We start from the raw sequence: 57,671 nt of genomic DNA, 5'->3' as shown, positions 1-57,671 counted from the left end.
AATGGGACAAAACCACCCTCATGCGGCGTCTGGGGCCGATGGTCGACGGATTTGATGAGGCAACGCTGGAACACATCCGTATCGCCAGTGGTGTAGAAGAAAACGCACTGCGCAGGTTGCAGGTGGAGAACGACGCACCACCGGCGCTGTTCGTCGACACGATAAGACGCTTTCAGGCATGCGCTGAAACCGAAAAACAGCAAGGTCCGTTGACCTATCTGCAACGCAAGACCCGTTTCGATGCGCTCTACAACGCGCATCAACTTTCAGAGCATGCCGGTGTGCGGGTGATACAGGACGCCTTTTCGCACTACCCGGCCAACCTTGCCGAAGAGCTGCTGGCCGCTGCTGCGCCTGAAGACCTGCGTGTGGTTGCGCAGAAAAAACGTCTTCCCTTGAAACTCAAACAACAGGTACGTGCCGCCTTGTTGGAGGTGCGTACGACGCGGGCCTACGAAGGGCTATTCCTTGAGTTTCTGCACACCGCAGATACCGAAAGACTGGCGTTGCACACCCTGGAAACATTGCCGAACTGGCCTGGCGATGTGCGCATCGAAATCCGTGAGCATTCGTTCTCCGGCCCCCTGCGAGACAGCATTGGCCCGCAAGACGCAAGCGTGCGCAAGGTGCTGGTGAGTAGCGACGGTGACTATCAGGCGCGGGACGCTGCCGATCACCATCTGCATGGTGCTGACAATCTGTTTGCTTCAGTGCTGCATGCGCTGCCCGACACGCAACGTATTGCGCTCGGTTATGAGATCAATCAAGGGGAAGCACTCAGGCAGGCGGTTCAAAGGGCACCACTGGCGCGGGACAGGTTGCAACCGATGCTGGCCGACAACCCGATCCGCAAGCCGTTTTATGATCCCCAAACGATGAAACTGCGCGGTGGCATGCGGGGTGGTGCGCAAGGCATTCAACGACTCAACGCACGGCTGACCCCGCAAGAACGGGTCAGGAGTGTGCGTCCCGGCTGGACAGAGGACGAGGCCCGGACCTATCTGGAGGGCGACGGTCGCGAAGGCAGCCCGCAGCTGCGCGCCAGTGAACTTGAGTCGCAGTTCAATCGACTCAACGCCAACTTCCAGCGCTGGCTGAATTCACCCACCGACACCTTCAGGTTCAGCGCCGCAGGAAGAGCCGAATGGCAGTCAAGAAACGCCTTATACAACGCGATCAGGCAATGCTGGCAGCACACCGGGCCAAGGGATGTGGATGTCTTCGGCAATATGCACGGGATAACGCTGGACCTGAGTGGTATGCCACTGGGAAGGCATTTGGCGACGATGCCGCCTCTGGAGGGGGATTTTGGGCATGTCACCCACCTGAATCTGCTGAACAGCGGATTGGCCGATGCCCAGGTGTCGCTGCTCGATCACTTTCCCAGGCTTCGCCACCTGAACCTCAACGACAACCCGCTCACGCGGTTTCCTCGCGTGGTGGGCCGGATGCACGGGCTGAGGGAGTTGAATCTGCGTGGCAATCGAATGGTACTGGACGCCGCGTCGGTGGCTGATCTGGGCGGGCTTGTGCACCTGGAAAGCCTGGACTTGATGGGCAACCCGTTGGGGCGCGTCCCCGATATCGGCCGCATGCCCATGCTGCATACGCTGCTGTTGACTGACACGGGTATTTCCACTTGGCCCGGCGGATTGTTTTCACTGCCCAGGTTCCGGCATTTCTATCTGGATATTCAGTTGAACCGGATCCTTGAGGTCCCTTCGGTTGCGCGTGGCAGCGCCGACGCGGAACTGTTGGCGCGCACGGTGTTGAGCCGCAATGCGCGGTGGTTGCCGGAGGCCAATCTACAGACGCTGCGCGAGTACATTCAGTCCGTGGGTATGGACCCTGATCGACCTTATCCGCCCCGTGGAGTACGCGATAGCCTCGATTGGGAGCAAGGTCTGACTCGGCCTGAGTGGGTCGCCCGGCAGGAGGTATGGAATGAGGTCGAGGATGAGTTCGGTTCACTGCCGTTCTTCAACGAGATCCGCAAACTGACGGAGTCGTATCACTTCAAGCATGACATCGCCTTTCGAAGGGACATGACCGCCAAGGTCTGGCGCATGCTCGACGCCATGGCGAAAGACACCGCGCTGCGAGAAAAACTGTTCACGATGTCCACGGCACCTACGCAGTGTGTCGATGGCGGGGCTCAACTGTTCAACGCCATGGGTGTGGAAGTGCTGATTCACGAAGCCTATGAACTGGCGAGCCGGAATCTGGTGGAAGCAGAGCTGGTGCAGCTGGCGCAGGGCAAATCCCGTCTGGATGAGCTGAGCAGAATCGCCCACAAGGTCATTGGTGAGCGAACGAGTCAGGGCGAGCAGTTCAGACGCGTCAATGCGGCGGGTGAAGTCACCGGCACCATTGATGAAGTCGAGGTACACCTGGCGTACATGACGGACCTGGCCGACCGCCTCGAACTGCCTTGGCAGTCTCGAAAAATGCAGTTCAGGACAATCGCCGCGGTCACGCCACAGATGATCGAAGCGGCCTGTCAGCGTGTGCTGGATCTGGAGGCCGGGGAGCTGCTGCGTGATTCGATCAGCGAACAGCCGTTCTGGGTGTCTTACATCCAGGGCTCCAATCGTCGTGCGTTCAAAGCCATCAGGCGCCGTATCGACGCGACCACCGATTTTTACATGGCGCTGGAAAAGCGGGCGACCCCGTCCCTTTCCTTGCCGGAAAAAGCGCAATTGAAAGAAGAGATCCGGGTACTCGCCGCCGAACTTGGCAAGCCGGAAAGCGAGTTCGCCCCAGGACTTGTCATGAGCGCCCAAGCGTATGAAAGCGAAATGAGCCAGCTCAATGCCCAGACGCAGACATTGCTCAAGACGCTGACCCGACAAGCGATGGACCGGACAAAACTGCAACGGGCCGAAACGCCCCTCACGCTGAAAAACTGAATCGACGAGGATGTCGATGACGGCATGGAAACCGATGGTTTTCGTGCCGCCCTATTACTTCGTACATAAGGATATGTACCTTGCGAAACAAACACGAAAGCAACGACAAAAATACAGCGCAACCACCGGCTGCCGAGCAACAAAGTGTTCACGCCGAATTCATGGCCAACGCCATCCCGGCCTGGATGGTGAATGCTTCGCCCGAACGGCGAGAGGCGCTGAAAAACGCTCCGCTCATTCTTCCCGACTGGTACCAGGCGGCGTCGCAGGCGCAGCGTCAGGCCTTGAACGCGAGTTTTGTGGCGAGTGTGACCTCGCAGAACCTGCTGGATAAAACAATGTCGCGCCTGCAGGACATTGATGCGTTTGCCGAACCGCTACTGGTCAGGGCGCTCAAGGATCAGTTCGGAGTGGAACTGGACGTCACTAAAACTTTCCTGCAACTGAAAAAGCCTCTGGAAATGGGCATTCTGGAAATCGAGGTCGGCACCTTCGAGGTGTTGAAGTTGCCGCTGCTGCAAGCCGCGTTGCACAACTTCGAAGCGCGGGAGTGTGCTCCCGCTCACTTTCATTCTTCCTCAGGCTTTGTTGTCGAATCGACTCCGGGCCAGTTCAGCGAAGTGACCACGGCCCTGACGGTGATGCAGTACCTGAAGCTGTGTCGGGAGCTGGACATCGGTGCGAAGTATCAGGCGTATCTGAAAGACTTTTTGCAACCTTCCAGTCCCGTGGCCGAAGCCGTACTGCGCAACCGGTTTGTGGACAGTCAAAAAGCTGCGATACGCGCGGCTGCCGAGCTCGCCTTGCTGAAGAAGGACATCGAACCGAAGGATTACTCGATGATCCTTTCGGTGATTGACGGAGAACTCAACCCGAAGATCGACAACACCCCCGTGTGGATGTGCGACCTGGTGTTGATGAAGAAGAGAATGACCGGCTGCGTGCTTTTCCATATTTGCGAAAAATATCGCTATTGCGATGATGTCCTTCTCTACATTCCCCACGACCCGCAGCACCCGTTAAAACGTTACAAGGGCCGGGAAATGGAGGCGACCTTGAAGCGACTGTTCATGGCCACTGATGCCTCGCCACCGGCCAACGGTGGCCCGACGGCGTATCAACGCTTTTTCAGTCAGTTCGTTGCCTATGCCGATCGTCCGTATTACTTCAGCCAGTTCACCCGAAAGGCAGCGGATTCTCCGCCAGACTCGCTAGCGCCCTTGCGATCACCCTTGTGGAAAGCGATTGAAGTGCTCCCGCCGTTTTTTTCGACCTTCTACCAGCTTAACGAACTGCCTCCCGAATTACCCTCCCGACAGGAGCCGGTCGACGAACCTTATATCCCGATCAAGGGCTACCGGCAGCATGGTCTCTGGGGACCGAACGTCGATCCCTGGGTGGATCTCTATGAGCAAAGTCGTCGCAAAATCCTGGCGGATGCCCGCAGTCACGCGGTGCCCACGGCCGATGTCGATGCCCGGGTGCGAGCAGAAAAAATCGCTCATTTGCTTGAGGTCGGCATGCTGGTGTTGAACGTCACCTCGATGTTTGTACCGGTGCTGGGTGAGGTGATGATCGGGGTGATGGCCGGCCAGATCCTGTACGAGACATTCGAAGGGGCCATTGAGTGGAGCGAGGGTGATCGCAACGCGGCCTGGGCTCACCTGACCGACGTGGCGGAAAACCTCGCGCTGATTGCCGTGCTGCACGGAGCGGGGAAGGGCCTGGCTAAGCTGGCACCCGTGAAGCCCGAACCCGTGGTCGAGGGGTTGAAACCGGTCACGCTGCCCACGGGGCAACAACGGCTGTGGAAGCCGGACCTTGACCCTTACAAGACTCCCGTTACGTTACCGGCGAATTCGCAGCCTGACGTACTGGGGCTGCACTCGGTCAACGGCCACGCTATTTTGCCGCTCGATGAGGCGCGCTTTTTGGTCAGGCAAGATCCCGCCAGCGGTGAGTATTGCATCCAGCACCCGCGCCGGCCCGAGGCCTATGCACCGCACCTGGACCATAACGGCGCGGGCGCGTGGAGCTACGAAGGTGAAGAACCCCTGAGCTGGGACGGGCCGATCCTGATGCGACGGCTGGGCTATCGCGCGCAGGCCTTCACGGAGGCGCAACTGGAGCAGGTGCGCATCGCCAGTGGCGTTGAGCAAGATCAACTGCGTCGCCTGCATGTCGAACTACAGCCGCCGGGTGCGCAGCTGTCCGACACCTTCACGCGCTTTCGAATCGACCGGGACATTGAAACCTTCAGGGAACAGATCGGCAGCGATCACCCTGGGGTCTACGCCAAGGCGGATCTGCGCCTGCAATTCAGGCTCATGCGCAGTCAGGAGCTGTTGCCCGCTACACCCCCGATCAAGGTCTTGGACAGCCAGGCAAACCTGATCTGGGAAGACCCGGTCACAGGCGCCGGGCAATCACGCCGGTTGACGTTCGTCGTGAGTGATCGCGAAGTGGCGAACGGCACGGTGCTCACGTCGCTGCTGGACCTGTTCAAAGCGCAACGGGTCGATATCGTACGTGTTCCGGGAACAGCGGATATGACGCTGGAACAACGCGCCACTGCACTGCGCAAGGAAATCGGCCGCGCCGTGCAGAACAAAAAATATTCATTGTTCGAGTCTCTGTATCGAGAACAGGAGGCCAACGGTCAAAGTTCCTTGGCACGAATCAAGGTGTTTTTCCCGCAGCTACCCAACGTCGTTGTAGAAGAGATACTGCAAGGCGCGACTCAGGCAGAACGGCTGGAAATGGACAATCCCGGGCCCTTGCCTCAGCGCCTATACGAGCAGGCCGAGCAGGCCCGACAGGAACTGCGTGTGGCGCGAGCCTATGAAGGCCTCTATCTCGAGATCTCCTCCGGCGTCGACAGCGAACGGTTGGCCCTGCGCAGTCTTGAAGCGCTGCCTGGCTGGCCGAAGGACGTGCATCTCGAGCTGCGCGAATACGGGCCGCAAGGGAAATTATTGGACGCGATCGGTCCCGCGCAGAACCCGGTCCGTGCGGTGCTGGTGGTGGATGCGAACACCCGGTTCGCGCAATCGACTTCTGCAAGCCTCTATTCGTCTGTATTGCAGGCCCTGACGGCAGAGGAACGCCAGGCATTGGGCTTCACGCTGCAAGAGGCCGAGCGATTGAAAATGACGGTGCAACAGACGCCGTTGCCGCGAGATCAGTTGAGGGCGGTGCTTCAGAAGCACCGCGTGCTCAAGCCAAGCGTCGAGCCAGGCATGAAGTTGCTCGGCGGTGTTGGCCCGTTGCCGTCGGGGCAACAGCTCGCCAGCTTTTTCCGCACGCCGCGTGCGCGGGTGCTAAAGCTGTATCCCGACTTCAGCGAGGCCGAGGTCGAATCCTTCCTGCGCTCGTTGGGCGACGACGTTCGGGGTGGGCTGACTCGACGTGAAGCCGAATGCGCGACCCTCAAGAAAGAGTTGGATACCTGGGTTCAAACCCGCGTAACGGCAGAGCGCAGCCCCGCTGTAGCAGGGCGGTTTCCGGGGGCGCGCGAGCGTCAGATCGCCAGCAATATCAACCGCTGCTGGCGTCGGCAGACGGGCTCGATACTGAGCATCGACTCGACCGTTGAGCTGCCATCGCTGAGTGCCCGATTCGAGCATGTCGAGACGCTCGCGCTGACCGGTACAGGCGTGCGCAACCTCGATGCGTTTCTCAAGGGGTTCACCGAACTCAAGGCGTTGAGACTGGAGGGCATGTCCCGGCTCAGCGCATTGCCGGAGGCGGTCGGTGAAATGCAGGGTTTGACTCACTTGAGCCTCAGAGGCAGCCGGGTTCGATGGAATGAACACACGGCTACGGTGCTCGGTAAATTGAGTGCGCTTGAGACGCTCGACTTGTTGAAAAACCCGCTGGGTATCGCACCTGACTTCAGCACCATGACTCGACTGAAGAACATCAACCTCAGCGGCACCGGCATCGACCAATGGCCCTTGGGCATGGGGAATCTGCCCGATTTGCAAGTGCTGGACTTGCGCGAGAACCACCTGACCGAAATGCCCCAAGAGATGCTCTCTACGGCAGATGAACAACTGGAAGCCAACGCCAGGGTGAATCGGGTCACGTTGCTTGAGGGTAACCCGTTTACGCGCCAGGCCTGGCAGCAACTCAAGGACTATCGGGAACGTCTGCAAGCGCTAAGGCCTGAGCTCCTGGAGGGAAGCCTGCCAGATGCCTTTAAAGTTCAGGACTCAATGAGTGCCAGGGTTCGTCAACTGTACCCCGGCTTCGACGAGTTCGACGTTGAGGAATTCCTGCAAACCCACGGGCTCGCGGCTGAGCCTGAGCTGGCTCGTCTTGAGCGTGAGTATGAAACGCTGAATCAGCAGCTATCGGCCTGGGCGTTTTCCGGGGGCGGCGCACGTTCGCGCTACGTTCGGGCCGGTCAGATGGCCACCGGTTTGTCTGACCGGGCAGAGCGCTACACAGCCGTCGACCGCATTCGAGAATGCTGGCGGCGGCAATCCCCGCAAAGAAACGCGGTCGACGGTAGCCCCATCGGTTTTGAGCTCGACTTGAGTGGCCAGACGCTAGACAGCGTGCCGGACCTTGAGGCCGATTTCAGTCATGTGGGTTCGCTCAAACTCAGCGGCATGGGCCTGAGCGTTTCGCCAGAGGGTTTTCTTGCGCATTTCAAAGGCGTGCGCTGGCTGGACCTGTCGGACAACCAGCTGACGGCGATACCCCCGGCGCTGGATGACATGCACGGGCTGACGCGTTTGTTTTTGCAGCGCAACCGCATCCGCTTGACTCCGGAAACGGTGGGGATCCTTTCCCGACGGACAACACTCAGGGCGATGAACCTGGCGCAAAACCCGCTGGGCATGGCGCCGGACTTCACTCAGATAACCGATATGCGCTCGCTCAACCTGAATTCGATCGACATTGAGACATGGCTGGTGGGCCTGGGTGCGCAGCCGTTACTGGATGTCATTGATTTGAGAAACAACCGGATCACGACGATCCCGGAGTCGGTGATCGCACCGCCTGCCGAACGGCTGGAACAGGTGGCAGGCCTCAATAACTTTACTCACATCGGTGGCAACCCGTTGTCCGAGGTCACCCAGCAACAGCTGCGCGATTATTGGAGCCGGCTTGAGCGCGAACGTCCGGATTTCTGGGGAGTCAGGCAACCGGGAGCCTTCGAGTATCGAGCCCCGATGGCGTTAGCCGGGCGCGCGACAGGCGGAGGGCAGGAATTGACAACGCTTCAGCGTTGGCTCAAAGACTTGCCCGCTGACCAGGTAACGGCCAGGCAGGCGCAATGGCAATCACTGTCGGCACAGGAGGGCTCCCAAGGGTTTTTCAATGTACTCAACGATCTCGAGAATGCCGGCGCCGGCCATACGGACCTTCAGAGACGTGTATGGGAAGTCGTCGACACCATCACCGAAGGCAACCCCGAATCCGTGGCGCTGCGTCAGGAGATGTTCGAGTGGGCCGGCAGGCCTGCCTGCTGTGATCGTGCCGCGTTGTCATTCAGCAACCTGGAAATCATGGCGCTGGTGTACCGGGCGCGGACGCTGGCCATGGACGGCGAGCAGAGTGCAGCCCTGCTGAAACTGTCCAGAGGCTTGTTCCGGCTGGAGGAACTCGAGAAAATTGCGTTGGCCGATATCGAGCAGCGCACAATCGCGATCAATAACACGCCGGGCTTGTCGGCGGCCCTCAAGACCCAGCAGATCCGCTTTCTGGAAGAGGTCGAGATCAAACTGGCCTACCGTTACGGACTCAAGGACCGGCTCGGATTGCCGGGGCAACCGCGGCAAGTCCGTTTCGCTCACATGGGTAAAGTCACCCCGGCGATGCTTGATCAGGCCTGCGCCAAGGTGCTGGCGCTGGACGACTCGCCTGAAGAATTTCAGTCGCTGGTGGCGAAAGATTTCTGGAAAGACTTCGTCACCAACAAGTACCGCGCGCAGTTCGAAGCGCAGCGCGAACCCTATCAGGATCGCCTGGCCAAGCTGCGTGATCGCCAGCAGGCAGGGGAGTTATCAGAAGCGCAATTCAAGGTGCAATCTGCAGACCTGGATGCTCAGTTGCAGATTGAGGAGGCTGTGATGATCGAGAAGTTCTCTCGCGAGGAGTTGACCGAACACCCGATCTAAACAAACGCTGCTGACCGATGAACAAAGGCCTGGATCTGCGCAAGCATCCAGGCCTTTTCTGTGTGTCGCTCAACCGATCAAAACAGGAAATAGCGCTGCGCCATCGGCAACACATCCGCCGGCTCACACCACAGCAACACACCGTCGGCCTTGACCTGATACGTCTGCGGATCGACATCAATGTTCGGCAGGTAATCGTTGTGGATCAGGTCGGTTTTCTGCACCTCACGGCAACCTTTCACCACCGCGATTTTCTTCTTCAGGCCCAGTGCATCGGGAAGGCCTGCCTCCTGCGCCGCCTGGCTGATGAAGGTCATGCTGGTGGCGTGCAGCGAGCCACCGTAGCTGGCGAACATCGGCCGGTAGTGCACCGGTTGCGGCGTTGGAATCGAGGCGTTGGCGTCGCCCATCAGGCTGGCCGCGATGGCGCCGCCCTTGAGGATCAACGTCGGTTTGACCCCGAAAAACGCCGGGCGCCACAGCACCAGATCGGCCCATTTACCCACTTCCACCGACCCCACTTCATGGCTGATGCCGTGAGTGATCGCCGGGTTGATGGTGTACTTGGCGATGTAGCGTTTGGCGCGGAAGTTGTCGTTGCCCTCGCCATCGCCCGGTAGCGGGCCGCGCTGCTTTTTCATCTTGTCGGCGGTCTGCCAGGTACGGGTGATGACTTCGCCGACGCGGCCCATGGCTTGGCTGTCGGAGCTGATCATCGAGAACGCGCCGAGGTCGTGCAGGATGTCTTCGGCGGCAATCGTCTCGCGGCGGATGCGGCTTTCGGCGAAGGCTACGTCTTCGGCAATGCTCGGGTCCAGGTGGTGGCAGACCATCAGCATGTCGAGGTGTTCGTCGATGGTGTTGCGGGTGAACGGCCGGGTCGGGTTGGTGGAACTCGGCAGCACGTTGGCAAATCCGCAGGCCTTGATGATGTCCGGCGCATGACCGCCGCCCGCGCCTTCGGTGTGGTAGGTGTGGATGGTGCGGCCCTTGAAGGCGGCGAGGGTGGTTTCGACGAAACCGGATTCGTTGAGCGTGTCCGTGTGGATCGCCACCTGCACGTCGTACTGGTCGGCGACGCTCAGGCAGTTGTCGATGCTCGCCGGGGTGGTGCCCCAGTCTTCGTGCAGCTTGAGGCCGATGGCGCCGGCCTTGACCTGCTCGATCAACGGCTCCGGCAGGCTGGCGTTGCCTTTGCCGGTGAGGCCGATGTTCATAGGGAACGCGTCGGCGGCCTGGAGCATGCGCGCCAGGTGCCACGGCCCGGAGGTGCAGGTGGTGGCGTTGGTGCCGGTGGCAGGGCCGGTGCCGCCGCCGATCATGGTGGTGACGCCGCTCATCAATGCTTCTTCGATCTGCTGCGGGCAGATGAAGTGGATATGCGTGTCGATGCCGCCGGCGGTGAGGATCATCCCTTCACCGGCGATGACTTCGGTGCTGGCGCCGATGGCGATGGTCACGTTCGGCTGGACGTCCGGGTTGCCGGCCTTGCCGATGCCGGCGACGCGGCCGTCCTTGAGGCCAACGTCGGCTTTGACGATGCCCCAATGGTCGATGATCAGCGCGTTGGTGATCACCGTGTCGACGACCTCGGCGGCCAACAGCTGGCTCTGGCCCTGGCCATCGCGGATGACTTTGCCGCCGCCGAATTTCACTTCTTCACCGTAGGTGGTGAAGTCTTTTTCGACTTCGATCCACAGCTCGGTGTCGGCCAGGCGAACCTTGTCGCCGACGGTGGGGCCGAACATGTCGGCGTAGGCTTGTCTTGAGATTTTCATGCACTTGCCTTGGGATTCAATTGGATTTGGAACCGCTCGCCTAGCTCGCTATCGCTGGCAAGCCAGCTCCTACAAGGGAATCGCATCCACATGCGATCTCCTGTAGGAGCTGGCTTGCCAGCGAAGGGGTCAATGCACACGACGCACTAATCAGAGGTCACCCATGATCCGCCCGGCAAATCCGAACACCCGCCGATGCCCGGCCAGATCCACCAACTCAACCTCACGACTCTGCCCCGGTTCAAAGCGCACGGCGGTGCCGGCGGGGATGTTCAGGCGCATGCCGCGGCTGGCGGCGCGGTCGAAGGTCAGAGCGTCATTGGTTTCAAAAAAGTGGTAATGCGAGCCGACCTGGATCGGCCGGTCGCCGCTGTTGGCCACTTTCAGGCTGACGGTACGACGACCCGCGTTGAGCTCGATGTCGCCGGGCTGGATCTGGTATTCACCGGGAATCATCAGTGGGCTCCTTGCAGAATCTTGTAGTAGAGCGCGGTGGGTTTATAGCGACCGCTCGGGTCGCAGGCGTAGTCGGGGATTTCCCCCGCCCGGGTGTAACCCTGCGCCTTGTAGAAATCTTCTGCGGGGGAGCCGGCTTCGGTGTCGAGGTAGAGCATGCCGCGCTTGTGCTGGAGAGCGGCCTGTTCCAAAGCGCTCATCAACTGTTGGCCCAGCCCCCGCCGACGTGCATGTTCGCGAACCAGGAGTTTTTGCACTTCGGCGCGGTTCAGGCCATTGGCTTTCTGACACAGGGTCAGTTGCACACTGGCCTGCACTTGTTCGTCCTTGACCACCACCCACAGCAGCACGTTGCCCTTGTTCAGGTTCTCCTGAACGTCATCGAAATAGGCGCGGGCCTGGGTGGCATCAAGATCAGCCATGAACCCGACGCTGGCGCCGTAACCGACTGCGTCGAGCAGCAGATCAATCAAGCCCTGACGGTAGTGTGCAAAGCTTTCAACATTGACGCGGCGTAGCTGGGCGGCGTTCATCCGGAGTTACTCCTTGCGGGCGATTGGCGGCTCCGCGCCAGGATTGAGGGTCAGTTGCATGAAGGTCAGGTCCAGCCAGCGACCGAACTTGGTGCCCACCTGGGGCATTTGCCCGGTGGTGATGAAGCCGGCGCGTTCATGTAGACGAATAGAGGCCGCGTTACCGCTTTCGATGGCCGCGACCATCACGTGTTTGTCGCAGCCTTTGGCGCGTTCGATCAGCACCGTCATCAGTTGCGGGCCGAGTCCATTGCCACGCTGGTCGCTGCGCACATACACCGAGTGCTCAACGGTGTGGCGAAAGCCATCGAACGGCCGCCAGTCACCGAAGGACGCGTAACCCAGCACACTGTCGTCAGCGTCGACTATCACCAGAATCGGGTAGCCCTGAGCTTGCCGGGCACTGAACCAGGCCTGGCGGTTGCCGAGGTCTACGGCTTGTTCGTTCCAGATCGCCGTGGTGTTGAGCACGGCGTCGTTGTAGATGTCGCGGATCGCCGGCAGGTCGGCGTGCGTCGCATCGCGAATGTGGTAAGTCATGGCGGGGCCTCAGGCGATAGGTTGGTGGACGGTGACCAGTTTGGTGCCGTCGGGGAACGTCGCTTCAACCTGGATCTCCGGGATCATTTCCGGGATCCCTTCCATGACTTGTTCGCGGGTCAGCAAGGTCGTGCCGAAGTGCATCAAGTCGGCCACGGTCTGGCCGTCCCGCGCGCCTTCGAGCAGCGCAGCTGAGATGTAGGCCATGGCTTCCGGGTAATTGAGTTTCACGCCGCGCGCCAAACGCCGCTCGGCCACGAGGCCGGCGGTGAAGATCAGCAGCTTGTCTTTTTCGCGTGGGGTCAGGTCCATTGTTGGAGTCCATCTGGGCAGATAAAAAAGTTCGGAACTGTAAACGCATCCCCTGTAGGAGCTGGCTTGCCAGCGAAGCCTTTGGCGTCAGTGAGTACGCCTTCGCTGGCAAGCCAGCTCCTACAGGGGGGCGGTGTTCAGGTGCTCCATATTCTGGGGGGGACGGCTTCGCGACCGAGCAACGCCGGCCGGAGCAATCGCCACACATCAATCAACCAGCCGCGCGCCAGCAGCGCTTCACTGGCCAGGCACCGAGCCACCAACAGCCCCGGTAACTGGGTCAAATCCCCGCGTACATCATTGGGCAGCGAACGACAGGTTTCCAGCAACTCACTGTCGATCTCTCCGGTCACCAGCAATGTCGCAAACACCGGTTGCCCGTCCAGCCCGATGGGCGAATCCAGCAAGCCGTCATTGCCGACAATGCGCTGGCGTTCGTGCCAGAGCAACTGGCCGTCACGGCGGATATCCAGATGCGCCTGAAAATGCCCGAGGTCAAAACGCTCGCCACTGGCCGGTCGACCCAGCGCCACAACGTCCCAGTAGAACAACCGCGCATCGCCTTCCAGCTCAATTGAGGTACTCAATTCGGCCTGCGCATCACTGAAGATAATCGTCTCTTGCGGCAACCATTCCAGTGTCGCGCCCGAAGCCACCCTCAAATCGAGTGTCTGGTAGGCCGGGCCCGCCGCGCGATACCACTTGGCCGCGCCGGGGCTGGTGATTTGTGCCCAGGCGTTGGTGCCGACGCTGGCCGAAATGTCCAACCGATCACCGCCGGCAATCCCTCCGGGCGGGTGAACGATGATGTGCTGGCACACCTCGGGGCCTTCGGCATACAGGTGCTTTTGCACCCGCAGCGGGCCTTTATGGCGACGCTGTACCGGGCGCGTGCTGTCGCCGAAACGGGCGTAGCCCAGCTCCAGCTCGGCGTGCCAGCTCGGCGTAAACAGGACAATAGGGGCAGGTAAATTCATAATTTCTAATTATCGTTAGGACGCTACAGATTAGATCGTAGCCTTAAATCGTTACTAGCCCGCGTACACCCTCGGCTTCCATATTTTCACCGCAACCTTGCTGCACGATCTCGCCCCGGGACATCACCAGGTATTGATCAGCCAGTTCGGCGGCGAAATCGTAGAACTGCTCCACCAGCAAAATCGCCATGTCGCCACGGGCGGCGAGCTTCTTGATCACCGCTCCGATCTCCTTGATCACCGACGGCTGAATGCCTTCGGTAGGCTCGTCGAGAATCAGCAACCGTGGACGGCTGGCCAGAGCCCTGCCGATAGCAAGCTGCTGCTGTTGGCCGCCCGACAAATCACCGCCGCGCCGCTGCTTCATTTGCAGCAGTACCGGGAACAACTCGTAGATGAACGCCGGGACTTCCTTGGCTTCGGAGCCGGGGAAGCGTGAAAGGCCCATCAGCAGGTTTTCTTCGACGGTCAACCGGCCGAAGATTTCCCGACCCTGCGGTACGTACGCGATCCCTGCATGCACCCGTTGATGCGGCTTGAACGTGGTAATCGGTTTGCCTTCCCAGTTCACTGCGCCTTCTTTGGCCGGCAGCAAACCCATCAGGCACTTGAGCAGGGTAGTCTTGCCGACGCCGTTGCGCCCGAGCAGGCAGGTGACTTCACCGACTTTCACGTCAAACGTCAGGCCGCGCAGGATGTGGCTACCGCCGTAGTACTGGTGCAGCTTGTCGACTTGCAGCATGTTCAAATTCCCCTCAAATCCTTGTAGGAGCTGGCTTGCCAGCGAAGAGGCCATCGCATTCAACATCAATGCTGACAGGTCCATCGCTTTCGCTGGCAAGCCAGCTCCTACAGGTTGTTCTTATGCAGGCTCAGCGACCGAGATACACCTCAATCACCCGCTCGTTATCCTGCACCTGTTCCAGCGACCCTTCGGCCAGCACGCTGCCTTGGTGCAACACGGTGACGTGGTCGGCAATCGAACCCACAAACCCCATGTCATGTTCCACCACCATCAGCGAATGCTTGCCCGCCAGGCGCTTGAACAGTTCGGCAGTGAATTCGGTTTCGGCGTCGGTCATGCCCGCCACCGGCTCGTCGAGCAGCAGCAGTTGCGGGTCTTGCATCAGCAGCATGCCGATCTCCAGAAACTGCTTCTGACCGTGGGACAACAACCCCGCCGGGCGATTGACCGACGTCGTCAGGCGAATGGTTTCCAGCACTTCGCTGATGCGATCTTTCTGCTCACCACTCAGGCGCGCCCGCAGGCTGGCCCACACCGACTTGTCGGTTTTCTGCGCCAGCTCCAGGTTCTCGAACACGCTCAAGGCCTCGAACACGGTCGGCTTCTGGAACTTGCGACCGATACCGGCTTGGGCGATTTGCACTTCACTCATCTGCGTCAGATCCAGGGTTTCACCGAACCAGGCTTTACCGTGACTGGGGCGGGTCTTGCCGGTGATCACGTCCATCAGCGTGGTCTTGCCCGCGCCGTTGGGGCCGATGATGCAGCGCAGTTCGCCGACGCCGATGTACAGATTCAAGTCGTTCAGTGCCTTGAAGCCATCGAAGCTGACGCTGATGTCTTCCAGGGTCAGGATCGTGCCGTGGCGGGTATCGAGGCCTGGGCTGACGCGTTGGCCGTGGCTGATGGCGTCGCGGCTGGTGCCGGCGTCCTTGTTCGGTTCCACGGGGAAAAAGGCCGGTTCGAGCATGAATTCAGCCGTCGCAGTCACTCTCATTGCTCACCCCTTTTTTTCAGCAGACCGATCACGCCTTTAGGCAGATACAAGGTCACGACGATGAACAGCGCGCCGAGGAAAAACAGCCAGTATTCCGGGAACGCCACGGTGAACCAGCTCTTCATGCCGTTAACCACGCCGGCGCCCAGCAGCGGGCCGATCAACGTTCCGCGACCACCCAAAGCGACCCACACCGCCGCTTCAATGGAGTTGGTCGGCGACATTTCGCTCGGGTTGATGATCCCGACTTGCGGCACGTACAACGCACCGGCCAACCCACACAACACCGCACTCAACACCCACACAAACAGCTTGAAACCGCGCGGGTCGTAGCCGCAAAACATCAGGCGGTTTTCCGCATCGCGTAGCGCCGTCAGCACTCGACCGAACTTGCTCTGCGCCAGGCGCCAGCCGATGAACAGGCTGGCCACCAGCAACACCACCGTGGCGAAGAACAACACGGCGCGGGTGCCCGGTTCGGTGATGCCGAAACCGAGAATGCTGCGGAAATTGGTGAAGCCGTTGTTGCCACCAAATCCGGTCTCGTTGCGGAAAAACAGCAGCATCCCGGCGAAGGTCAGGGCCTGGGTCATGATCGAGAAATAGACGCCCTTGATCCGCGAACGGAAGGCGAAGAAGCCGAACACCAGCGCCAGCAGTCCCGGGGCCAACACCACCAGACACATGGCCCAGAGGAAGCTGCTGGTGCCGGCCCAGTACCACGGCAATTCGGTCCACGACAGGAACGTCATGAACGCCGGCAAGCCATCGCCCGAGGCCTGGCGCATCAAGTACATGCCCATCGCGTAGCCGCCGAGGGCGAAGAACAGGCCATGGCCGAGGGACAGTAAACCTGCGTATCCCCAGACCAGATCCAGTGCGAGGGCGACGATGGCGTAGCAAAGAATCTTGCCCACCAGCGTCAGCGTGTACGCCGAGACGTGCAACGTGCTGTCCGCCGGCAACAGCGACAGCAGCGGTAATGCCAGCAGCAGAGCGAGAATCACCGCACCGACAGCGATGCTGACTTTGGGGCCGGCTTTTTGTGTAGCGGTCACGAGCAGGGGCTGGTTCATCAGTCGATCACCCGTCCTTTCAGTGCGAAGAGGCCTTGCGGACGCTTCTGGATGAACAGAATGATCAGCGCGAGGATCAGGATTTTGCCGAGTACGGCACCGATCTGCGGTTCGAGAATTTTGTTGGCGATACCGAGGCCGAACGCGGCGAGCACGCTACCGGCCAACTGGCCGACACCGCCGAGCACCACCACCAGGAACGAGTCGATGATGTAGCTCTGGCCGAGGTCCGGGCCGACATTGCCGATCTGGCTCAGCGCCACGCCACCGAGGCCGGCAATGCCCGAGCCGAGTCCGAAGGCGAGCATGTCCACGCGCCCGGTGGGCACGCCGCAGCACTCGGCCATGTTGCGGTTCTGGGTGACGGCGCGCACGTTCAAACCCAGGCGGGTCTTGTTCAGCAGCAGCCAGGTCAGCACCACCACGAACAGTGCAAAGGCGATGATCACGATGCGGTTATACGGCAGCACCAGATTCGGCAGCACTTGAATCCCGCCCGACAACCACGCGGGGTTGGCTACTTCAACGTTCTGCGCGCCGAACAGCAATCGCACCAGCTGAATCAGCATCAAACTGATGCCCCAGGTGGCGAGCAAGGTTTCCAGCGGGCGGCCGTAGAGGTGACGAATCACCGTGCGCTCCAGCGCCATGCCGATGGCGGCGGTGACGAAGAACGCCACCGGCAACGCGATCAGCGGGTAGAACTCGATGGCCTGAGGGGCGTAGCGCTGGAACATCATCTGCACCACAAACGTCGAGTAGGCGCCGAGCATCAGCATCTCGCCGTGGGCCATGTTGATCACACCGAGCAGGCCGAAGGTGATCGCCAGACCGAGGGCGGCGAGCAGCAGGATCGAACCGAGGGACATGCCGCTGAACGCCTGACCGAGCAGCTCACCGATCAGCAGTTTGCGTTTGACTTGAGCGAGGCTGGTTTCGGCAGCGGTGCGCACCGTTGTATCGGCTTCGACACCCGGTGCCAGAAGGCTTTCGAGGCGGGTGCGGGCCAGTGGGTCGCCGGTTTCACCGAGCAAGCGCACAGCAGCGAGACGCACGGCCGGGTCGGTGTCGACCAGTTGCAGATTGGCCAATGCGAGGCTGAGCGCGGCGTGAACGCTTTCGTCTTTTTCGCCCGCCAGTTGCTGGTCGAGGAATTTCAGCTGCGCGGGTTTGGCGTTTTTTTGTAATTGCTGCGCTGCGGCCAGACGGGTTTTGGCGTCGGCGGAGAACAGTTGGTGACTGGCCAAGGCGGTGTCGATCAGACCCCGCAGGCGATTGTTCAGGCGCAGGGTTTTGGGTTGGCCGTCGACGGTCAGTTCGCCTTGTTGCAGGGCGTTGATCAGTTCGATACGGGCCGGATCGGGCTGCGCGGCCCAGGCCTCCAGCAGTTTTGCTTGCTGCATGGGGTTGGCGGCGACGAAGTCTTCGGCGTCGTTGGCGTGGGTGGCCATCGGCAGCAATAGCGCGATGGCGAGAATGAAGCGGTAAAGGGCAGTGGGCATGTCGAACGTCCTGGTCATACGCGGACCGTGTAGGAGCTGGCTTGCCGGCGAAGGCGGTGGGTCAGCTACATTGATGCTGGATGTGCCGCCGTCTTCGCTGGCAAGCCAGCTCCTACAGGTGTTGTGTCGGGTCCCGGGTGAGTGTCCGGGCCCGGCATCGCAGGGCTTAGTTGCTCTTCACCGCATACTCCGGTTTCTTGTCGTTGCCCTGAATGAACGGGCTCCACGGCTGGGCGCGGATCGGCCCTTCGGTCTGCCACACCACGTTGAACTGACCGTCGGCCTGAATCTCGCCGATCATCACGGGTTTGTGCAGGTGGTGGTTGGTCTTGTCCATGGTCAGGGTGTAGCCGGACGGAGCGGCAAAGGTCTGGCCGGCGAGGGCTTCGCGGACTTTGTCGACGTCGGTGGACTTGGCTTTTTCAGCCGCTTGCGCCCACATGTGAATGCCGACGTAGGTGGCTTCCATCGGGTCGTTGGTCACCGCTTTGTCGGCGCCGGGCAGGTTGTGTTTCTTGGCGTAGGCTTTCCAGTCCGCGACGAACTTCTTGTTCTGCGGATTCTCGACCGACTCAAAGTAGTTCCACGCCGCGAGGTTGCCCACCAGCGGTTTGGTGTCGATGCCGCGCAGTTCTTCTTCGCCCACGGAGAATGCCACGACCGGAACGTCGGTGGCTTTCAGACCCTGGTTGGCCAGCTCTTTATAGAAAGGAACGTTGGAGTCGCCGTTGACGGTCGAGATGACGGCAGTCTTGCCACCCGCCGAGAATTTTTTGATGTTGGCGACGATGGTCTGGTAATCGGCGTGACCGAACGGGGTGTAGACCTCTTCGATGTCCTTGTCGGCCACACCTTTAGAATGCAGGAACGAACGCAGGATTTTGTTGGTGGTGCGCGGGTAGACGTAGTCGGTGCCGAGCAGGAAGTAACGCTTGGCGCTGCCGCCTTCTTCGCTCATCAGGTATTCAACGGCGGGGATCGCTTGCTGGTTCGGCGCGGCGCCGGTGTAGAACACGTTTGGCGACATCTCTTCGCCTTCGTATTGCACCGGGTAGAACAGCAAGCCGTTGAGCTCTTCGAACACCGGCAACACCGATTTACGCGACACCGAAGTCCAGCAACCGAACACCACGGCCACCTTGTCCTGAGTCAGCAGCTGACGGCCCTTTTCCGCGAACAGCGGCCAGTTCGACGCCGGGTCCACCACCACTGGCTCCAGCATCATGCCGTTCACGCCGCCCTTGGCGTTGATCTCGTCGATGGTCATCAACGCCATGTCTTTGAGCGATGTTTCGGAGATCGCCATGGTGCCGGACAACGAATGCAGAATACCGACCTTGATGGTTTCGGCAGCCTGGACAGTCCAGGTCATGCCCATCGCGGCAATGCTTGCCGAGAGTGTAAAAGCCTTGATCAAGCTACGACGCTTCATTGTGCGATCTCCATGAACTTATGAATTTTCTTGGTTGGCAGATGCGGATTACTGAAGGCTGTTTTGCAAGGGCTGTGCCCGGTTGGCAAAAGTCGTGGAAATGACGGGTTAGAGCGGTTGTGCGGTTTGGGCAGCGCACCATGAAAGGACGAGGTCGGCGCGGTGGTGCGAGAGGGTGCGCTACATTGGGGCGCAGACCTTGCAGACAACACTGATCAAATGTGGGAGTGCGTCGAGTGCAGGATTTGTGGGCGATGATAAACCCCTGTAGGAGTGAGCCTGCTCGCGATAGCGGTATGTCAGGCAAAGTGATGCTGAATGTGCTGCCGTCTTCGCGAGCAGGCTCGCTCCCACATTTTTTTGCAGTGTTTCTAGGTGGGGACGACGTTATCCACCGCGCGGTTCACGGCCAGTTCCGCGAGCATGATGACCTGTTGAATCGCCATCGCCTTATGGCGTTGCGGGCCTATCAACTCGGTGGCGAAATCGCTGGCCAGGACACTGGCTGATGCCAAGGATTCACAGGCATTGACCAACAGGCTTTCGGTGTCGTTGTTTGGGGCGATCATGAACATGGTGCTGGGGCGGCGGGGTTTTTCGGTGTATGGCGTTGGGGGATCGAGGTAGTAGTCGAGGGCGCGTTTGATGGCGTCGCGATCCCTTAGCAGGTCTTCGTTGTGAGATGTTTCGGGATCGGAGGTGGTGGTGTCGATAGGTGGGTCTGGAACAATCTTCTTATTCATCTTGGGGTCTACTCAATTGAGGCCACCACTTAATCGTTCTCACACGATGAAGGGGTGGCAGCTATGTGCGGAGTGAGAAACCGGTGACCCCAAATCCGGCCGGACCGAAGTCCGCCCGCACACAGCCGCCATAGACATTGCTGGCAGCGGATAAGCTGGCGGCAATTATGGTGGTACTGATGTTGGATTAACAGGGGCTGCCGGGTTCTCACGCCCGATCACTGATGTGCAGTGACAGCCACAGACTAGACAGCCCGCGTCCGACGAACAACCTGAAAAAGTCGTGGGAAACGTCCGGTCATTTCACATCCAGATAAACACACATAAACAACCCCAGAATCACAATCCCTGTAGGAGCTGGCTTGCCAGCGAAAGCGGTATATCAGGCACATCGATGCTGTATGTGCCGCCGTCTTCGCTGGCAAGCCAGCTCCTACAGTTGATCTGTGTCGGACACTGAGTCTGTGAGCGACGATACCCCCCTGTAGGAGCTTGCTTGCCAGCGAAAGCGGTGGGGCAGTCACATCAATGCTGGATGTGTCGCCGTCTTCGCTGGCAAGCCAGCTCCTACATGGTCACAAAGATGAGGCCGATTCAGTCTGTCGGCTGAAACGCGACAACAGCACGCGATCCAGCACCCAGACCACCACCAAGGATGCGCCCACCAGCGGAAACATCACCGCCAGGGCGAACATGATGACCATCGCGGTTTTCCATTTCGGCAGGTCGTGGCGTAGCGGCGGCACACCGAATTTGCCCTGTGGCCGACGCTTCCACCAGATCACCACGCCGCTGACGGCGCTGAGCAGGATCATCAGGCAGATCAGCAACACGATGATCTGATTGAACACACCGAACATCTTGCCTTCGTGCAGCATCACGCCGATTTCCGTGGCGCGGGCGACGGTGCCGTATTGCTCGTAACGCACATCGGCGAGGACGTCGCCGGTGTATTGATCGACGTGCAGTGTGGCGTCGTTGCGCGGGTCGTCGGCGAACACGGCGATGGTGAACACGCCGGTGGCGGTTTTCGGGAAGGTGATGCTGTAACCCGGCTCGACCTTGCGTTGTACGGCGATGTTCTGCACGTCTTGCAGGCTGATGGTCGGCGCGGCCGGGCCGGCCTGTGCGCCGTCGTGGGTCATGTGTTCGGCGTGGTCGCCGGACATCGGCATCGGCGTGTTTTCCATGGCCCAAGGCACGGTCTGGCGAGTGGCGGTGTTGAGGCTGCGGGCCTCGACATCGGATTTGGGCACGTTGTCCCACATGGCGGCCGGGAACACGTTCCAGACGCCTGCGTATTTCTCACCCCAGAAACCAGTCCAGGTCATGCCGCTGAGCAACATCACCAACAGCAGCGATGCGCCCCAGAACCCGGTCACGGCGTGCAGGTCACGCCACAACACGCGACCGCGACTGGTCAGGCGCGGCCACAAAATCCCCGCCGCCTGGCCACGCGGCCACCACAGGAACACCCCGGACACCACCAGGACGACGCCCCAACCGGCGGCCATTTCGATCAGCCGATCGCCCACGGTGCCGATCATCAGCTCGCCGTGAATGGCTCGCGCGATGGCTTGCAGATTCATCTTGGCGTCTTGCTCGCCGAGGATGTCGCCTTGGTAGGGATCAATGAACACGTTCAGCTCGGTGCCGGCATTGACCACGACAAATTGCGCGCTGCGTTCGGCGTTAACCGGTGGCAGGTACTGCTTGATGGTGGCTTGTGGATACGCTTCTTTCACCCGCGTGAGCAAGTCGTCGGCGGGCACGGTGTGGTGGCCGGCAGGGACGTTCAGCAGGCTGCCGTACATCAACGGATCGAGTTGCGGTTTGAACAGGTAAATGATGCCGGTCAGGGCCAGCATCACCATGAAGGGCGCCACGAACAGACCGGCATAGAAATGCCAGCGCCAGGCCAGATTGTAGAAGTTTGGTTTGGGCTGTTTCATCACGTGTGCTCCGCTTTTGGCATGGATCTTTTAGTTGTTTGTTGGCGGTTGCTTTGCAACCGATCGCGAGCAGGCTCGCTCCCACATGGACAGTGGTGTACCTGCTCGCGAAGCTTTTTAGAAACTCATGTCAACCTTGGTCCAGAGCGTTCGCCCCGGTTCTTTAATGGCCTGCGGGTTTTGGGCCGGGTAGCCAAAACCGGCGTTGCCGGCCAGGTTCAAGTGCTCGGCGTAGGCCTTGCCGAACAGGTTGTCGACGCCGGTGCTGACCCTCCAGTGCTGGTTGATCCGGTAGGCACCGTTGAGCGAGAACACGCCAAAGCCCGGGGTCTTGTCGAAGTCTTTGCCGACGACGTTGCCCTTGTTCAGGTCGATGCGGTTTTGCGCGGCGACTACCCGCCACAGCGCCCCGGCACTCCAGTTGTCTTCGCTGTAGGTGAGGCCGAAACGCGCGTCCAGTGGCGGCATTTGTGGCAGTGGGTTGCCGTCGCTGCTGTTCTTGCCCCAGGCGTAGGCCAGGGTCGCGTCGGCTTTCCAGTTGTTGGTCAACCGGTAGGCCGCACCGAGTTCGCCGCCCATGATGCGGGCGTCGATGTTTTTTGCCTGGGAGAGAGTTCCCGTCGGGGTCGGGATGTAGTTGAACAGGATGTAGTCGTGCACTTTCCCGACGTAACCCGAGACCCAGGCATCAAGGTCTTCGGTTCTGTATTGCAGGCCGAAGTCGAGCTGGGTGGTTTTCTCAGGCTTGATCGAATCGAAGGCATTCACCGAACCGACGGGGCCGCTCTTGGGTGAAAACAGCTCCCAGTAATCCGGGAATCGTTCGGTGTGACCGAGGCCTGCGTACAGGGTGGTCGGGCTGTCGGCCAAGTCATGCTCATAACGGGCGAAGCCGCTCGGCAGGGTGTCGGTGCGGGTATCGTCGGCGGTCGGGTTGGGGCGTTTCGTCATCCCTGAACCGATGGTTTGCCGGTAGTCCTTGGCCGAGGCGCGGTCCAGACGCGCGCCGGTAATCAGCCTGTCCTGGTCGGCGGCGTACCAGGTCAGTTCGCTGAAGACACCGTAGTTGTGGAAGTCGGCGTCCTCGGTGTACGGCAGGTCCTTGTAGGTATTGATGCCCGCACTGCCGCGCTGGCGGTGTTCGCTGGTTTGCACGTCGATACCGCTGATCAGCTGCACGACGCCCCAGCGCCAGGTGCCTTTGACCCTGCCGCCGACGGTTCGACGGTCGACATTCGACGCCCTCGGGCCGGACATCATCCCGGTGCCGGACGGCGTGCGCAGGGTGTAGTTGTCCATCACGTGGTCGGCGTAGTTGTAGTAAATCTGGCCTTCGATCTTATCCAGCACGTCGCCGACGTTCGATTTTTCGAAGCGCAGACCCAGGCTTTCGCGCAGGAACTGCGAGCCGTCCATGCCACGCCCGGCGTAACGCGCTTCACCATCGCTTTTGCCAGCGGTCAGCTCTAGCAGGGTGTCGGCGTCCGGGGTCCAGCCGAGTGCGACGTCACCGTTCCACTTGTCGTAGCGCGAGGGCACGGTGTCGTTGTTGCCATCCCGGTAATCGTCGGCGTGTGCAGTGTTGCCGATCACTCGCACGTAGCCCAGCGACCCGCCGGCCGCGGCGTCCACCAGTTTGTCGAAGCGGCCGTTGGAGCCTGCCAGCAAGCTGGCATTCACCCGGGTGCCGAGTTCACCGAAGCTTTCTGGCTCACGGTCGAAGAGGATCGTCCCGGCGGAAGCGCCCGGCCCCCACAGTACGGTTTGCGGGCCTTTGATCACGGTGAGTTTGTCGTAGGTTTCCGGCGAGATGTACGAGGTTGGCGCGTCCATCCGGCCAGGGCAGGCGCCCAGTAATTGGCCGCCGTTGGTGAGGATGTTCATCCGCGAGCCGAACATGCCGCGCAGCACCGGGTCGCCGTTGGTGCCACCGTTGCGCACGAGGGCGAAGCCGGGGATGGTTTTCAAGTAATCGCCGCCGTCGCTGGCCGGCACCGGTTGGCGCGGGTCCTTGGGGTTGGTGACGATGGTCAGCGGAGAGCTGGGGGCGATCGCGGTGATCACCGTCGGGCTCAGCTCTTCGTTGTGGCCGGCGTGTTCATCGGCCAGCGCCATCGGTGTCAGTAGAACGCCACACAGGAATGCGGTGGCGTGCCTGAATCGAACACCGGGTTCGTTCAGGGTTAAAGAAGCTTGGGCAGGGCGCAAGCGTGAGTCAGCAGAAAACCTGGACATGACAATTTCCATCGAACGGCATAAACGACACGGCCGGCAGCCGAGGCAATATCCTTGTGGGAACGAGCCTGCTCGCGAAGGCGGTGTGCCAGACGACATCAATGTTGACTGACACTCCCTCTTCGCGAGCGGGCTCGCTCCCACAGGATTGCGTGGCTGGTTTAACCGTGTGAGATCAGAGGTGGGTGTTTACGCAACGATGGGCGGGGCGCGGGTTCGGGCGCCGGGGAAGAAAGGTTGCCGGGCGTGGCCCAGGCGGGGAGACGGGGTAGTGAATGTGCTGGCGGGCGGGGTGTTGAAGGCTGTGAACGAAACACCGCCGGTCAGCGCCGGGCAATTGAACAGCAGGCTGCAATAGCCGCATTTTTCCCAGATCGCGTGGTGTGAGGCCTTGGGCGGGCAGTGTTCGTCGGCGGGTTGCGCGCCGTGGTCGGCGTGATCCATCGCCGACATGTCCATGCTCATGTCCATGCTCATGTCCATCGACATGTTCATGGTCATTGCAGAGGCGCGTTGATCCATCGGCATCGACTGAGAAATCAGCGGGCCGATAAAGATCATCAACATGGCGAACAGGCTGATCCAGCTGCCGCGCGTCAGGCTCAATGACTGACGACGTGACGCGGATGACCTGGCGCTAAGCGGGCGCATGGCGGCTTCTGCTCAGCGAATTACTGGGTGTGAACGTGCATCTGCGTGTCTTGCGGCGGCTTTTTCTGCACGGCGACTTCGACCGTCACATCGCCGGCTTTCTCGAAATGCATCGTCAGCGGGAAGTGTTTGCCCTCGCTCAGCAGGCTGCGATCTTTCAGCTCCAGCAGCATCACGTGATAGGCCATCGGCGCAAACGTGACGTTGCCGCCGGCGGGGATCTCGACGCTCGGCACGTGTTGCATTTTCATCATATCGTTCTGCATCACGTGCTCGTGTAACTGGGCCTCGCCCGAAATCGGCGAATCGACACTGAGCAGGCGGTCAGCGGTTTTGCCGCTGTTGTGAATCACGAAATAGGCGGCAACGGTTGGCGCGTTGGGCGGAAGCTCTTGCGACCACGGGTGAGCGATTTCCAGCTCGCCGACTTTGTATTCGTGGGCATTGGCAAAGCAGGCAGGCAGCAGCAACGCAGCCAAAACGATGAGTTTGTTCAACATGGCAGTTCTCCGGAACGATTCAAAACGCAGGTCAATTGCGAGAAAGAATCACACCAGAGGGGACGCGCGGGGGTTGAGACTCGGCCATTGCTGGCGCGGTGTGGGGGTGTCGAGTGTGGCGGCGGGCCGGCTTCGATTGCTCTCGAAGTGCGCGAAATACAGCTGCGGCTCATGTCCCGGCAGTGCCACCAAGGGGGCGGAGCCCGAGCAACACCAGCAATGCTGCATGTTGGAATGATCATCACCCTGTGGTGCTTTTTGCCCGATATCGCCCAGGGAAATCGCCACCATCTTGGTGCCGCTGGACGTACAGAAACTGCCCCACAGCAATTGCTCGGCGGGTGATTTCGCCGCCTGCGCCATCGCATTGCTCATCGGCATGGCGAGCATGTTGAACAGCACTGCGAAGCAGGCGATCCAGGCAATTGCAAGCCGATGTCGGGACATGGGACAAATCCGTTTGGGTGGGCGATCAAGCGCGGCTATTTAGCCTGATCAGGGCCGATAAGTAAAAAAGCGGCGTGCGGTGTGGTGTCGCAGTGCCTGAGTTAACAGAAGCAGCATGCTGTGAGCCATTTCCAACTCGCCGTTATGAAAGAGTGTAGCGACTTCGATTCGGATTGCCTGAGCAAAAAGTGGATCACTTTGAATTCGTGCGCGGATGGTGTGTTTGACGTCTCTGAACGCCAAGCGAATGAAACGTCCGTCTCCGGAATCTTCCTCTTCGCTGGCTTGGAGGTAGTTCCACATATCGGCGGGTGTCTGGAGAAACTCCGCGATATCGAAACGAGAGAATTTTTCAGTCATTCGGTACTCCGAGCGCTACATTCATGGAGCCCGGAAACATAGAGGAAGGGTTACGCCCTTACGAGTCAGCCGATTTGGATAGTGCTGTGTGAGCGGTCCGATAGAAATGTAAGACGTTGCGCAATTTCTGTAGCAGCTGCCGAAGGCTGCGTCCGGCTGCGAAGCAGTCGTAAATCCTGCATCCACGGTTAGCCTGAAAGATCGAGGTGCCTGATTTTACGACTGCTGCGCAGCCGGACGCAGGCTTCGCCAGCTGCTACAGGTTTTGTGTCGATCTCTGGGCCAGGGCAGCCAGTACGTCATCCACCGCCCCAAACTCCCGATCAACCCCTGGCAACACCGGCCGCCTCAAAACAATCACCGGCACCCCACGCTCCCGCGCCACTTCCAGCTTCGGCTCCGTCGCCGTGCTGCCGCTGTTCTTACTGATCAGCACATCAATCTGCCGACGCTCAAACAGCTCTCGCTCATCCTCGATCACAAACGGCCCACGCGCGCCGATGACTTCGCAGCGTTCGTTGCCGGGATAAACCTCCAGCGCACGCAAGGTCCAGAATTGCTCTGGCGGAATATCGTGCAGGTGTTGCAACGGTTCGCGGCCGAGGGTGAACAAGGGGCGATGGAAGGGTTTCAGGGTTTCGATCAGTCCGGCCCAGTCGCTGACTTCGCGCCAGTCATCTCCAGACTGAGGTTGCCAGGCCGGCCGTCGTAGCGCCCAGCAGGCAATGCCGGTCAATTGCGCGGCGGTGGCGGCGTTCTGGCTGATTTGTGCAGCGTAGGGATGGGTCGCGTCCAACAGCAGATCGATCCCTTCATCGCGAATGAATTGCGCCAAGCCTTCAGCACCGCCATATCCACCGACGCGCACCTGACAGGTCAAATCCGTCGGCACGCGACCGACACCGGCCAGGCTATAGATGTGTTCTGGCCCCAGCGTGCGAGCGATGGCCAGCGCTTCCGTCACACCACCGAGCAGCAAAACGCGTTTCATTGAAAAACTCCCGCATGGCCGACAATCCCGCCCTGACGGTCAATCGCAAACACTTCGACCTGAACTTGCGCCGGCACTACGCTGCGGGCAAATTCCAGTGCGTGCTGACACACCGCATCACCCAGCGCGATACCCGCCGCACTGGCCATCGCCAAGGCTTGCTGGCTGGTGTTGGCCTCGCGAATGGCCTGTTGCAGCGCCTCATCAGCTCCGACTGCCGCTGCCCATTCGGCCAGTTGCGGCAGGTCGATGCTGGAGTGTCGGCTGTGCAAATCCATGTGCCCGGCCGCCAGTTTGCTGATCTTGCCGAAGCCACCACAGAGGCTGAGTTTATCCACAGGTACTTTGCGCAAGTGTTTGAGCACCGCGCCGACGAAGTCGCCCATTTCGATCAGCGCGATTTCCGGCAGGTTGTAGACCCGGCGCATGGTGTCTTCGCTGGCGTTGCCGGTGCAGGCGGCGATGTGCAGGTAACCATTGGTTTTGGCAACGTCGATGCCCTGGTGGATCGAGGCGATGTAGGCCGCGCAGGAAAACGGCCGGACGATGCCGCTGGTGCCAAGAATCGATAGCCCGCCGAGAATCCCCAAGCGCGGATTCATGGTTTTCAGCGCCAGAGCTTCGCCGTCCTCGACGTTGACGGTGACCTCGAAGCCGCCGTTGTAGCCGAGTTCAGCGGCCAACAACGCCAGGTGATCGGTGATCATTTTGCGCGGCACCGGGTTGATCGCCGGCTCGCCGACGGCCAGCACCAATCCGGGGCGCGTCACCGTGCCGACACCGCGCCCAGCCTTGAAACGAATATCCGGCTCGGCGCACAGGCGCACTTGTGTGTACAGCAGGGCGCCGTGGGTCACGTCAGGGTCATCGCCGGCGTCCTTGAGGGTCCCGGCTTCGGCGCCGTCGTCGGTCAGGCGACAAAATTCCAGGCGCATCTGCACCTGCTTGCCCTTGGGCAAAACGATCTCGACCGCGTCAGCACCAACCCCGGCCAACAGCAGACGCGCCGCCGCCAGGCTGGTGGCGGTGGCGCAGCTGCCCGTCGTCAGGCCGCTGCGCAGCGGGGCGGGTTGTTCGGCGGTTTCGTCACGCATCGCAGGGCTTCGTCACGTCCAGCAAGGTAATGGGCAGCGCCTGGCGCCAGGTGTCGAACTCACCCAACGGCTGCGCCTGGGCAATGTGGATGCGGGTCAGTTCACCGCCGTGGCGTTCGCGCCAGGCCATCAGGGTCATTTCACTTTGCAGCGTGACCGCGTTGGCTATCAATCGGCCTCCGGGTTTGAGTTGCGCCCAGCAGGTGTCGAGCACGCCTTCGCGAGTGACACCGCCACCGATGAAGATCGCGTCCGGGCGTTCGAGTCCGGTCAGTGCCTGTGGTGCGTTACCGCGAATCAGTTGCAGGCCGGGAACGCCGAGGGCGTCGCGGTTGTGTTCGATCAGCAGCTGCCGACCTTCATCGGCTTCAATGGCCAGTGCGCGGCAAGTCGGGTGTGCGCGCATCCACTCGATGCCAATCGAACCGCTGCCAGCACCGACATCCCACAGCAGCTCACCGGGCACCGGCGCGAGGCGCGCCAGGGTGATGGCGCGCACGTCACGCTTGGTCAATTGGCCGTCGTGCCTGAAGGCCGAATCGGGCAACCCGGCCAGTCGTGACAGGCTCGGCGCATTCGGCTCGGCGATGCACTCGATGGCGATAAGGTTCAGATCGGCAACCTGTGGATCATTCCAGTCGTTGGCAACGCCATCGATGCGCCGTTCGGCGATACCGCCCAGATGTTCCAGCACGGTGAGGCGGCTCGGGCCGAAACCGCGTTCGCGCAGCAGTGCGGTAATCGCCGCCGGGGTTTGACCGTCGTTGCTCAGCACCAGCAAACGTACGCCGCTGAACAACTGTGCATTGAGGGCCGCGACCGGCCGGGCAACCACTGAAAGCGTCACCACATCCTGCAACGGCCAGCCCATTCGCGCGGCTGCCAGCGAACAAGAGGAGGGCGCCGGGAGGATCTGCATTTCATCAGCGGGCACTTGCCGTGCCAGGCTGGCGCCCACGCCAAAGAACATCGGATCGCCGCTGGCCAGCACGCACACCGGCTCACCGCGACGGGCCAACAGCGGCTCAAGGGAAAAAGGACTCGGCCACAACTGGCGTTTGCCACGGATGCACACCGGCAGCAAATCCAGTTGCCGCTGACCGCCCATGATCCGCGAAGCGCGCAGCAGGGCATGCCGGGCGTTTCTGCCCAGGCCCTTGAAGCCGTCTTCACCGATTCCCACTACTGTCAGCCAGGGTGACATCTGCAGTCCTTAAAAATAGTCCTCAAACGGACGGTTCCGACGGGCAGGCTTTTCATGCCGCCTGACAAAGCAGGCATAATACCGCGCCTTCGCCCGCGAAGCGCCTTTCCCACACAGCCGGTCGCCCCCTTGAACGAACGCCCGATGTCCACCGCCTTACGCCCCTCGGCTTGCCCGGGGTTGCTGCGTATTGTTCAGGCATTGGACGGTGGCATTTGCCGGATCAAATTGACTGGCGGTTCGATCAATGCCGATCAGGCCGAAGCGGTGGCGGATGCCGCCGAACGCTTCGCCGGGGGCGTGATCGAGGCGACCAACCGCGCTAACCTGCAAATTCGCGGGATCGGCGGTGAACACGCGGCGTTGATCGACAGCCTGATGGCGGTCGGGCTGGGTCCAAGTAGCGCCGCTGGCGATGATGTGCGCAACTTGATGCTCAGCCCGAGCGCCGGGATTGATCGGCAGAGGCTGCTCGACACGCGCCCGTTGGCCGAGCAAATTCTTGCCACGCTGCAAGGCGATGCACGCTTGCACGACCTCAGCGCCAAATTTGCCGTGCAGCTGGATGGCGGCGAAGGCCTGGCGATGCTCGAACATCCGCATGACCTGTGGCTGTCAGCGGTCGAGCGAGACGGCGAACAACGCTGGGCGTTCGGTCTGGCCGGGTGCCCGACAGACGTACCCGCCAGTTCGGTGTCGCTGGATCAAGGCCATGCGCTGGTGGTCGCAGTGCTGGAGTTGTTTCTTGAGTTGGCGCGGCCGGATCAGACCCGCATGCGCCATCTGCTCGCTGAATATTCACTCGACGGGTTTCTCGCTCGACTGGCCGAACGTGTGTCGCTGATCCCCATCGAGGGTTGGCAGCGCAGCGCGGGTCCGGATTTCTTGCACATCGGCGCGCATCCGCAGCGTGACGCCGAACGTGTGTACATCGGCGCAGTGCCGCCACTGGGTCGTCTTGATCCGGCGATGCTGCGGGGTGTCGCAACACTGGCCCGGGAGCAGGGCGACGGCTGCCTGCGTTTCACGCCGTGGCAAAGCCTGTTGCTGCCCGGTGTGCAGGCCGACAATGCAGCGCACGTTATCCACAACCTTGAACAACTCGGCCTGCGCTGCTCGGCCGATGATGCTTTGGCCCAACTGATCGCCTGCACCGGCTCCACCGGTTGCGGCAAAGGCATGGCCGACACCAAGGGCGATGCCCGGCAACTGGCCGCTCTGCTGCAACATCACGGGCTTGCGCTGAACGTTCACCTGTCGGGTTGCTCGCGTTCCTGCGCGGCGGCGCACATCGCGCCAATTACTTTGTTGGCGGTCTCTGTCGGTCATTACGACCTCTATTTTCGCGATGCAGCACAGCCCGGTTTCGGCGCGCTGCACGCACGCAATCTTACTATTGAAGCGGTCGCAGCCTTGCTCGACGACCGCTCACGGAGCTCCCTAGATGCTTGATTACATCCGCGACGGTCAGGAGATCTATCGCAACTCCTTCGCGATCATTCGCGCCGAGGCCAACCTGGCACGGATCCCTGCCGATCTGGAGAAACTCGCAGTGCGGGTGATCCACGCCTGCGGCATGGTCGATGCCATCGACGGCTTGCAGTTTTCCGAAGGCGCGGGCAAGGCCGGGCGCGAGGCGCTGGCCGCCGGTGCGCCGATTTTGTGCGACGCGCGGATGGTCAGCGAAGGCGTGACCCGCACGCGGTTGCCTGCCAACAACGAAGTCATCTGCACACTGCGCGATGACAGCGTCCCGGACCTGGCCCGCGAGTTGGGCAACACACGCTCCGCCGCAGCGCTGGAACTGTGGCGCCCGCACCTGGAAGGCAGCGTAGTGGTGATCGGCAACGCGCCCACCGCGCTGTTCTATCTGCTGGAAATGCTCGACGCCGGTGCGCCGAAACCCGCCCTGATCCTCGGTTTCCCGGTAGGCTTCGTCGGCGCAGCCGAATCCAAGGCTGCGCTCGCCGCCGACAGTCGCGGTGTGCCGTTTGTGATCATGCAAGGCCGGCTCGGCGGTAGCGCCATGGCTGCCGCCGCCGTTAACGCCCTCGCCACGGAGATCGAATGATGCAGCAACCTGGACGCTTGATTGGCCTGGGCGTCGGCCCCGGTGATCCGGAACTGATTACCGTCAAAGCCCTGCGCCTGCTGCGCGAATCCCCGGTGGTGGCGTACTTCGTCGCCAAGGGCAAAAAGGGCAATGCCTTTGGCATCATCGAAGCGCATTTGCAGGACGCGCAAACGTTGCTGCCGCTGGTGTACCCGGTGACCACCGAAGCACTGCCGGCACCGCTGTCGTATGAGCAAGTGATCAGCGATTTCTATGATGCGGCCGGCGAAGAACTCGCCGCGCATCTGGACGCGGGTCGTGACGTGGCGGTGATCTGCGAAGGCGATCCGTTCTTCTACGGTTCTTACATGTACCTGCATGATCGTCTGGCCGAACGCTATGAAGCCGAAGTCGTGCCGGGCGTGTGCTCGATGCTCGGCGGTGCTTCGGTGCTGGGCGCGCCGCTGGTGTATCGCAATCAGAGTTTGTCGGTGCTGTCTGGCGTGCTGCCTCACGACGAGCTCAAGCGTCGACTGGCCGATGCCGATGCGGCGGTGATCATGAAGCTGGGGCGCAATTTCCCCAAAGTCCGTCAGGTGCTCGAAGAGCTCGGTCTGGCGGAGCGCGCGCTGTATGTCGAGCGCGCGACCATGGCCAATCAGAAAATAGTGCCGCTCAATGAGGTCGAGCCAATGTCCTCGCCGTACTTCTCGTTGATCATCGTTCCGGGCGAAAGGTGGCAAGGCTGATGGCCCGTCCAGTTCCGGCGATTGTCATTCTGGGCAACGGCAGCCTCGCGACCGCGCGCAAGATTCAGCAGTTGTACCCCGGCGCGATGATCCATGGCCTGGCCGAACGGGTTGAAGGTGCGGACCTTGCCTATCACGAGTTCGGTGCCACCCTGCGTGAGCTCTATCAGCAGGACACACCGATCATCGCGCTGTGTGCGGCCGGCATTGTTATCCGCACGCTGGCGCCGTTGTTGCTGGAAAAAGGCGCCGAGCCGCCGGTGCTGGCCGTGGCCGAAGACGGCAGCGCCGTGGTGCCGCTGCTCGGCGGGCTGGGTGGCGTGAACGTCATGGCTCGGGAAATTGCTGCCGGTCTTGAGGTCGCTGCGGCGATCACCACCAGCGGTGAATTGCGCTTTGGCACCTGCCTGCTTAATCCGCCGAGTGGATACGGACTCGCTGATCTGGAGTTGGGTAAGCGCTTTGTCTCGGATTTGCTCGCCGGTCAAAGCGTGCGGATAGAAGGCGCGGCACCGTGGCTGGCGCAGGCTCAGTTGCCGGAAGATCCCGAGGCGCAATTGTCGATCCATGTCGGCAGTGCTGAACGCACGCCAGCGGCCAATGAGTTGCTGATTTACCCGCGCAGTGTGTTGGTGGCGGTGAATGCCGATGTGGCGGAACTGCCGAATGCGATTCGCGCGGCGCTGCATCAGGCCAAAATCGCCGTGCAATCGGTGGCGTGCCTGTTGGCCAGCGATCTGCACATGACTACCCCGGCCTTGCGCGAAGCGGCGCTTGAGCTGGGTGTGCCGCTGCGGTTTGCGTCGGATTGCGGCGGCGTCAGTGAACTTGCCCGTCACACCGTGCCGGAGGCTACCGTCGTTTCGGCGGACACCGTTCTTGCCATTGCCGTGGCCAGCCAACCGTTGGACCTTGCCCGGATCGGTCGTGCGCGTGGTCGCCTGGCGGTGATCGGCCTGGGCCCTGGCGCTGCCGAGCTGATGGTGCCGGCGGTCAAGGCCGAGCTGGCGCGCGCCAATGATGTACTCGGTTACGAAACCTACGTGCGCATGGCCGGGCCGTTCCGCGACGATCAAGTGATGCACTGCACCGACAATCGCGAGGAAATGCAGCGCGCTCGCCATGCGTTCGAACTGGCTGCCCAAGGGCGCTCGGTGGTGGTCGTGTCGTCCGGCGATCCCGGCGTGTTCGCCATGGCGGCCGCGGTGCTGGAAGCATTACACGAATCGAGTGAGCCGCTGTGGCACAGCGTTGATCTGGAGATCCTTCCGGGCGTTTCTGCGTCCCTGGCAACCGCGGCTCAGGCCGGTGCGCCGTTGGGGCACGACTTCTGCGTGATGTCCCTGTCGGACAACCTCAAACCTTGGGCAATCATCGAGAAACGTCTGGATCTGGCGTCTCAGGCTGACCTGGCGCTGGCGTTCTACAATCCGATCTCGCGTTCGCGTCCCTGGCAGTTGGGGCGGGCACTGGAGATTGTCGCGCAACACCGCACCGCAGAAACGCCCGTGGTGCTGGGGCGGGACATTGGGCGCCCGGGCCAGACCTTGCGTGTCACCACACTGGGGCAGTTGACCCCGGATCAGGTGGACATGCGCACCATGGTGCTGATCGGCTCCTCTACCACCTGTGTGTTCCCGCGTGCCGAGGGTGGCGAGTGGGTCTATACGCCGCGCTGGTATGGCGACAAGCCAACTTCCTGATAGTCAGCGGCCTCGTACTGAGGCCGCTCTACATCTGTCGCTATTTAATTAATATCAAATTTTTGCAGCGATATTTTTACATGTGTTGATGTAAGTTGATGCTTTAGTGGTTGAGCGTATCTGGTCGTTTTTGGTGTTCTTGCATTTCTGAATGTTTTGTAGGTAATTAATTGTCTGTTTTATTTTTTGAGGCTGAAAATCAATTCGGTTAGTGTTGATTTGGCGCTTTAATTTAATCGTCAATTGTTACTCTACAGGGAAGTGTATTTATGCATGAGCAAGATAAGAATCGTACTGGTGGGTATGTAAGTTTTATCGATCTTTTCAAGTTGTCTGATCTTGAGCAGGCGTTACATGAGCATAAAGGCACCGATGAATACGACGCGGTGTTTCGGTATTACTTCGGTTGTATTGGTCAGCTCGGTTTTCCACAGATACGAGTGCCRCTCGGGTTGCTGTTCCAGGCACTTGGATCTTTCCTGGATCCCTCAAGGCGACGTCGGCGTTCGGCGGAAGTGAAGGTGCTGGCCGAACCGGGTGAAGGTCAGTCCCCCACCCTGACGGATATTCTCGACCGGGTTGAAGCTTTTCAGACGCGCTTGTCCAACAGTGTTGAACAGTTAACGGTCGCCCCCACCGAAATACCGAAAATCCTGCACTTTGTATGGCTTGGCGGTGGCGTCGGGGATATCCAGCGCGATTACATCAATGTCTGGAAACAGGTTCTCGCGGGGGAAGGTTATAACCTCAAACTCTGGTACGACAGCGACGCGTTGCTGGCCTACGAAACCAACCGGATCATTGTCGAGGCGGCCAAGGCTGATGCGATGATCAACGGTGGGGCGACCAGCAAGACAGCGATTGAACTGGGCGACAAGTACGAAGAGCGAGACATTGTCCTCAAGCAGCAGATGAGCGCGCATATCACTAGCGCGGTAAAACGCGGCGAAAAAGCCGACGATGCACGAATTGATCTTCTGGTCCGCGCTTATGGGCAGAACGAAGCGCACTTGAAAGCCTTGAAGGTAAAAAACCGCGAGAGCCTTTCTGCATTGGCCGAGGGCGCTCTTGAACTTCGTGATCTGGCCAGTAATGGCACGCCGCTACGCTTGCAGGCTATTTACGAACGAGAAATCAGTCTGCGCGGCAACTTTGCCGCCGCCTCGGATGTGGTACGTGTCGAAGCCTTGATCACTGAAGGAGGCAGTTACGCGGATGTCGATAACCTGCCGCCGCTTCTGGAAGAGCTGGGCGAAGTGAGCATCAGCCAATTTGGCACCGATGCGCGCCTGGGCGTGCTGCAGTTGTTGCTGGATCACAATCCCGAATGGATGCCCGGCCGCCAGGCGCTTCGCAGCAAGTACACCAACTATGTTGACGTGATCCCCCAGGAGCATCGTCCGGCGCTCGAACGTTTTGCCAAAAGTCGTCCAGCGTTGAACAGTGTTTTTCGCCCGCCCACCGAGCGCCTCGTTCGTCCGGACGGGCTGCGAGCTGTCGCCGAACAAAGCAGTCTGAGTAATGCGTTCCTGATGGCTCATCCCGGCTCGGCGATGCTGGACGCAGTCATCGAACGTTTCAGGCTCAACTATGACATTGTCGATGCCACGGCCCGGTTGGCCCTGCAGAGAAAGGTGGCGTTGATCGATGCCGAGGCCATGAGCGGTCTTGCGCAAGAGGTCGTCGAGAAAAGATTCGGTCCCTTGCGCGAACTGCCGGTGGAAGAAAACCTGTCGCTCGGTTTTCTGATTGAAGCGGCAGCCACCTATTACAGCGATGGAATTCGCCCCCAGAGCGAAGTGACGATCTACCTGACCGGGCCTGCGGCGATGCGTGATGCCATCGCGGCTTACGTCAGAATGCACTTCACCCCTCAGGCAGCTGACGCCTGGCGTGAGGACGTCACTATTGCCCCCATTGCAACCGTCAACCGGGCGACCGAGGAGGAGCTGGATCACTCCTGGAAGGAAAACACGAGTGACACCTCCCAATGGCTGGCCAGTGAGCAAAAGCGCTGGCAAGAAGGGAAATTCAAAAACCGTTTCATGGGTGACATGGCGCAGCTGCTGAAGTACCAAAGCATTGATTTCGAGGAAGGCTGGCCGGTCATCGAAGGGCGCCATGTGTTGTCGACCGGTCTGTTGCAGCACTTGGCCGATGAACTCGGTGAGCCGTTTCTGCAGGCGATGAATGAACAGCGCAGCGATACGGTGACGTTTGAAAAGGCGGTGCCTTTGAGCTTTGATGACCGGAAATCGATCAACGCCCAGGACCCAAAAGCGCTGCCTCCCGCTTCGCTGAGCGACACGTTGAGCCAACGTCTGTCAGTCGATGAAATCTTGACCGGATTCGCCAGCGGCTCGTTCCTGACGACGCAATTGAGCCCCGCTCAGCGCCTGTTGCTCGGTGCTTTGTTGGGGGCCAAGGCATTGGATAACCGCAGCTTCGAGGCGGTGAGTGCCGAGCTGGATAACCTGGTCAACACCCTTAGCGATCTGGGCGTTTCGGGGCGGTATGCGGCGATTGAACGTCAGCTCTTCAAACACAATGCGCCGGCTTTTGTGGCTGGAGTGGACGGTCCGCCCGGCGAACCGCCAGCGTTCTCCGAGCACGCACTGGAACTCAAGAAAAACGCCCTCACGCATCCGTTGACCTTGCGTCAATGGGGGCAGCATGTCGCCCGCATCCAACAGGTCGCCAAGCTTGAGTACCGTGACCGGGTTGTCGAGCGGGTGGGCATTGTTCTGGACAGCTTCCATGCGGGTACGACGAAACTGGTACCACAGGACTTGCTGCTACAGGGGGCCGGCGAGCGGGTGGGTGGCCGCTGTTATCCGTTGACGCTGGCGATGGCCGCGGCGCTGGTACACGGTCCTGCCGCCGCCAATACCCTGCGGGAACGTTTCTACCTCGGGGTGATTGACCATGAGGAAAACGACTCCGCGGTCTTTCTGCACGCCGTGGAAGAAATGCGCGGCGTGCAGCTCAACGAAATGGGCACCGCCCTCGCTCGCTCCGATGTGGCGCAGGTGGTGGCGGTACTGGAAGCCAAGACTTCCACCAGTACCTTGATGCTCAACTCCAACAACCACTCGATGCTGGTGGCGAAAACCTTTGTCGGCGAGCGCAGCCTCTATCACTTTTACGATCCGAACTTCGGTGTGTTCGAGTTTGAGCAACCGCTGCTGTTTCGCGAAGCGTTGGAGCAGTTCTTTCTGCAACATGAAATGGCCAAACAATACGCCGCCTATGGCGAAGCATCCCAACCAACGTTTGACCTGATCGAACTGGACGGTACTCGTCTGTCTGCAACGTTGTTGCCTTCCGGTATTCGTGTGTCGGAGTTGCTGCAACCAGGCCCGTTGAAGGAACAGTCACTGCCTGCGGTCAGGCAGCGTCTGACCAGTGCTTACGGCGAGTCGCTGATGAGCAATCCGCGGCTGGGCAGCAGCCTGCTGGAGCTCGACAGCTATGGGTGGAGCCAGCAGATACACGAGGCAACCACTGAGCTCCTGGAAAAAAACCAGCTGCCGCATGAGCTTGTCCCGTTGTTCGAGACACTGGAGGTGACCCCGGTCGGTGAGTATCGCCTGAGCCTGATCGATCCCAAGAAACCTGAACAACTGGTGCAGGTCATCACCAACGATCAGCGCTTCCTGCGCATCAAAACCTATCTGTCAGAGCAATTCTCTGCGCTGGCCACAAAACCCCGGTCGCCGGTCAATGAACCGGATCCGACAGGCGCCGGCAGCGTTCATACCTTGAGCGCGGGGTTCACCATCCAGGCGCTGATGAACGCGTTGCGCAATCAGGAAGGTGCCGGGAGACCATTGACGATGGCCGTTCGGTTGCACGCCTACGTCAATTACGCGCAGTTGGTGCATGGCAACGTGGTCGATGTGCTGGGGCTGGTCAAACTGGTGCGACAAGCACTGGCTGAAGAAAAGGTGATCGCTCAAACCTGTGCGCCGGTGGTGACCGAAGCGTTGGGCCATGTCGCCAATGAAGGCGTGGGTACGGTATTAGGCCTGGCTAACGCAGGTTTCGATATTTACCAATTGTCCACCGCCGACAACGACGTTGAGCGTGCGCAGTACGGTACTCAGCTGGCATTCGATTCCGCCAGCGTGTTGTTGGCAGGGGCCGGGATCGGTGCCGGTGTGGTGGGGGCGAGCACCGCGGCCGCGGTGCTGGGTGGTGCGGGTGTGATTCTGGGAGGCCTGGCGATTGGTGCGGCAGCGCTCGCTCAGGGTTTTGCTGTCATTGCCGAAGAGGTCAAACAGGTCGGGTTGTTTTTTGACGGGCTGGAACGAGCCCTTCGCGACGGTGGCTATCGGTTCGATGAAGCCGCCAGTGCGTGGTTGCCTCAATCGGTTCTGGTGTTCCAGACGCTGGATCTGAAGGCGCGAACCCTGGCCTTCGGCAGCCCTGAACTGTTCCCCCTGCGTGATCATCTCGGGGTCCCCGATTTTGATGTGGATTACGCGCGAGCGATTGATGTTCGCCGCGAACTCGGTTTGCCAGGGCGCGCCGCGTTTGCACCTGTTGCGGGTCAGACCATCGTGCTGCCTTGCACACCTAAAACGATTTACGGCTATGAATACAAATGGCTGCCCTTTTCGACGCTGCGCCACGACGTCGGGTTTGATACGGCGCGTCGCCTGGAGAAGAGGAAAGCGAATGGCCAGCGTCAGTTTCTGTTTTCGTTCTATTCGTTTCCCGGTGACTACATTGTCTATCGCCTGAGCCCGGTCTATCAGCCGACGGTGATCAATGTTCGGCTGGACGCCATTGCGCGCACGCTGGTGGTGCCCGCTCTGCCGAAATCGTGGCACGACAAGATCACTTATAAAATCGAGGGCGCCGGTGCGAACTGTTCACTCGTGCTCAATCCCGGGGTGAGGATCGAACTGGAGTCGCCGAGCCAGGAGACCTCGCATTGGTTGCTGCAAGCCTCGTGGGCCAAGGAAAGCGATATTCGAGTGGAGCCTTTTGGCGGACTCTTCATCGGCGCCATCAAAGTGGAGTTGAGCGGCAGGGGGCGCCATGAGGTCTTGATAAAGGTCGGCAAGAATCAAGTCTTCAAGGTCGATTTTGCCAAGACGACATTGACGGTTATCGAGCAGGACGCGACCCCGGGCATGGATGCCCAGGCGTTGCAGGATCACTTCAAGACGTTGGCCCGAGCGCATCGCCTAGGCATGCCCTACACGCCGGTTCATCAGTTTCCGGTCCCGTTCGAAAAACCGGATGAACCGAGGTTCACGACCGCCTGGTACGACTCGGCTGTCGATCGCTTTCTATACATCCGCGACGATGAGCGGGGGGAAGCCGATGAGGCGTTGTTGGGCGCAGTGGTAGACGGTTATGCGTACTTTTATCACCCGCGAAATTACTTTGTCTGGCAAGTTGACGCAGTGACTGGCCTGCTCAAGCGGCGTTATCGGCTATTGCTCACTGAGGTAGCCGATAGCCTCATTACCCACTGCAAAGAGACGACGCATGGGGTGATAACCATCGTGCAGAAGGTCACTCGTAAAGACCAGACAGTGGATGAGTTTGTCTATCAGCTGCATGAGAACGAACTGTACTTGAGCTCGATGACTCGAGACCTGGACCCGGCGCTGGAAGCGATCGTGAGCAAAAACGAGGCACTCGGCGACTGGGCTCAGGTATTGGGTGAGCATGTTGTATTTGCGCCTACGCCGGTAAACGGTGTTGTGACCACTGTCGACTGGCAGCCTGCGGTGTACGTCTCGATTTGCTGGAAGGTGGATTCGACGCTGCGCGACCTGGCCTGGATTCGCCGCAGTGACCGCCTGATTGTCCGCCCCACCGCGCTGCGACACCGGGAGCGAGGCTGGCCGGACTCCATCAAGAATCTGCAAGAACTCACACTTGTCCCGCCGGCGAACAATGAGGGTGAGGTGTTCGTCGTCTACGACAAGGTTGCCAAGCGACTGTCTCGGCAGCAACGAATCAACGGGACCTGGTCCATTGAACAGATTGAGCCTGCAGGGCTGGTGAATGTGGTTGCCGTTGAAGAGGAATATCTGGCGCTGACAGATAAAGGCCTGTTCTTCAATGTAACCGCCGAAGGTCGCCTGCAGTTGGGTGGCCTGACGGATGACTGGCTCAAGGATCGGGCACATTGGTGGTTGGCGCTCGACACTGTGGCGAGCCAATACCCGGTCACGAGTTTTGCCATTGTGGGATTGACCCATGTGCACGGTCATCTGCGGTTAAGTGCCTGGTACGTGAACAATCGGTTGCTGTTATCCGATCTGGGGCGTGGTGAGGAAGTGCGCTTGCTGAGCGTTACGCCGGACAACACTGCAGCCTGGTTGCTGGAACTTTCAACCGGTGAAATCTACCGCCAGGCCTTTATCGATCCTGCGCAACTCGCCAGTGCATTTGGCCAGGGCTCACGATTGTTGCAGGCCGACGCGATACCGGCACCTGTGCGTGAGTGGGCGCCCTGGCGGTTTACCGATGTCACAGCAGAAGGCGCAGGACTTCGTGCAACAACGCTTGAGGGGATCAACGTGGAGTTGCGTCATCAGGAGTCGGCGTTGATCACCGGGGTCGATAGCCAATGGGTGACTGTTCAGACCGGCCCGTTGCAGGATGGCCTCAAGCAGTTGGTCGAGAACCACCGGCACGCGGCGTTCCTTTCGGTTGACGAGCCCGACAGCCTGCAATGGTATGTGACTGAAACCGGACGATTGATTCGGGTTTCGAAAGCGTCGATCACCGACGACTTCGAACTCTTGGGTACCCAGCAGCAAACCAATGTGTTGCTTCATGAAAACAAAGACGGGCTGTTGCATACCTACCCGGGCATGGAGCAGGCCGGGCCCGTGCGTTATGTTCAGCGCAATGCTGAAGTGCTGACAATTGAAGGGCAGATGACAATCAGTGACCTGATGCCGTTGATTCCTGACGATGTGAACACGTTGATCCTTCGACTGGGGCAGGGTGCCGTTACTTACCGTTTATCGAAGGCCGCCTGGTTCAGGTTGGAGTCGGTCATTGTCGACTGCCGACCGATACCGAGACGTGAGGTGTCAATTCCCGGCAAGTTGATCTGGGCGCTGGACACCTCGGAAAAGCTGGTGCTGAGCAAGGTTCAGGACCACTTGGTCATTGTCGATACTGACTGTGGGCACAGCCTGATCCTTCGCGACGTGTTCTCGGCGGACGTCACCATACGGGGTGAAATGTTCCTCGCCGTAGAAGGGTATCGATCCTTTGCCGTGTCCACGTTGGTGAACGCTTTGCTGATCAAGCAAGGAAACAAGGACAACATCTTGCTGAGCGAGCTTGTACCGGCGCAGCGCATCGAGATTGCGACCGCAGAGGAGGTTTTCGACAATGGGGATAGCTGAGTCCGGTTGACACAAGGCCACAGGTTTTTTCAGATCTGCGGCCTTGAATGTCAGGGAACCAGATAGCCCTTCACGCCCGTAAAGATGATCTGCGCCGCCAAGGCGCAGACGAACAACCCCATCAAACGGCTGACAATCTGCAAGCCCTGGTCGCCGAGAATACGCTCGATGTGGTTGGCCAGATAAAGCACGACGCCCACGGTGAAACTCGCCAGGGCAATACTGAGTATGGCCGTGAGCTTGTCGTCCCAATGCGGCTGGCCTATGCCCATCACCAGCAATGCGCCAATGGTACCGGGGCCGACTGTCAGGGGAATGGTCAGCGGGACGATGGTCACGTCCTGCTGCACGTTGTCGGTTTGCACTGCCGACTTGCCTTGGGCCATGCCCAGCGCCGAGATGAACAGTACGCTGCCGGCGCCGATGCGGAACGCATCCACAGTAATACCGAATACGCTGAAAATCACTCGTCCGAACAGGTACAGCAAGACGCTGGACACCAGCGTGGCGACTGCCACTTTCCAGGCCAGGCGTCGTTGTTCCTTGCGCGAGTAGCCGCGGGTCAAGCTGATGAAGCAGGACAACACGAAGAACGGGCTGTAGAGCACCAGCATCTTCAGGTAAACGCTGAATAACACTTGGAGCATGGTTTCGGCTCGCTTCAAAAGAGGGGTGAGGCGAAGTCTATCAGTCGATCAATCGCGTGTGGGAGTCGGCTTTCAAAGATCGGCCTGTTGTTCGTCTTTATTTGAGTGTTTTCAACTAAGTGTTTGGTGTTGGTTGTTATAGATTGGCGGATATGATGTTACATATTTTGGTTTGTTAGTGTTCGCTTGTTTGGTTATTGTTTTTCCGGCGAGTTCATGAGGAGCTTGCTTTAATGTAAATAAGGAATTTGAAATGAATAACCTAGTAGTTAGTGATCAATATATTGCTGCCTGCGTTAAAAGTCTGAATGAATATGAGCTTGGTGATGCAGTAGCTATTCGCCCTCGTAGTATTTTTACGCTAGGTGATACCGTTGAAGAGCCGTCGAAAGGCTCTATTGTCGGTGAAGGTATATTGTCTTTCAGCGGTGGCCTCAGTGGTGTGAATCGCTCGGATGCGCAGAATGCTTTTCTCTTTGCGAGCCTTGTTGCGAACAAAGCATTTCCGGAGGAGTCCCAGGGTAAAGAGTGGTATGCGGAGTTTCGGGACGTCATGAGAAAGGCGGGCTGGACGCATATCAAAAGCTACTACAACGACTTGCACATCAGCGGAACTAGTGTCCGCATGGATAAACTGGTGTTGGAGATTCTTGGCTCGGTGGTCGCGGGCATTGCGCTGCCTGGTCCGACTACTGCATTGATGCTGAAAGTGGCGGGGGAGGCGATTGCAGCCCTGCAAAAGCGTGAGACGGAACTAACTGTTTATGAGCGAAATCTGTTGGCGCAAGGCGTAGGCGGAATAGCGGCCGGTGCGTGCACTGAACATAATGGCGTAACCATTATGGCCCTCGGTGCGGTGCGGTTTTTACGCACTAACACGTCGACCAAAGTACTGTTTGTGGATGTGGATACTCGGGATGTGAAGCTGTATCGCGGTGAAACTTTCTTTGAAAAAAATGATTTGGTCGCTGCCGCTACTCGTGAGGTTATTGCAAGTAAACTAATCGCGCACGCCGGCAAAATTGCTGACTATGATATTTAATTGAATCTTGCAGGGCGGTCGAGTATCGACTGCCCTTTTCTATGAGCGAGTAAATGATATGAGTTGCGATTACTTAGTGTCGGTGGTGGGGGCTGCTGTCGTGATTGTTCCTGAATCTGATGGGTGGGTAGCTCATGATGATTTGGTCAATTCTGTATTGCTGGCGCAACTGGTTGCCAATAAAGAGATGGAGAAAAAGCCGGAGATTAATTGGTACAACGCTTATGTGAAAGTTTTAGATGACTTCTGGCTGCGGCAAACAAAGGCGCAAGAGGAAAGGCTCATTACCGAAAACTGCGGCGAGTCTGCGATCGAATGGGTTGTGGCTGCGATGTCCAAAGGTGCTCCAGACGAAGGGCAAGCTACTGCCGCAACATTGGCACGGGTGGCGAGTGTGTCGGGCACTGAACCTGCAATGAGCTTGCTGCGCAGCCATGTGCAAAAAACGTCCGCAGATGAATCGACTGAAGTACCTGCGCCAGCCAGGATTGTGCGTTTGCTTGTAATTCTGGCGCGAACTCCGACCTCGGTCACAAGCGTGTACCTGGAGTTTAAAACCCGTCAAGAGATAAGCCTCAATCCTTTGGCACAGCTCTTTCAGGCCGAAAATGTACAAGGCACTGTCAGCATGCGTTACGCCCGGGTCAATCTGTCCGAAACCCTATACGGTCCCGCGCGTGATGCTATCGCCTGGAAGGTCAGGGAAAGGCTCGAGGGTAATGTTGCGCTGTTAAGCCTGACCGACAGCTGTTCTGGTGTGCAGGTTCCTGAGGAAATTGAATCATGACGCAATTGATTGCTCCACCGGCTGCGGTTGTTGGCGGCAGCGTCGTGGCGTTTGCCAGTGGTTTGCCTGCGTCCCACCGAGAAGACATTTACATGAGCACGGCTTTTGCGCAAAACGCTACCCGTGCTGCGTTTAACGATGGATTGTCGGGTGACTGGTTTGAGTACTACCGCAATCAACTGAAGTTTCTCGGATGGGATGTTCCAGAACCTGAAATATTATTGCCCCTACAGGACAGCCTGATGGGCAGGCAGGCAATGCGAAGTATCGCAACACGTCTCGGCGAGACATTCTCCCAGCCTATGAGTCGGGCTTTGGCACAGATGGAGCACAACGCATTGGCGCTCGAGGTCTTCGACTCGACGAGCCTTGGCTCCGATGGCGGTTACTTCCAGATGATTCCTTGCGTGATGAACGGTCCGAACAAAGTTGATATGGGGATTTATCACCGACAGTTTCAAATTCGTCGAAATGTCTCTCGATTCCTGTTTGTCGAGGATCAAACGCTCGTGCACAACAGCATCGAACAGATGGCTGTGATTACCTTCAACACACTTCACTATGCCCAGTTTCGGGACAAGGTGAAGCAGTCGGTCATATCCCAGTCTCTGAAATACCTGATCGATCTGGAACTCTGACAAGCTCGCTGCACAAGGTTGCTCAGAATGTCGACGCTGTACGACTTTGCTGATCACGCTGAGCCACCCAATGCTCGATCAGGTCACGCAACTGCGACAGCTCCACCGGCTTGGCCATGTGCCCGTCCATGCCAGCCTGACGTGCTCGCTCTTTGTGCTCGGCTAGGATGTGCGCGGTCAAGGCAACCACCGGTGTTCGGGTGCGCTGGTTGCCGACTTCCCAGGCGCGTAACTGCTGGGTGGCAGAGAAGCCATCGAGGATCGGCATTTCGCAGTCCATCAACACCAGGTCGTAGCGTTGGGCTTTCATCGCCAGCAAGGCTTCTTCGCCATTGCTGGCGGTGTCCGGTTGCAGGTTGAGTTTGCCGAGCATGCCGCGAATCACTTTGGTCGAGATCGTGTTGTCTTCGGCCACCAGGATGCGGAAGTCGCTTGGGACCTTGACCGGAAGCGTCGGGCCAGTGGGCAGATGATGCGAAACGGCCGGGCCTCTGTTGCGCTGATTCAACTCGTCCGCGAGGGTGGTCTTGAGGGTGTAGCCGGCCACGGGTTTGGCGAGGATGCGTTTGATCCCGCAGTTGCGCGCAATGATCTTGCTCGGCGCATTGCTGATGCCGGTCAGCATGATCAGCAGTATGTCGTGATTGAGGCTCGGGTCTTCCTTGATCTTGGCCGCCAGTTGCATGCCGGTCATGCCCGGCATGTTCTGGTCCAGCAAGACCACATCAAAGTAATCGCGCAAATGAGCCTTGGTGCGCAACAACGCCAGGGCTTCCTTGCCGGAAGGCACGGCGCTGACGTTCAGGCCCCAAGCGCTGCATTGTTGCACCAGCACTTTGCGGCAGGTGTCGTTATCGTCCACCACCAGGACGCGAGCACCTTGCAGCGGACCATCGAGGTCGCAAGTCGGGTGCTCAAGCTGGGCCGGGTCCAGTGGCAACGTCAGCCACAGCGTGCTGCCCTGGTTGGCGCCGGTCTTGATGCCGAACTCGCCGTGCATCAAACGGATCAGCTGACGAGCGATCACCAGCCCGAGATTACCGCCCAGACTCGTTGCCGAGAGGAAATGCTTGCTGTGCAGTTCGGCGTGCATCAGGGCATCGCGCTCTTCGGCCTCCATCGGCACACCGCTGTCTTGCACGGCAATGCGCAGCCGCGGTTTTGCACTGCGTTCATCGAGGGCGACGACGATCAGAATTTCGCCTTCGTCGGTTTTCTTCAGCGCGTTTTCCAGCAGGCTCAGCAGGGTCTGGCGCAGGCGTGTAGGGTCACCGCCGATGACGCGCGGCACTTGCGGCTGGATGAAGCTGATCAGTTCGACATTCTGCTGCTCGGCTTTGGCGCGGAAGATACTCAGGCAGTCTTCGATCAAGGCGTTGAGGTCGAACTGTACGTCATCCAGTTCGATCTGCCCTGACTCGAGCTTGGAGATGTCGAGAATCTCGTTGATCAGTGTCAGCAGTTCGTTGCCGGCGCTGTGGATGGTTTGCACGTAATCGCGTTGTTTGACCGACAGGGGAGTGCCCAACAGCAGCTCGGTCATGCCCAGAACGCCATTCATGGGTGTACGGATTTCATGGCTGATTTTCGCCAGGAATTCAGCCTTGGCGTTGATCTCGGCGTTGCTGGCGGCCAGGTCGCGACTGACACTGAAACGATCTTCAGTGATGCTGCGCTGACGTTCGCTCAGGGCGATGCTCATCAGCAGGCCGCTGATGCAGGTGAACACCAGAAGCGTAGTGATCAGACCTTGCGGCGCGACCAGGGTCAGTCCCAACAGGGCGGGCAGGATGATCAGGGTGCCAATGTTGAACACCACCATCGCAGCGACGAAAAACCGAGCCGGGCGATAGCCTTTTTGCCAGTGATAGGCGCTGACGAACAACATGCTCAGGCCTGCCAGAGCAACTAGGGCGTAGGTAATGATGTTCAGCGGCAAGGTGTTGACGAACAACAACAGCAGGCCGCAGGCGACGATGAGCAGAATGTCCGCCAGCAGCAGTTTGTTCAGCGGGTGCGGGCCGAGCGGGGCGAAGAAGCGAATGGCAAGCATCAGGCCGCTCGGCGCAGTCAGCAATAACGCGAGGTAGGCGCCCGGCGCCTGGATGGCGTGCCAGTTCGGCAACCATGGCCCGGCCAGGTTCAGCAGCAATAGCAAACTGAGCATCAACAACCCTTCACACCAGGCCAGCCAAAGGCTGCTGCGCGAACGTGTGTAGGCGTAGCGCACGAAGCTGTACAGGATCAGCATGCCGAGGCAACCGAACAGCAGGCCGTAGATCAATGTCTGGTTCTGATCGGCCGCGGTCGTGATCGCCGATTGCAGGGTGATGTAAGGCCGCAACTGATGGTTGGAGACCAGACGCAGGTAAACGTCGAGGGGGTTGTCACTTTGCGGCAGCGGCAACATGAAGTCGCTGCTGGGCAGGGGGCGGTCAATCTGGGGCTGCCTGGTACCGGTGTTCAAATGATCGATCAGCGTGTCGCCGTCGAGTACATACAGGTTGAGCGCCGACAGATCGGGTGCGAACACCCGCAGCAATTGTTCATGCTTGCCGGGGGCCAGCCTGAAACGCAGCCACAACGCGCCATCGGGCTCGGCCGCCGTGAGGCGATCGAGTTCGATGGGACTGAATTGATTGGTGTAGCGAGCGGAACGGATGTCGCTGAGCTGCAGGTCGCCCTGTTCATCAAGCAATACCGCCCAGCCACTACCTTGCGCGGCCTGGGCCGGGAGCATGCAGAGCAAGGTCAGCAGAGTGACGGTGAGGCTTATGGCAATCCTGAGCCAGCGCACGGCGAAATCCCTTCGTAGGTTGATGCCAGATTATAACTATGCGCGGTGCCGGAATAGTCCGGCAAGGACCAGCGGCCCTTGCCTCGCCGAATGAATGGCCTTATTCCTGGCTCTCGCCACGCTCACGGGCAATGGCACGGTAGCCAATGTCATTGCGGTAGAAACAGCCTTCCCAATCAATCTTGGCCGCCAGCTTGTAAGCCTGCTGCTGAGCCGCATCGACGCTGGCGCCCATGGCGGTGGCGCAAAGTACACGGCCACCGGCCGTCACCACTTGACCGTCCTTGAGCGCAGTGCCCGCGTGGAAGACTTTGCCTTCCAGCGCGGCGGCTGCATCCAGACCGTTGATGGCCACACCTTTGGCGTAGTCACCCGGGTAACCACCAGCGGCCAGCACGATACCGACGCTCGGACGTGGATCCCATTGCGCTTCGACTTTGTCCAGCGCTTGAGCCAGAGCGGCTTCGACCAGCAAGACCAGGCTCGACTGCAAACGCAGCATCACCGGTTGGGTCTCAGGATCGCCGAAACGGCAGTTGAACTCGATGACTTTTGGGTTACCAGCCTTGTCGATCATCAGGCCTGCGTACAGGAAGCCAGTGTAGACGTTGCCTTCCTCGGCCATGCCGCGAACGGTTGGCCAGATCACCAGGTCCATGGCCCGCTGGTGCACTTCTGCAGTGACGACCGGGGCAGGGGAGTAAGCGCCCATGCCGCCGGTGTTCGGGCCGGTGTCGCCGTCGCCGACGCGTTTGTGATCCTGGCTGGTGGCCATTGGCAGCACGTTCTTGCCGTCGACCATGACGATAAAGCTGGCTTCTTCGCCGTCCAGGAACTCTTCGATGACCACGCGCGAACCGGCGTCGCCGAACGCGTTGCCCGCGAGCATGTCGCGCACGGCGTCTTCGGCTTCTGCCAGGGTCATGGCAACGATCACACCTTTGCCGGCGGCCAGGCCATCGGCCTTGATCACGATCGGTGCGCCTTTTTCACGCAGATAAGCCAGGGCAGGCTCGATCTCGGTGAAGTTCTGGTAGTCGGCGGTCGGGATCTTGTGGCGCGCCAGGAAGTCCTTGGTGAAGGCTTTCGAACCTTCCAGCTGGGCAGCGCCAGCGGTCGGACCGAAGCAGTCCAGGCCACGGCTGCGGAACAGATCGACCACGCCTGCAACCAGCGGCACTTCCGGACCGACGATGGTCAGGGAAACGTTTTTCTCGGCAAAGTCGGCCAGCTGCTCAAGGGCCAGCACGTCGATAGCGACGTTCTCGCACTTGGCTTCGATGGCGGTGCCGGCGTTGCCGGGGGCCACGAATACTTTCTGCACGCGCGGATCCTGAGCCACTTTCCAGGCCAGTGCGTGTTCACGGCCACCGCTGCCAATGATCAAAACATTCATTTCAAAAACCTCGGTTGTGGGAGCAAGGCTTGCCCGCGATGACAGTCTCGAGGACGCCATCGCGGGCAAGCCTTGCTCCTACAGGTCTGCGCATTGCAGGCCTGATGATATTAGTGACGGAAGTGGCGCATGCCGGTGAATACCATAGCGATGCCGGCTTCGTCGGCTGCAGCAATCACTTCGTTATCACGCATCGAGCCGCCTGGCTGGATCACCGCCGTGATGCCGACCTTGGCCGCGTTGTCGATGCCGTCGCGGAACGGGAAGAAGGCGTCCGATGCCATGACTGCACCCTGTACCTGCAAGCCGGCGTGTTCAGCCTTGATCGCAGCGATACGGGCGGAGTTCACACGGCTCATCTGGCCTGCGCCGACACCGATGGTCTGACGGTTCTTGGCGTAGACGATGGCGTTGGACTTAACGTACTTGGCCACTTTCCAGGCGAAGATCAGGTCGTTGATTTCCTGTTCGGTCGGTGCGCGCTTGGTCACGACTTTCAGGTCATCGGCGCCGATCATGCCGATATCACGGCTCTGCACCAGCAGGCCACCGTTGACGCGTTTGTAGTCCCAGGCAGCGGCGCGATCAGCCGACCATTCGCCGCAGGCCAGCAGGCGCACATTGGCTTTTGCCGCCACGATGGCACGGGCTTCTTCGCTGACGCTCGGGGCGATGATCACTTCGACGAACTGACGCTCGACGATGGCTTTGGCGGTTTCAGCATCCAGTTCGCGGTTGAAGGCGATGATGCCGCCGAAGGCCGATTCGGTGTCGGTGGCATAAGCCAGTTCGTAGGCCTGGCGAATACCGCCTTCGGCGTCCGGGCTCACGGCTACGCCGCACGGGTTGGCGTGTTTGACGATCACGCAGGCCGGCTTGACGAAGCTCTTCACGCATTCCAGCGCGGCGTCGGTGTCGGCCACGTTGTTGTACGACAGTTCTTTGCCCTGCAACTGGGTTGCGGTGGCGATGCCGACTTCGGCAGGCTTGGCTTCCACGTAGAACGCCGCGCTTTGGTGCGGGTTCTCGCCGTAGCGCATTTCTTGAGCCTTGACGAACTGGCTGTTGAAGGTGCGCGGGAACTCGCTGCGACCTTCAGTGCTGAGTGTTTCAGCAGCCTGGTTCACGGTGCCCATGTAGTTGGCGATCATGCCGTCGTAGGCGGCGGTGTGTTCGAAGGCCTTGAGCATCAGGTCGAAACGCTGAGCGTAAGTCAGGCCGCCGGCCTTGAGGCCTTCCAGAACGCTGGCGTAATCGCTGGCGTTGACCACGATGGCCACGTCTTTGTGGTTCTTGGCCGCCGAGCGGACCATGGTCGGGCCACCGATGTCGATGTTCTCGATCGCGGTCGGCAGGTCGCAGCCAGGCTTGTTGATGGTGGCTTCGAACGGGTACAGGTTGACCGCGACCAGGTCGATCGGCTTGATGCCGTGCTCGCTCATGATGGCGTCATCGATACCGCGACGACCGAGGATCCCGCCGTGGATTTTCGGGTGCAGGGTTTTCACCCGACCGTCCATCATTTCTGCGAAACCGGTGTAATCCGCGACTTCCACTGCGGCAACGCCGTTGTCGCTCAGCAGCTTGAACGTCCCGCCGGTAGAGAGGATCTCGACGCCCAGGGCTTCAAGCTCTTTGGCGAATTCGAGGATCCCGGTCTTGTCGGAAACGCTGATCAAGGCGCGGCGGATCGGCAGGCGGGTAGTCTGGTCGGTCATTTCAATTTCCATCAAAAGCAAAGGAGTCAGCAAAAAAGGCGACCGGTTTTACGCGGGCGCCTTTCTGGTTTGATTGAATGCTTACAGCAAATCGTACTGCTTGAGTTTCTTGCGCAGCGTGCCTCGGTTGAGCCCTAGCAGCTCGCTGGCCTTGGTCTGGTTGCCCTTGACGTAGTTCATCACGCACTCGAGCAGGGGAGCCTCGACTTCGGAGAGCACCAGGTTGTACACATCCGTGACGGCAGCGCCCTCAAGGTGGGCGAAATAATTGTGCAGCGCCTTCTCGACACTCCCGCGAAGGGTCTGACCTTCTTCGCTGGGCGTATTGAGGTGCTGTTTCAAATTTACGTTGTCGCTCACGGGTGTTGTTCCACTCACTAAAGTCTCGGTCATCATCGTCATGCGGCCACCCCTTCTCCGTCCCCTGTCAGGCTCTTGTAACGTTCGGCAAAGAAGCCCTGAACGTTGGCGCATTGTGCTTCCGTATCTTCCAAACGATTGAAGTGGGCGCGAAACTCCCTGGCGCCCGGCAAGGTTGCGAGATACCAGCCCACATGCTTTCGAGCGATACGGACACCCATCACGTCTCCATAGAAAACGTGCAGGGCGGCCAGATGCTCTAGCAGAATGCGTTCCACCTCGATCAATTCCAGCGCCGGGAGTTTTTCGCCGGTACGCAGGAAATGCTCGATCTCACGAAAAATCCATGGCCGCCCCTGGGCAGCCCGGCCTACCAACAAACCATCGGCACCGGTCGCATCGAGCACGTACCGGGCCTTCTCGGGTGAATCGATATCGCCATTGGCAAAGACCGGCATCGACACCGCCTGCTTGATCGCGGCAATGGTGTCGTACTCGGCTTCACCGGTGTACAGATCGGCACGGGTGCGGCCATGGACCGCCAACGCCGTAATGCCTGCCTGCTCGGCGATCTTTGCCACCGTCAAACCATTCTTGTTGTCCCGGTCCCAGCCGGTACGGATCTTCAGGGTCACCGGCACATCAACCGCAGCCACCACGGCCTGCAGGATCTCGGTGACCAATGCTTCATCCTTCAACAGCGCGGAACCGGCAGCCTTGTTGCAGACCTTCTTCGCCGGACAACCCATGTTGATATCAATAATCTGCGCGCCCAGTTCGACGTTGGCCCGGGCCGCGTCCGCCAGCATCTGTGCATCACCACCGGCGATCTGGACCGAGCGTGGCTCGGGATCACCTTCGTGGATCATGCGCATCCGCGACTTGCGGGTGTTCCACAAACTCATGTCACTGGTGACCATTTCCGAGACAACCAGCCCCGCGCCCAATCGCTTGCACAGCTGACGAAAGGGTTGGTCGGTGACTCCCGCCATCGGGGCGAGAATCAAGCCGTTTTGCAATGTATATGGACCGATGCGTACCGCCGACATAGGACTTCCCTGTTGTGGGGCCGGATCATTAGAGTTCGAAAAAGGGTTGGCATGATACCCGCTCTCGATGACTGGATAAAGGCTGAATTGAACAAAATCTGAACAGTTATGCTGTTATTACCAGCAGTCAGGTATGGACGGTACCAGTCAGAAATCTTCCGCCAAGCCTGTAACGGTAAAGCGTTTCACTCGGGGGAGTGGAAGCTCAGGCTGTAGTTCACCGCTTTGGCGCCCGGGTCGAGAATATCCAGTGCGATGTGGATTGGCGTTTGCGGTGGCATTTCCGCCATGCCTTCGAGGTCGCCATTGAGGTACTCGCCGGGTTTGAAGCGACGGCTGGCAATCAAATGGCCATTAAGGTCGGCAAAGCGCAGTTCCAGCAACGGGAAAGGCTGGGAGAACGCGGCGCGGTTGTAGATGATCGCATCGACCACCAGGGCACCACTGAATTCCGGGTGGCTTCGGACCACCAGATTGCTGCTTTTGATTTTGGCAATGTCGACTTTGGACGGCACGGTGCAGCCGATTTTCGGGCACAGTTGCTGGAACCAGGGGCGGTACTGGTCCTGGCGGGCCAGCTCGTCGAATTGGTAGGCAATGTATTGGCCCGCGAGCGCGGCGGCGCCAAGCAAGACCAGGAGCAACCAGAACAATCGCCGGCCCCAGGGGGATCGTCGCTTTTGCCAATCCAGTTGCAGTGGGTCGTCGGTCAGGTCCTGCAGTGCCTCGGCGCGCACGCCCGGTTCACTGCGCTCGCGACGTTTGCGCAACGGTTCGATGGATGGCAGGTTGTCGTCGAGTTCTTCGGTCGCTGATAGGCGCTCGTGGTTGAGGGGGGCGTCGAGTGGGTCGTTTAGGCGCAGATGGGGCACCTGGGGCTCTTCGTCCAGATCAACCGGCTCCAGCGAAAACGAAGGCTCGGTTCGCGAGTGCTTGCTCGGTTCAGGTTCTGATTCCGGCTGTTCGGTTTCTGCTGACTGGGCGCGGTCGGCGGCCGACTCGCTGAAGAGGCTATCGGACCACGGCTCTTCGTCGTGCTCGATAGAGTCGCGACGAGCACTGAGTCCGTCTTCGCGGTGCCGGCCAAACTCTGTGGTTGGCTGGATTTCCCGCTGTTCGAGTCGGGCGAGCTCTTCGTCCAGGTCCAGGCTGTCCAGATCCAGTTCGGAGGCGGTCCACTGCTTTTGGCTGATAGCGCGTTGCACCGGCGGTTCAGCGATGGCCGGGGCAACCGGTTTGACGGCTTCTTTACCGGCCCGTTGTTCCAGCAATTGTTTGGCGGCGTTGAATACCTGCAAGCAGGAGCCGCAACGAACCACTCCACGGGCCACGCTCAACTGGGCATGGCTGACGCGGAAGCTGGTTTGGCAATGCGGGCACTGGGTGACGAAGCTATCGGTCATGCGGCGATCCGGTTTATGCAGGCGTTCATTCTAGCGCCGACGGCCGGTAATGCGCACCCAGCCATCGCGATTGGCAATCGGATCCAGATCGAAGTCTTGAGCATAGGCGGCGGCAACGTCTTCACCTTGTTCGGCGAGGATACCGGACAACGCCAGGCGTCCACCCGGTTTCACCAGGCTGGACAGTTGCGGGGCCAGGGAAACCAACGGCCCGGCAAGGATGTTGGCGACCAGCACGTCCGCTTTGACCGGCGGCAGATCTTCCGGCAGATACAGCGGGAAGAGTGCTTCGGCAATGTTATTGCGCCCGGCGTTGTCGCGCGAGGCTTCCAGTGCCTGGACGTCGATGTCGGTGCCGACGGCTTCCTTGGCGCCCAGCAGCAGGGCGGCAATCGCCAGAATCCCCGAACCGCAGCCAAAATCCAGCACGTTGCAGTCTTTCAGGTCCTGGCCATCGAGCCATTCCAGGCACAGCGCGGTGGTCGGGTGGGTGCCGGTGCCAAACGCCAGGCCCGGGTCAAGCAACAGATTCACGGCGTCAGGCTCGGGCGCGGCGTGCCAGCTCGGGACGATCCACAGGCGCTGACCGAAACGCATCGGCTGGAAGCCGTCCATCCAGCTGCGCTCCCAATCCTGGTCTTCGATGACTTCGCTGTGATGCTCGGGCAGCGGGCTGCCGGTCAGCAGCTCAAGGTGGGCCAATACGCTGGCGGCTTCGGTACCGCCTTCGAACAGGGCCAGCAGGTGCGTGTGCGACCACAGCGGTGTGGTATTGAGTTCTGGCTCGAAGATTGGCTGATCTTCGGCGTCCATGAAGGTCACCGATACGGCGCCCACTTCAAGGAACGCGTCTTCGTAGGTTTCGGCTTGTTCTGGGCTGATGGCGAGACGGACTTGCAGCCAAGGCATGGCGGGCACCTTTGAAAAATATTGATTGCAGCCTAGCGGGCTGCGAGAAGCGCGCAAGTTTACGCGAGCGCGGAGGTTTTGTGGGAGTCGCTTGCCCTTGCAGTTCCTTGTGGGAGCGAGCCTGCTCGCGAAAGCGGTGTGTCAGTCATTTCAATATTGGATGGGACATAGCCTTCGCGAGCAGGCTCGCTCCCACAAGGGGGCATGGCAATAGGTGAGATGAAATATCCAGAAACAACAAAGCCGCCCGAAGGCGGCTTTGTTGATTGGGTCGAAACTTAGTGCTTCTCACCAGCGAGCTTGTGCTCAAGGTAGTGGATGTTGACTCCACCTTTGCAGAAGCCTTCATCACGGACCAGATCGCGGTGCAGCGGGATGTTGGTCTTGATCCCGTCGACAACGATTTCGTCCAGCGCATTGCGCATGCGCGCCATGGCTTCTTCACGGGTTGCGCCGTAGGTGATCAGCTTGCCGATCAACGAATCGTAGTTCGGCGGAACGGCATAACCACTGTACAGGTGCGAATCGACGCGAACGCCGTTGCCGCCTGGTGCGTGGAAATGCTTGACCGTGCCTGGGCTCGGCATGAAGGTTTTCGGGTCTTCGGCGTTGATTCGGCATTCCAGGGCGTGACCGCGGATCACCACGTCGTCCTGGGTGTACGACAACTTGTTGCCAGCGGCGATGCTGAGCATCTCCTTGACGATGTCGATGCCGGTAACCATTTCCGAAACCGGGTGCTCTACCTGGACACGAGTGTTCATCTCGATGAAGTAGAAGTGGCCGTTCTCGTAAAGGAACTCGAAAGTGCCGGCGCCACGGTAACCGATGTCGATGCAGGCCTTGACGCAGCGAGCGAGGACTTCCTGGCGTGCTTTCTCGTCGATGCCCGGTGCCGGCGCTTCTTCGAGAACCTTCTGGTGACGACGTTGCAGCGAGCAATCGCGGTCGCCCAGATGGATGGCGTGGCCCTGGCCGTCGGAAAGTACCTGGACTTCCACGTGGCGTGGGTTGGTCAGGAATTTTTCCAGATAGACCATCGGGTTGCCAAACGCCGCGCCAGCTTCGGAGCGGGTCAGTTTCGCAGAAGAGATCAGGTCTTCTTCGTTATGCACAACGCGCATGCCGCGACCACCACCGCCGCCAGCGGCCTTGATGATCACCGGGTAACCGACTTCGCGACCGATGCGCAGAGCGGTTTCTTCGTCTTCAGGCAGTGGGCCGTCGGAACCCGGAACGGTTGGAACGCCCGCAGCGATCATGGCGTGCTTGGCCGATACCTTGTCGCCCATCAGGCGAATGGTGTCGGCTTTGGGGCCAATGAAGGCGAAGCCGGAGTTCTCGACCTGTTCAGCGAAATCAGCGTTTTCCGCAAGGAAACCGTAGCCTGGGTGAATGGCGGTAGCGCCGGTCACTTCAGCTGCGGCGATGATTGCCGGGATGTGCAGGTAAGAGTGCGCGGCCGAGGCCGGACCGATGCAGACGGATTCGTCTGCCAGGCCCAGGTGCATCAGTTCTTTGTCGGCCTTGGAGTAAACGGCGACAGTCTTGATGCCCATCTCTTTGCAGGCACGCAGGATCCGCAGGGCAATCTCACCGCGGTTGGCGATCAGAACTTTTTCCAACTTCGCAGTCATCAAAGTTTCTCCGCGGTTCAAACGATGGTGAACAGCGGTTGGTCGTACTCAACCGGCTGGCCGTCTTCGACGAGGATGGATTCGATCACGCCGCTGGTTTCAGCTTCGATGTGGTTCATCATCTTCATGGCTTCGACGATGCACAGGGTGTCGCCTTTTTTCACGGTCTGGCCGACTTCAACGAACGAAGGCGAGGATGGCGAAGATTTGCGATAGAACGTACCGACCATCGGCGAACGGGCAACGGTGCCGTTCAGAACAGGTGCGGCCGGAGCAGCAGGTGCAGCGGCAGCGGCAACCGGAGCAGCAACAGGCGCTGGTGCCGGAGCGTGCATTGGAGCCGGTGCGTAGTACTGCTGAGCCGGGGTTTTGCTATGACGGCTGATGCGTACGGACTCTTCGCCTTCCTTGATCTCGAGCTCGTCGATGCCGGACTCTTCCAGCAGTTCGATCAGTTTCTTAACTTTACGGATATCCATGAATCATCAACTCCCAAGGGTCGGTCAGGGGCGTTTAACGCTTGTAGTTCAAGCCGTTGCCTGTGTTTCAAGCTGTTCTAGTGCGGCCTCCAGGGCCAGTCGATAACCGCTGGCGCCAAGGCCGCAGATCACTCCCACCGCTACGTCGGAGAAGTAAGAGTGATGGCGGAAAGGTTCGCGTTTGTGCACGTTAGACAAATGCACTTCGATGAATGGGATGCTCACTGCCAGCAGCGCGTCACGTAATGCGACACTTGTGTGCGTAAAAGCTGCTGGATTGATCAAAATGAAGTCCACACCTTCGCCGCGAGCGGCATGGATGCGGTCGATCAATTCGTACTCGGCGTTGCTTTGCAGGTGCAGCAAATGGTGGCCGGCTTCACGGGCGCGGCGTTCCAGGTCCTGGTTGATCTGCGCCAGTGTCGTAGCGCCGTAGGTGCCCGGTTCGCGGGTGCCGAGCAAGTTCAGGTTGGGGCCGTGCAGCACCAATAGGGTCGCCATCTGCTGTTCCTTGTTATCTGTGGGCAAGTGTCAGAACCCGGCGACTATGCCGCAAAGCCTTTGTGACTGTCCAGTTCTATGCAATAGCCAGCACGATAGCCGATGTTTGCGCGAAATATGTGACCGGGTGTTTAAGTCTGGTCATTTGCTTTCGCAACACGTTCAACGAAGTCTTTGGCGTTGATCTCGCCGATCACTCGCACATCGGTGCGTTCAACACCGTCCTTGCCGAAAAACATCAAGGCCGGAGGACCGAACAGCTTGTAACGGTCGAGCAGGGCGCGTTGTTCGGCATTGCTGGCGGTGATATCGAAACGAACCAGTCGATAACCTTGCAGGCGTTCCACGACTGTGGCGTCGTTGAGCACTTCGTGTTCGATGACTTTGCAGCTGATGCACCAGTCGGCGTACCAGTCGAGCAGCAGCGGGGTGCCGGAGGATTGAGCATCGGCGAGCACGCGATCCAACTCTGAGGGCGTGCTGATTGTTTGCCAGGTTCCGGTGTTTTGCGGTGGTTCGTTACCCGCAATCACGCGCGATTGACCAATCGGGTTGAACGGATCGGTCTGACCGCTGAACGCCCCGAACCAGCACGCCAGTGCGTAAAACACCAGGAACATCCCCAGCAGCTGACCCAGGCGTTTTCGAGGGGGCTTGTAGACGAACTCCAGTGCGCCCATGAACAAGCCGACACCGCCGGCCAGTAAGCCGATCAGCAGCAAGGTGATCTGGCCCGGCAGTACCCGGCTGAGCAGTCCGATCGCCAATCCCAGCAACAGCACCCCAATGGCGTTTTTCACATACACCAGCCACGGCCCGCTTTTCGGCAGCCAGGCCGCACCACCGGTGG

43 protein-coding genes (2 of these 43 running past the window's edge) are annotated in these 57,671 nt (G+C 59.7%); 10 read left to right on the top strand and 33 right to left on the bottom strand.

Features of this window, described 5'->3' with window-relative positions; all coding sequences use genetic code 11:
- Positions 1-2,909: the 3' portion of an NEL-type E3 ubiquitin ligase domain-containing protein gene (locus AC1DWM_RS16335; protein WP_477795654.1), read on the top strand. 2,047 nt of this gene lie to the left of the window's left edge; the window shows 2,909 of its 4,956 coding nt (coding positions 2,048-4,956); its start codon lies off the left edge, out of view; its stop codon occupies positions 2,907-2,909.
- Between the two features lie 80 nt (positions 2,910-2,989).
- On the top strand, positions 2,990-9,040 hold the full coding sequence (locus AC1DWM_RS16330) for an NEL-type E3 ubiquitin ligase domain-containing protein (RefSeq protein WP_477795653.1): 6,051 nt from the start codon (positions 2,990-2,992) through the stop codon (positions 9,038-9,040).
- A 77-nt stretch (positions 9,041-9,117) separates the two neighbouring features.
- On the opposite strand, the gene ureC is transcribed toward AC1DWM_RS16330, so the two are convergent.
- The 21 genes from ureC to cbiE all read right to left on the bottom strand — a co-directional run bounded on the left by ureC (position 9,118) and on the right by cbiE (position 29,565).
- Entirely contained in the window at positions 9,118-10,818 is a 1,701-nt protein-coding gene (ureC, locus tag AC1DWM_RS16325; protein ID WP_223515070.1) for an urease subunit alpha, read from the bottom strand.
- Between the two features lie 150 nt (positions 10,819-10,968).
- Positions 10,969-11,274 (bottom strand): urease subunit beta, encoded by a 306-nt coding sequence (locus tag AC1DWM_RS16320; protein ID WP_157714371.1) that lies wholly within the window; start codon positions 11,272-11,274, stop codon positions 10,969-10,971.
- Positions 11,274-11,807, bottom strand: coding sequence for a GNAT family N-acetyltransferase (locus AC1DWM_RS16315; protein ID WP_477795652.1), 534 nt, complete (start codon positions 11,805-11,807; stop codon positions 11,274-11,276). The genes AC1DWM_RS16320 and AC1DWM_RS16315 overlap by 1 nt, the downstream gene beginning before the upstream one ends.
- Before the next feature lie 6 nt (positions 11,808-11,813).
- Entirely contained in the window at positions 11,814-12,347 is a 534-nt protein-coding gene (locus AC1DWM_RS16310; protein ID WP_477795651.1) for an N-acetyltransferase family protein, read from the bottom strand.
- 9 nt (positions 12,348-12,356) lie between these two features.
- Positions 12,357-12,659 (bottom strand): urease subunit gamma, encoded by a 303-nt coding sequence (locus AC1DWM_RS16305; protein WP_007945249.1) that lies wholly within the window; start codon positions 12,657-12,659, stop codon positions 12,357-12,359.
- Positions 12,660-12,796: 137 nt separating this feature from the next.
- Positions 12,797-13,636: an urease accessory protein UreD gene (locus AC1DWM_RS16300; RefSeq protein WP_477795650.1), complete on the bottom strand. Its 840-nt coding sequence runs from the start codon at positions 13,634-13,636 to the stop codon at positions 12,797-12,799.
- Positions 13,637-13,679: 43 nt separating this feature from the next.
- Entirely contained in the window at positions 13,680-14,378 is a 699-nt protein-coding gene (gene urtE / locus AC1DWM_RS16295) for an urea ABC transporter ATP-binding subunit UrtE (protein WP_477795649.1), read from the bottom strand.
- Between the two features lie 130 nt (positions 14,379-14,508).
- On the bottom strand, positions 14,509-15,378 hold the full coding sequence (gene urtD / locus AC1DWM_RS16290) for an urea ABC transporter ATP-binding protein UrtD (RefSeq protein ID WP_477795648.1): 870 nt from the start codon (positions 15,376-15,378) through the stop codon (positions 14,509-14,511).
- Entirely contained in the window at positions 15,375-16,454 is a 1,080-nt protein-coding gene (gene urtC, locus AC1DWM_RS16285; protein WP_477795647.1) for an urea ABC transporter permease subunit UrtC, read from the bottom strand. The genes urtD and urtC overlap by 4 nt, the downstream gene beginning before the upstream one ends.
- Positions 16,454-17,956, bottom strand: coding sequence for an urea ABC transporter permease subunit UrtB (gene urtB, locus AC1DWM_RS16280; RefSeq protein WP_477795646.1), 1,503 nt, complete (start codon positions 17,954-17,956; stop codon positions 16,454-16,456). Before urtB ends, urtC begins: the two co-directional genes overlap by 1 nt.
- Positions 17,957-18,122: 166 nt before the next feature.
- Positions 18,123-19,388, bottom strand: a complete 1,266-nt coding sequence (gene urtA / locus AC1DWM_RS16275; RefSeq protein ID WP_223515089.1) for an urea ABC transporter substrate-binding protein — start codon at positions 19,386-19,388, stop codon at positions 18,123-18,125.
- 371 nt (positions 19,389-19,759) lie between these two features.
- Positions 19,760-20,131, bottom strand: a complete 372-nt coding sequence (locus AC1DWM_RS16270; RefSeq protein WP_477795645.1) for a DUF6124 family protein — start codon at positions 20,129-20,131, stop codon at positions 19,760-19,762.
- Between the two features lie 575 nt (positions 20,132-20,706).
- Positions 20,707-22,083: a PepSY-associated TM helix domain-containing protein gene (locus AC1DWM_RS16265; protein WP_223515095.1), complete on the bottom strand. Its 1,377-nt coding sequence runs from the start codon at positions 22,081-22,083 to the stop codon at positions 20,707-20,709.
- Positions 22,084-22,200: 117 nt separating this feature from the next.
- Entirely contained in the window at positions 22,201-24,318 is a 2,118-nt protein-coding gene (locus tag AC1DWM_RS16260; RefSeq protein WP_477795644.1) for a TonB-dependent copper receptor, read from the bottom strand.
- 189 nt (positions 24,319-24,507) lie between these two features.
- Complete coding sequence (locus AC1DWM_RS16255; RefSeq protein ID WP_477795643.1) at positions 24,508-24,969, bottom strand: DUF2946 domain-containing protein; 462 nt, start codon at positions 24,967-24,969, stop codon at positions 24,508-24,510.
- 20 nt (positions 24,970-24,989) lie between these two features.
- On the bottom strand, positions 24,990-25,469 hold the full coding sequence (locus AC1DWM_RS16250; protein ID WP_223515102.1) for a copper chaperone PCu(A)C: 480 nt from the start codon (positions 25,467-25,469) through the stop codon (positions 24,990-24,992).
- Positions 25,470-25,517: 48 nt separating this feature from the next.
- Positions 25,518-25,916 (bottom strand): DUF2946 domain-containing protein, encoded by a 399-nt coding sequence (locus AC1DWM_RS16245; RefSeq protein ID WP_477795642.1) that lies wholly within the window; start codon positions 25,914-25,916, stop codon positions 25,518-25,520.
- 48 nt (positions 25,917-25,964) lie between these two features.
- Complete coding sequence (locus AC1DWM_RS16240; protein ID WP_223515117.1) at positions 25,965-26,276, bottom strand: hypothetical protein; 312 nt, start codon at positions 26,274-26,276, stop codon at positions 25,965-25,967.
- Between the two features lie 256 nt (positions 26,277-26,532).
- Positions 26,533-27,267 carry a cobalt-precorrin-6A reductase gene (locus tag AC1DWM_RS16235; RefSeq protein ID WP_477795641.1) on the bottom strand — a complete coding sequence of 245 codons (735 nt, stop codon included), beginning with the start codon at positions 27,265-27,267 and terminating at the stop codon, positions 26,533-26,535.
- Positions 27,264-28,361 (bottom strand): cobalt-precorrin-5B (C(1))-methyltransferase, encoded by a 1,098-nt coding sequence (locus AC1DWM_RS16230; RefSeq protein ID WP_223515122.1) that lies wholly within the window; start codon positions 28,359-28,361, stop codon positions 27,264-27,266. The genes AC1DWM_RS16235 and AC1DWM_RS16230 overlap by 4 nt, the downstream gene beginning before the upstream one ends.
- Positions 28,354-29,565 carry a precorrin-6y C5,15-methyltransferase (decarboxylating) subunit CbiE gene (cbiE, locus tag AC1DWM_RS16225; RefSeq protein ID WP_477795640.1) on the bottom strand — a complete coding sequence of 404 codons (1,212 nt, stop codon included), beginning with the start codon at positions 29,563-29,565 and terminating at the stop codon, positions 28,354-28,356. Before cbiE ends, AC1DWM_RS16230 begins: the two co-directional genes overlap by 8 nt.
- Before the next feature lie 144 nt (positions 29,566-29,709).
- Here cbiE and cobG point away from each other — a divergent pair, with 144 nt between their 5' ends.
- The 5 genes from cobG to AC1DWM_RS16200 all read left to right on the top strand — a co-directional run bounded on the left by cobG (position 29,710) and on the right by AC1DWM_RS16200 (position 41,458).
- A complete protein-coding gene (gene cobG / locus AC1DWM_RS16220) occupies positions 29,710-31,017 on the top strand; it encodes a precorrin-3B synthase (protein ID WP_477795639.1) in 1,308 nt (435 codons plus the stop codon).
- The gene (locus AC1DWM_RS16215; protein WP_007945227.1) at positions 31,010-31,636 is read left to right on the top strand and encodes a precorrin-8X methylmutase; all 627 of its coding nucleotides are present in this window, start codon (positions 31,010-31,012) and stop codon (positions 31,634-31,636) included. The genes cobG and AC1DWM_RS16215 overlap by 8 nt, the downstream gene beginning before the upstream one ends.
- On the top strand, positions 31,636-32,367 hold the full coding sequence (locus AC1DWM_RS16210) for a precorrin-2 C(20)-methyltransferase (RefSeq protein WP_477795665.1): 732 nt from the start codon (positions 31,636-31,638) through the stop codon (positions 32,365-32,367). The genes AC1DWM_RS16215 and AC1DWM_RS16210 overlap by 1 nt, the downstream gene beginning before the upstream one ends.
- Entirely contained in the window at positions 32,367-34,070 is a 1,704-nt protein-coding gene (gene cobJ, locus AC1DWM_RS16205) for a precorrin-3B C(17)-methyltransferase (RefSeq protein ID WP_477795638.1), read from the top strand. The genes AC1DWM_RS16210 and cobJ overlap by 1 nt, the downstream gene beginning before the upstream one ends.
- A gap of 269 nt (positions 34,071-34,339) precedes the next feature.
- The gene (locus AC1DWM_RS16200; protein WP_477795637.1) at positions 34,340-41,458 is read left to right on the top strand and encodes a TcdA/TcdB pore-forming domain-containing protein; all 7,119 of its coding nucleotides are present in this window, start codon (positions 34,340-34,342) and stop codon (positions 41,456-41,458) included.
- Positions 41,459-41,508: 50 nt separating this feature from the next.
- Here the strand turns inward: AC1DWM_RS16200 and AC1DWM_RS16195 are convergent, their stop codons facing one another.
- Positions 41,509-42,105, bottom strand: coding sequence for a MarC family protein (locus AC1DWM_RS16195; RefSeq protein WP_007945221.1), 597 nt, complete (start codon positions 42,103-42,105; stop codon positions 41,509-41,511).
- 253 nt (positions 42,106-42,358) lie between these two features.
- Here AC1DWM_RS16195 and AC1DWM_RS16190 point away from each other — a divergent pair, with 253 nt between their 5' ends.
- Genes AC1DWM_RS16190 through AC1DWM_RS16180 form a run of 3 tightly spaced genes read left to right on the top strand, consistent with a single transcriptional unit; the run spans position 42,359 to position 44,572 of the window.
- The gene (locus tag AC1DWM_RS16190) at positions 42,359-43,147 is read left to right on the top strand and encodes a hypothetical protein (RefSeq protein ID WP_477795636.1); all 789 of its coding nucleotides are present in this window, start codon (positions 42,359-42,361) and stop codon (positions 43,145-43,147) included.
- Positions 43,148-43,205: 58 nt separating this feature from the next.
- The gene (locus tag AC1DWM_RS16185) at positions 43,206-43,934 is read left to right on the top strand and encodes a hypothetical protein (protein WP_477795635.1); all 729 of its coding nucleotides are present in this window, start codon (positions 43,206-43,208) and stop codon (positions 43,932-43,934) included.
- Positions 43,931-44,572: a hypothetical protein gene (locus AC1DWM_RS16180; RefSeq protein ID WP_223515158.1), complete on the top strand. Its 642-nt coding sequence runs from the start codon at positions 43,931-43,933 to the stop codon at positions 44,570-44,572. Before AC1DWM_RS16185 ends, AC1DWM_RS16180 begins: the two co-directional genes overlap by 4 nt.
- A 22-nt stretch (positions 44,573-44,594) precedes the next feature.
- Here AC1DWM_RS16180 and AC1DWM_RS16175 read toward each other — a convergent pair whose 3' ends face one another.
- The 11 genes from AC1DWM_RS16175 to AC1DWM_RS16125 form a co-directional block, all read right to left on the bottom strand.
- Entirely contained in the window at positions 44,595-47,369 is a 2,775-nt protein-coding gene (locus AC1DWM_RS16175) for a hybrid sensor histidine kinase/response regulator (RefSeq protein WP_477795634.1), read from the bottom strand.
- Between the two features lie 100 nt (positions 47,370-47,469).
- Entirely contained in the window at positions 47,470-48,765 is a 1,296-nt protein-coding gene (gene purD, locus AC1DWM_RS16170) for a phosphoribosylamine--glycine ligase (RefSeq protein WP_477795633.1), read from the bottom strand.
- Positions 48,766-48,875: 110 nt separating this feature from the next.
- A complete protein-coding gene (purH, locus tag AC1DWM_RS16165; protein ID WP_452624787.1) occupies positions 48,876-50,483 on the bottom strand; it encodes a bifunctional phosphoribosylaminoimidazolecarboxamide formyltransferase/IMP cyclohydrolase in 1,608 nt (535 codons plus the stop codon).
- A gap of 81 nt (positions 50,484-50,564) precedes the next feature.
- Entirely contained in the window at positions 50,565-50,885 is a 321-nt protein-coding gene (fis, locus tag AC1DWM_RS16160; RefSeq protein ID WP_007907419.1) for a DNA-binding transcriptional regulator Fis, read from the bottom strand.
- Positions 50,882-51,892, bottom strand: a complete 1,011-nt coding sequence (dusB, locus tag AC1DWM_RS16155; protein WP_223515170.1) for a tRNA dihydrouridine synthase DusB — start codon at positions 51,890-51,892, stop codon at positions 50,882-50,884. Before dusB ends, fis begins: the two co-directional genes overlap by 4 nt.
- Positions 51,893-52,077: 185 nt before the next feature.
- The gene (locus AC1DWM_RS16150) at positions 52,078-53,295 is read right to left on the bottom strand and encodes a DUF3426 domain-containing protein (RefSeq protein ID WP_477795632.1); all 1,218 of its coding nucleotides are present in this window, start codon (positions 53,293-53,295) and stop codon (positions 52,078-52,080) included.
- 30 nt (positions 53,296-53,325) lie between these two features.
- Positions 53,326-54,204, bottom strand: coding sequence for a 50S ribosomal protein L11 methyltransferase (gene prmA, locus AC1DWM_RS16145; protein WP_223515176.1), 879 nt, complete (start codon positions 54,202-54,204; stop codon positions 53,326-53,328).
- Between the two features lie 278 nt (positions 54,205-54,482).
- Positions 54,483-55,841: an acetyl-CoA carboxylase biotin carboxylase subunit gene (gene accC / locus AC1DWM_RS16140; RefSeq protein WP_477795631.1), complete on the bottom strand. Its 1,359-nt coding sequence runs from the start codon at positions 55,839-55,841 to the stop codon at positions 54,483-54,485.
- A gap of 17 nt (positions 55,842-55,858) precedes the next feature.
- Positions 55,859-56,320, bottom strand: a complete 462-nt coding sequence (gene accB, locus AC1DWM_RS16135; RefSeq protein WP_223515182.1) for an acetyl-CoA carboxylase biotin carboxyl carrier protein — start codon at positions 56,318-56,320, stop codon at positions 55,859-55,861.
- 48 nt (positions 56,321-56,368) lie between these two features.
- Positions 56,369-56,821 carry a type II 3-dehydroquinate dehydratase gene (gene aroQ / locus AC1DWM_RS16130; protein ID WP_223515185.1) on the bottom strand — a complete coding sequence of 151 codons (453 nt, stop codon included), beginning with the start codon at positions 56,819-56,821 and terminating at the stop codon, positions 56,369-56,371.
- A 131-nt stretch (positions 56,822-56,952) separates the two neighbouring features.
- A protein-coding gene (locus tag AC1DWM_RS16125; RefSeq protein WP_477795630.1) for a protein-disulfide reductase DsbD crosses the window boundary here: on the bottom strand, positions 56,953-57,671 show its final stretch. Its footprint extends 1,027 nt past the window's final position; the window shows 719 of its 1,746 coding nt (coding positions 1,028-1,746); the start codon falls outside the window, past its right edge; it ends in the stop codon at positions 56,953-56,955.

The organism is Pseudomonas sp. P4_C8 (assembly GCF_056401975.1).
This window is presented reverse-complemented; position numbering and strand designations above follow the sequence as displayed.

What these genes read in the sequence shown, in the direction of transcription:
- ureC (WP_223515070.1), bottom strand. Translation starts at nt 10,818, where the DNA reads ATGAAAATCTCAAGACAAGCCTACGCCGACATGTTCGGCCCCACCGTC.
- AC1DWM_RS16320 (WP_157714371.1), bottom strand. Translation starts at nt 11,274, where the DNA reads ATGATTCCCGGTGAATACCAGATCCAGCCCGGCGACATCGAGCTCAAC.
- AC1DWM_RS16315 (WP_477795652.1), bottom strand. Translation starts at nt 11,807, where the DNA reads ATGAACGCCGCCCAGCTACGCCGCGTCAATGTTGAAAGCTTTGCACAC.
- AC1DWM_RS16310 (WP_477795651.1), bottom strand. Translation starts at nt 12,347, where the DNA reads ATGACTTACCACATTCGCGATGCGACGCACGCCGACCTGCCGGCGATC.
- AC1DWM_RS16305 (WP_007945249.1), bottom strand. Translation starts at nt 12,659, where the DNA reads ATGGACCTGACCCCACGCGAAAAAGACAAGCTGCTGATCTTCACCGCC.
- AC1DWM_RS16300 (WP_477795650.1), bottom strand. Translation starts at nt 13,636, where the DNA reads ATGAATTTACCTGCCCCTATTGTCCTGTTTACGCCGAGCTGGCACGCC.
- urtE (WP_477795649.1), bottom strand. Translation starts at nt 14,378, where the DNA reads ATGCTGCAAGTCGACAAGCTGCACCAGTACTACGGCGGTAGCCACATC.
- urtD (WP_477795648.1), bottom strand. Translation starts at nt 15,378, where the DNA reads ATGAGAGTGACTGCGACGGCTGAATTCATGCTCGAACCGGCCTTTTTC.
- urtC (WP_477795647.1), bottom strand. Translation starts at nt 16,454, where the DNA reads ATGAACCAGCCCCTGCTCGTGACCGCTACACAAAAAGCCGGCCCCAAA.
- urtB (WP_477795646.1), bottom strand. Translation starts at nt 17,956, where the DNA reads ATGCCCACTGCCCTTTACCGCTTCATTCTCGCCATCGCGCTATTGCTG.
- urtA (WP_223515089.1), bottom strand. Translation starts at nt 19,388, where the DNA reads ATGAAGCGTCGTAGCTTGATCAAGGCTTTTACACTCTCGGCAAGCATT.
- AC1DWM_RS16270 (WP_477795645.1), bottom strand. Translation starts at nt 20,131, where the DNA reads ATGAATAAGAAGATTGTTCCAGACCCACCTATCGACACCACCACCTCC.
- AC1DWM_RS16265 (WP_223515095.1), bottom strand. Translation starts at nt 22,083, where the DNA reads ATGAAACAGCCCAAACCAAACTTCTACAATCTGGCCTGGCGCTGGCAT.
- AC1DWM_RS16260 (WP_477795644.1), bottom strand. Translation starts at nt 24,318, where the DNA reads ATGTCCAGGTTTTCTGCTGACTCACGCTTGCGCCCTGCCCAAGCTTCT.
- AC1DWM_RS16255 (WP_477795643.1), bottom strand. Translation starts at nt 24,969, where the DNA reads ATGCGCCCGCTTAGCGCCAGGTCATCCGCGTCACGTCGTCAGTCATTG.
- AC1DWM_RS16250 (WP_223515102.1), bottom strand. Translation starts at nt 25,469, where the DNA reads ATGTTGAACAAACTCATCGTTTTGGCTGCGTTGCTGCTGCCTGCCTGC.
- AC1DWM_RS16245 (WP_477795642.1), bottom strand. Translation starts at nt 25,916, where the DNA reads ATGTCCCGACATCGGCTTGCAATTGCCTGGATCGCCTGCTTCGCAGTG.
- AC1DWM_RS16240 (WP_223515117.1), bottom strand. Translation starts at nt 26,276, where the DNA reads ATGACTGAAAAATTCTCTCGTTTCGATATCGCGGAGTTTCTCCAGACA.
- AC1DWM_RS16235 (WP_477795641.1), bottom strand. Translation starts at nt 27,267, where the DNA reads ATGAAACGCGTTTTGCTGCTCGGTGGTGTGACGGAAGCGCTGGCCATC.
- AC1DWM_RS16230 (WP_223515122.1), bottom strand. Translation starts at nt 28,361, where the DNA reads ATGCGTGACGAAACCGCCGAACAACCCGCCCCGCTGCGCAGCGGCCTG.
- cbiE (WP_477795640.1), bottom strand. Translation starts at nt 29,565, where the DNA reads ATGTCACCCTGGCTGACAGTAGTGGGAATCGGTGAAGACGGCTTCAAG.
- cobG (WP_477795639.1), top strand. Translation starts at nt 29,710, where the DNA reads ATGTCCACCGCCTTACGCCCCTCGGCTTGCCCGGGGTTGCTGCGTATT.
- AC1DWM_RS16215 (WP_007945227.1), top strand. Translation starts at nt 31,010, where the DNA reads ATGCTTGATTACATCCGCGACGGTCAGGAGATCTATCGCAACTCCTTC.
- AC1DWM_RS16210 (WP_477795665.1), top strand. Translation starts at nt 31,636, where the DNA reads ATGCAGCAACCTGGACGCTTGATTGGCCTGGGCGTCGGCCCCGGTGAT.
- cobJ (WP_477795638.1), top strand. Translation starts at nt 32,367, where the DNA reads ATGGCCCGTCCAGTTCCGGCGATTGTCATTCTGGGCAACGGCAGCCTC.
- AC1DWM_RS16195 (WP_007945221.1), bottom strand. Translation starts at nt 42,105, where the DNA reads ATGCTCCAAGTGTTATTCAGCGTTTACCTGAAGATGCTGGTGCTCTAC.
- AC1DWM_RS16190 (WP_477795636.1), top strand. Translation starts at nt 42,359, where the DNA reads ATGAATAACCTAGTAGTTAGTGATCAATATATTGCTGCCTGCGTTAAA.
- AC1DWM_RS16185 (WP_477795635.1), top strand. Translation starts at nt 43,206, where the DNA reads ATGAGTTGCGATTACTTAGTGTCGGTGGTGGGGGCTGCTGTCGTGATT.
- AC1DWM_RS16180 (WP_223515158.1), top strand. Translation starts at nt 43,931, where the DNA reads ATGACGCAATTGATTGCTCCACCGGCTGCGGTTGTTGGCGGCAGCGTC.
- purD (WP_477795633.1), bottom strand. Translation starts at nt 48,765, where the DNA reads ATGAATGTTTTGATCATTGGCAGCGGTGGCCGTGAACACGCACTGGCC.
- purH (WP_452624787.1), bottom strand. Translation starts at nt 50,483, where the DNA reads ATGACCGACCAGACTACCCGCCTGCCGATCCGCCGCGCCTTGATCAGC.
- fis (WP_007907419.1), bottom strand. Translation starts at nt 50,885, where the DNA reads ATGACGATGATGACCGAGACTTTAGTGAGTGGAACAACACCCGTGAGC.
- dusB (WP_223515170.1), bottom strand. Translation starts at nt 51,892, where the DNA reads ATGTCGGCGGTACGCATCGGTCCATATACATTGCAAAACGGCTTGATT.
- AC1DWM_RS16150 (WP_477795632.1), bottom strand. Translation starts at nt 53,295, where the DNA reads ATGACCGATAGCTTCGTCACCCAGTGCCCGCATTGCCAAACCAGCTTC.
- prmA (WP_223515176.1), bottom strand. Translation starts at nt 54,204, where the DNA reads ATGCCTTGGCTGCAAGTCCGTCTCGCCATCAGCCCAGAACAAGCCGAA.
- accC (WP_477795631.1), bottom strand. Translation starts at nt 55,841, where the DNA reads ATGACTGCGAAGTTGGAAAAAGTTCTGATCGCCAACCGCGGTGAGATT.
- accB (WP_223515182.1), bottom strand. Translation starts at nt 56,320, where the DNA reads ATGGATATCCGTAAAGTTAAGAAACTGATCGAACTGCTGGAAGAGTCC.
- aroQ (WP_223515185.1), bottom strand. Translation starts at nt 56,821, where the DNA reads ATGGCGACCCTATTGGTGCTGCACGGCCCCAACCTGAACTTGCTCGGC.